The sequence below is a fragment of the Nonomuraea angiospora genome (genome assembly GCF_014873145.1).
Classification (GTDB): Bacteria; Actinomycetota; Actinomycetes; order Streptosporangiales; family Streptosporangiaceae; genus Nonomuraea; species Nonomuraea angiospora.
Window position 1 is genome coordinate 6,424,477 of the sequence record NZ_JADBEK010000001.1, and the last position, 57,079, is coordinate 6,481,555.

The 57,079-nt window shown below is 70.6% G+C and carries 51 protein-coding genes (2 of these 51 running past the window's edge); 25 read left to right on the forward strand and 26 right to left on the reverse strand.

Features of this window, described 5'->3' with window-relative positions; translation table 11 throughout:
• A protein-coding gene (locus H4W80_RS28935) for a winged helix-turn-helix transcriptional regulator (RefSeq protein ID WP_192787969.1) crosses the window boundary here: on the forward strand, positions 1-29 show its 3' end. 619 nt of this gene lie to the left of the window's left edge; 29 of the gene's 648 nt are visible here — the last part of the coding sequence; the start codon falls outside the window, past its left edge; the stop codon is at positions 27-29.
• A gap of 26 nt (positions 30-55) precedes the next feature.
• On the opposite strand, the gene H4W80_RS28940 is transcribed toward H4W80_RS28935, so the two are convergent.
• Positions 56-1,525, reverse strand: coding sequence for an AAA family ATPase (locus tag H4W80_RS28940; RefSeq protein WP_192787970.1), 1,470 nt, complete (start codon positions 1,523-1,525; stop codon positions 56-58).
• 349 nt (positions 1,526-1,874) lie between these two features.
• On the opposite strand from H4W80_RS28940, the gene H4W80_RS28945 reads away from it, so the two are divergent.
• Entirely contained in the window at positions 1,875-2,969 is a 1,095-nt protein-coding gene (locus tag H4W80_RS28945; RefSeq protein ID WP_225963717.1) for a helix-turn-helix domain-containing protein, read from the forward strand.
• Positions 2,966-3,514 (forward strand): PIN domain-containing protein, encoded by a 549-nt coding sequence (locus tag H4W80_RS28950; protein ID WP_192787971.1) that lies wholly within the window; start codon positions 2,966-2,968, stop codon positions 3,512-3,514. Before H4W80_RS28945 ends, H4W80_RS28950 begins: the two co-directional genes overlap by 4 nt.
• 315 nt (positions 3,515-3,829) lie before the next feature.
• Here H4W80_RS28950 and H4W80_RS28955 read toward each other — a convergent pair whose 3' ends face one another.
• Genes H4W80_RS28955 through H4W80_RS28965 form a run of 3 tightly spaced genes read right to left on the reverse strand, consistent with a single transcriptional unit; the run spans position 3,830 to position 7,268 of the window.
• Entirely contained in the window at positions 3,830-4,570 is a 741-nt protein-coding gene (locus tag H4W80_RS28955) for a succinate dehydrogenase/fumarate reductase iron-sulfur subunit (protein ID WP_192787972.1), read from the reverse strand.
• Positions 4,567-6,489: a fumarate reductase/succinate dehydrogenase flavoprotein subunit gene (locus H4W80_RS28960; RefSeq protein ID WP_192787973.1), complete on the reverse strand. Its 1,923-nt coding sequence runs from the start codon at positions 6,487-6,489 to the stop codon at positions 4,567-4,569. Before H4W80_RS28960 ends, H4W80_RS28955 begins: the two co-directional genes overlap by 4 nt.
• Positions 6,489-7,268: a succinate dehydrogenase cytochrome b subunit gene (locus H4W80_RS28965; protein ID WP_192787974.1), complete on the reverse strand. Its 780-nt coding sequence runs from the start codon at positions 7,266-7,268 to the stop codon at positions 6,489-6,491. Before H4W80_RS28965 ends, H4W80_RS28960 begins: the two co-directional genes overlap by 1 nt.
• A gap of 104 nt (positions 7,269-7,372) precedes the next feature.
• Between H4W80_RS28965 and H4W80_RS28970 the strand changes: the two genes are divergently transcribed.
• From H4W80_RS28970 to H4W80_RS29000, 7 genes are all read left to right on the forward strand, one after another.
• Positions 7,373-8,338 carry a LysR family transcriptional regulator gene (locus tag H4W80_RS28970; RefSeq protein WP_192787975.1) on the forward strand — a complete coding sequence of 322 codons (966 nt, stop codon included), beginning with the start codon at positions 7,373-7,375 and terminating at the stop codon, positions 8,336-8,338.
• A complete protein-coding gene (locus tag H4W80_RS28975; protein ID WP_192787976.1) occupies positions 8,335-9,468 on the forward strand; it encodes a PP2C family protein-serine/threonine phosphatase in 1,134 nt (377 codons plus the stop codon). Before H4W80_RS28970 ends, H4W80_RS28975 begins: the two co-directional genes overlap by 4 nt.
• Positions 9,465-10,610 (forward strand): sensor histidine kinase, encoded by a 1,146-nt coding sequence (locus H4W80_RS28980; protein ID WP_192787977.1) that lies wholly within the window; start codon positions 9,465-9,467, stop codon positions 10,608-10,610. The genes H4W80_RS28975 and H4W80_RS28980 overlap by 4 nt, the downstream gene beginning before the upstream one ends.
• Positions 10,603-11,064, forward strand: coding sequence for a response regulator (locus H4W80_RS28985; RefSeq protein WP_192787978.1), 462 nt, complete (start codon positions 10,603-10,605; stop codon positions 11,062-11,064). The genes H4W80_RS28980 and H4W80_RS28985 overlap by 8 nt, the downstream gene beginning before the upstream one ends.
• A 181-nt stretch (positions 11,065-11,245) precedes the next feature.
• Positions 11,246-12,031 carry a hypothetical protein gene (locus tag H4W80_RS28990; RefSeq protein ID WP_192787979.1) on the forward strand — a complete coding sequence of 262 codons (786 nt, stop codon included), beginning with the start codon at positions 11,246-11,248 and terminating at the stop codon, positions 12,029-12,031.
• A gap of 12 nt (positions 12,032-12,043) precedes the next feature.
• Positions 12,044-13,942, forward strand: a complete 1,899-nt coding sequence (locus H4W80_RS28995) for a fumarate reductase/succinate dehydrogenase flavoprotein subunit (protein ID WP_192787980.1) — start codon at positions 12,044-12,046, stop codon at positions 13,940-13,942.
• Positions 13,939-14,691: a succinate dehydrogenase/fumarate reductase iron-sulfur subunit gene (locus H4W80_RS29000; protein WP_192787981.1), complete on the forward strand. Its 753-nt coding sequence runs from the start codon at positions 13,939-13,941 to the stop codon at positions 14,689-14,691. The genes H4W80_RS28995 and H4W80_RS29000 overlap by 4 nt, the downstream gene beginning before the upstream one ends.
• A 55-nt stretch (positions 14,692-14,746) precedes the next feature.
• On the opposite strand, the gene H4W80_RS29005 is transcribed toward H4W80_RS29000, so the two are convergent.
• The 12 genes from H4W80_RS29005 to ychF all read right to left on the reverse strand — a co-directional run bounded on the left by H4W80_RS29005 (position 14,747) and on the right by ychF (position 31,841).
• Positions 14,747-16,057, reverse strand: coding sequence for a hypothetical protein (locus tag H4W80_RS29005; protein WP_192787982.1), 1,311 nt, complete (start codon positions 16,055-16,057; stop codon positions 14,747-14,749).
• A 78-nt stretch (positions 16,058-16,135) separates the two neighbouring features.
• On the reverse strand, positions 16,136-17,644 hold the full coding sequence (locus H4W80_RS29010; RefSeq protein WP_192787983.1) for a hypothetical protein: 1,509 nt from the start codon (positions 17,642-17,644) through the stop codon (positions 16,136-16,138).
• Positions 17,645-17,756: 112 nt separating this feature from the next.
• Positions 17,757-18,161, reverse strand: a complete 405-nt coding sequence (locus tag H4W80_RS29015; RefSeq protein WP_318787107.1) for a (deoxy)nucleoside triphosphate pyrophosphohydrolase — start codon at positions 18,159-18,161, stop codon at positions 17,757-17,759.
• Positions 18,158-19,252: a C40 family peptidase gene (locus H4W80_RS29020; RefSeq protein ID WP_192787984.1), complete on the reverse strand. Its 1,095-nt coding sequence runs from the start codon at positions 19,250-19,252 to the stop codon at positions 18,158-18,160. Before H4W80_RS29020 ends, H4W80_RS29015 begins: the two co-directional genes overlap by 4 nt.
• Positions 19,249-19,875, reverse strand: a complete 627-nt coding sequence (locus H4W80_RS29025; RefSeq protein WP_192787985.1) for a hypothetical protein — start codon at positions 19,873-19,875, stop codon at positions 19,249-19,251. The genes H4W80_RS29020 and H4W80_RS29025 overlap by 4 nt, the downstream gene beginning before the upstream one ends.
• Before the next feature lie 6 nt (positions 19,876-19,881).
• Entirely contained in the window at positions 19,882-22,182 is a 2,301-nt protein-coding gene (locus tag H4W80_RS29030) for a type IV secretion system protein (protein WP_192787986.1), read from the reverse strand.
• Positions 22,179-24,656, reverse strand: coding sequence for an ATP-binding protein (locus H4W80_RS29035; protein WP_192787987.1), 2,478 nt, complete (start codon positions 24,654-24,656; stop codon positions 22,179-22,181). The genes H4W80_RS29030 and H4W80_RS29035 overlap by 4 nt, the downstream gene beginning before the upstream one ends.
• 47 nt (positions 24,657-24,703) lie before the next feature.
• Positions 24,704-28,489 (reverse strand): TcpE family conjugal transfer membrane protein, encoded by a 3,786-nt coding sequence (locus H4W80_RS29040; protein ID WP_192787988.1) that lies wholly within the window; start codon positions 28,487-28,489, stop codon positions 24,704-24,706.
• Between the two features lie 56 nt (positions 28,490-28,545).
• Positions 28,546-28,827 carry a hypothetical protein gene (locus tag H4W80_RS29045; RefSeq protein ID WP_185068535.1) on the reverse strand — a complete coding sequence of 94 codons (282 nt, stop codon included), beginning with the start codon at positions 28,825-28,827 and terminating at the stop codon, positions 28,546-28,548.
• A gap of 46 nt (positions 28,828-28,873) precedes the next feature.
• Positions 28,874-29,593, reverse strand: a complete 720-nt coding sequence (locus tag H4W80_RS29050; RefSeq protein ID WP_225963719.1) for a conjugal transfer protein — start codon at positions 29,591-29,593, stop codon at positions 28,874-28,876.
• A 626-nt stretch (positions 29,594-30,219) separates the two neighbouring features.
• Positions 30,220-30,552 carry a hypothetical protein gene (locus H4W80_RS29055; RefSeq protein WP_192787990.1) on the reverse strand — a complete coding sequence of 111 codons (333 nt, stop codon included), beginning with the start codon at positions 30,550-30,552 and terminating at the stop codon, positions 30,220-30,222.
• 212 nt (positions 30,553-30,764) lie between these two features.
• Positions 30,765-31,841 (reverse strand): redox-regulated ATPase YchF, encoded by a 1,077-nt coding sequence (ychF, locus tag H4W80_RS29060; protein WP_192787991.1) that lies wholly within the window; start codon positions 31,839-31,841, stop codon positions 30,765-30,767.
• A gap of 79 nt (positions 31,842-31,920) precedes the next feature.
• Here ychF and H4W80_RS29065 point away from each other — a divergent pair, with 79 nt between their 5' ends.
• Both H4W80_RS29065 and H4W80_RS29070 read left to right on the forward strand, forming a co-directional pair.
• A complete protein-coding gene (locus tag H4W80_RS29065; protein ID WP_192787992.1) occupies positions 31,921-33,177 on the forward strand; it encodes a DNA recombination protein RmuC in 1,257 nt (418 codons plus the stop codon).
• 15 nt (positions 33,178-33,192) lie between these two features.
• Complete coding sequence (locus tag H4W80_RS29070) at positions 33,193-33,699, forward strand: DUF6542 domain-containing protein (RefSeq protein WP_192787993.1); 507 nt, start codon at positions 33,193-33,195, stop codon at positions 33,697-33,699.
• Here the strand turns inward: H4W80_RS29070 and H4W80_RS29075 are convergent.
• Positions 33,696-34,661, reverse strand: a complete 966-nt coding sequence (locus tag H4W80_RS29075) for a 4-hydroxy-3-methylbut-2-enyl diphosphate reductase (protein WP_192787994.1) — start codon at positions 34,659-34,661, stop codon at positions 33,696-33,698. The two genes, H4W80_RS29070 and H4W80_RS29075, sit on opposite strands and share 4 nt — an antisense overlap.
• 100 nt (positions 34,662-34,761) lie before the next feature.
• On the opposite strand from H4W80_RS29075, the gene H4W80_RS29080 reads away from it, so the two are divergent.
• The 3 genes from H4W80_RS29080 to H4W80_RS29090 are packed head-to-tail and all read left to right on the forward strand — an operon-like array spanning position 34,762 to position 37,762.
• Complete coding sequence (locus tag H4W80_RS29080) at positions 34,762-35,859, forward strand: hypothetical protein (protein ID WP_192787995.1); 1,098 nt, start codon at positions 34,762-34,764, stop codon at positions 35,857-35,859.
• A gap of 27 nt (positions 35,860-35,886) precedes the next feature.
• Positions 35,887-37,110 carry an exodeoxyribonuclease VII large subunit gene (gene xseA, locus H4W80_RS29085; protein WP_192787996.1) on the forward strand — a complete coding sequence of 408 codons (1,224 nt, stop codon included), beginning with the start codon at positions 35,887-35,889 and terminating at the stop codon, positions 37,108-37,110.
• A 55-nt stretch (positions 37,111-37,165) separates the two neighbouring features.
• Positions 37,166-37,762 carry an MBL fold metallo-hydrolase gene (locus H4W80_RS29090; protein ID WP_192787997.1) on the forward strand — a complete coding sequence of 199 codons (597 nt, stop codon included), beginning with the start codon at positions 37,166-37,168 and terminating at the stop codon, positions 37,760-37,762.
• A gap of 15 nt (positions 37,763-37,777) precedes the next feature.
• Here the strand turns inward: H4W80_RS29090 and H4W80_RS29095 are convergent, their stop codons facing one another.
• The 3 genes from H4W80_RS29095 to H4W80_RS29105 are packed head-to-tail and all read right to left on the reverse strand — an operon-like array spanning position 37,778 to position 39,217.
• Positions 37,778-38,047, reverse strand: a complete 270-nt coding sequence (locus tag H4W80_RS29095; protein ID WP_192787998.1) for an exodeoxyribonuclease VII small subunit — start codon at positions 38,045-38,047, stop codon at positions 37,778-37,780.
• A gap of 19 nt (positions 38,048-38,066) precedes the next feature.
• A complete protein-coding gene (locus H4W80_RS29100; RefSeq protein ID WP_192787999.1) occupies positions 38,067-38,597 on the reverse strand; it encodes a DUF4245 domain-containing protein in 531 nt (176 codons plus the stop codon).
• 11 nt (positions 38,598-38,608) lie between these two features.
• On the reverse strand, positions 38,609-39,217 hold the full coding sequence (locus H4W80_RS29105) for a TetR/AcrR family transcriptional regulator (protein ID WP_192788000.1): 609 nt from the start codon (positions 39,215-39,217) through the stop codon (positions 38,609-38,611).
• A 240-nt stretch (positions 39,218-39,457) separates the two neighbouring features.
• Here H4W80_RS29105 and glpX point away from each other — a divergent pair, with 240 nt between their 5' ends.
• Positions 39,458-40,492, forward strand: coding sequence for a class II fructose-bisphosphatase (glpX, locus tag H4W80_RS29110; RefSeq protein WP_192788001.1), 1,035 nt, complete (start codon positions 39,458-39,460; stop codon positions 40,490-40,492).
• Positions 40,493-40,497: 5 nt separating this feature from the next.
• Here the strand turns inward: glpX and H4W80_RS29115 are convergent, their stop codons facing one another.
• Positions 40,498-41,148, reverse strand: coding sequence for a DUF1707 SHOCT-like domain-containing protein (locus H4W80_RS29115; RefSeq protein WP_192788002.1), 651 nt, complete (start codon positions 41,146-41,148; stop codon positions 40,498-40,500).
• 74 nt (positions 41,149-41,222) lie between these two features.
• Positions 41,223-41,774, reverse strand: a complete 552-nt coding sequence (locus tag H4W80_RS29120; RefSeq protein WP_192788003.1) for a TetR/AcrR family transcriptional regulator — start codon at positions 41,772-41,774, stop codon at positions 41,223-41,225.
• A gap of 75 nt (positions 41,775-41,849) precedes the next feature.
• Here H4W80_RS29120 and H4W80_RS29125 point away from each other — a divergent pair, with 75 nt between their 5' ends.
• From H4W80_RS29125 to H4W80_RS29135, 3 genes are read left to right on the forward strand one after another with little or no spacing between them, the layout of a single operon-like run.
• Complete coding sequence (locus H4W80_RS29125; RefSeq protein WP_192788004.1) at positions 41,850-42,557, forward strand: SDR family oxidoreductase; 708 nt, start codon at positions 41,850-41,852, stop codon at positions 42,555-42,557.
• Positions 42,558-42,609: 52 nt separating this feature from the next.
• Positions 42,610-43,317 (forward strand): DUF998 domain-containing protein, encoded by a 708-nt coding sequence (locus H4W80_RS29130; RefSeq protein ID WP_192788005.1) that lies wholly within the window; start codon positions 42,610-42,612, stop codon positions 43,315-43,317.
• 39 nt (positions 43,318-43,356) lie between these two features.
• Complete coding sequence (locus H4W80_RS29135) at positions 43,357-44,529, forward strand: MFS transporter (protein ID WP_192788006.1); 1,173 nt, start codon at positions 43,357-43,359, stop codon at positions 44,527-44,529.
• A gap of 4 nt (positions 44,530-44,533) precedes the next feature.
• Here H4W80_RS29135 and H4W80_RS29140 read toward each other — a convergent pair whose 3' ends face one another.
• Positions 44,534-45,472, reverse strand: a complete 939-nt coding sequence (locus H4W80_RS29140; protein WP_192788007.1) for a Gfo/Idh/MocA family protein — start codon at positions 45,470-45,472, stop codon at positions 44,534-44,536.
• Between the two features lie 50 nt (positions 45,473-45,522).
• Positions 45,523-46,929, reverse strand: coding sequence for a MocR-like pyridoxine biosynthesis transcription factor PdxR (gene pdxR / locus H4W80_RS29145; protein WP_192788008.1), 1,407 nt, complete (start codon positions 46,927-46,929; stop codon positions 45,523-45,525).
• A gap of 68 nt (positions 46,930-46,997) precedes the next feature.
• On the opposite strand from pdxR, the gene H4W80_RS29150 reads away from it, so the two are divergent.
• Positions 46,998-47,876, forward strand: a complete 879-nt coding sequence (locus H4W80_RS29150) for a DMT family transporter (RefSeq protein ID WP_192788009.1) — start codon at positions 46,998-47,000, stop codon at positions 47,874-47,876.
• Positions 47,877-47,902: 26 nt separating this feature from the next.
• Positions 47,903-49,555 carry a fumarate hydratase gene (locus H4W80_RS29155; RefSeq protein ID WP_192788010.1) on the forward strand — a complete coding sequence of 551 codons (1,653 nt, stop codon included), beginning with the start codon at positions 47,903-47,905 and terminating at the stop codon, positions 49,553-49,555.
• 383 nt (positions 49,556-49,938) lie between these two features.
• On the opposite strand, the gene H4W80_RS29160 is transcribed toward H4W80_RS29155, so the two are convergent.
• A complete protein-coding gene (locus H4W80_RS29160) occupies positions 49,939-50,127 on the reverse strand; it encodes a DUF5999 family protein (protein WP_192788011.1) in 189 nt (62 codons plus the stop codon).
• A 736-nt stretch (positions 50,128-50,863) separates the two neighbouring features.
• On the opposite strand from H4W80_RS29160, the gene H4W80_RS29165 reads away from it, so the two are divergent.
• From H4W80_RS29165 to H4W80_RS29175, 3 genes are read left to right on the forward strand one after another with little or no spacing between them, the layout of a single operon-like run.
• On the forward strand, positions 50,864-51,973 hold the full coding sequence (locus tag H4W80_RS29165) for a serine/threonine-protein kinase (RefSeq protein WP_192788012.1): 1,110 nt from the start codon (positions 50,864-50,866) through the stop codon (positions 51,971-51,973).
• 35 nt (positions 51,974-52,008) lie between these two features.
• A complete protein-coding gene (locus tag H4W80_RS29170) occupies positions 52,009-53,793 on the forward strand; it encodes a serine/threonine-protein kinase (RefSeq protein WP_192788013.1) in 1,785 nt (594 codons plus the stop codon).
• 44 nt (positions 53,794-53,837) lie between these two features.
• A complete protein-coding gene (locus H4W80_RS29175) occupies positions 53,838-55,226 on the forward strand; it encodes a class II fumarate hydratase (protein WP_192788014.1) in 1,389 nt (462 codons plus the stop codon).
• On the opposite strand, the gene trpD is transcribed toward H4W80_RS29175, so the two are convergent.
• On the reverse strand, positions 55,220-56,272 hold the full coding sequence (gene trpD / locus H4W80_RS29180; RefSeq protein WP_192788015.1) for an anthranilate phosphoribosyltransferase: 1,053 nt from the start codon (positions 56,270-56,272) through the stop codon (positions 55,220-55,222). The genes H4W80_RS29175 and trpD overlap by 7 nt on opposite strands.
• Positions 56,273-56,508: 236 nt before the next feature.
• On the opposite strand from trpD, the gene H4W80_RS29185 reads away from it, so the two are divergent.
• Positions 56,509-57,079, forward strand: the 5' portion of a protein-coding gene (locus tag H4W80_RS29185; RefSeq protein ID WP_192788016.1) for a 3-hydroxybutyrate dehydrogenase. Its footprint extends 182 nt past the window's final position; only the first 571 of its 753 coding nucleotides appear in the window; its start codon is at positions 56,509-56,511; the stop codon falls past the right edge of the window.

Consider the following 57,079-nt stretch of genomic DNA (forward strand, 5'->3'; position numbering starts at 1 on the left):
ATCGATTCGCCGAGATGTTCCGCTTCTGATCAGCAGACCGGCCATGCCCCGCAGGTCAGTCCCCTGAATACATGCGGTTCAGGTCCACGAGCTCCACGTCCGCGCGCCCGCGCGCCGCCTCCACCAGATCGCCGGTGAATCCGGAGCGTGCGAACAACAGCAGTTTGGGCTGCGTGCCGATCCGGGCGTCGGGAAGCAGCGCGCGCAGGTGATCCAGCCGCTGGAGCTGGGGTACGTCCATGGGCGTGAGCGTGGCCTTGGCCTCGCCGATCGCGATGATCCGATCGGCGGCGAAGGAATTGGTCTCGGTCACCACGATGTCGAGCTCATGCCCTTTGCGGTGCGCTCGGCAGGGGATTTCGCTCGGGCGTACGGCACTGGCGATTCCACCGAGCGTGTCGCCGGAGGCATGAAGGAAGCACCACTCCCGGGCGAGATCTTCGAAATGGGGACCGTAGATCTTCGAGGCCACCGTGTCGGCGTTGGAACGCCAGACGCGGGGGGCCTGGCCGCTGACGAGCTCGGGCTCGCGGCGCTGCGTGATCAACTGGTGCAGACGGACGATCGGCTCGGCGATGCGGAAAACGCTGCGCTTTTCACGCAACGCGTCGTCGACCTGCTCGACGAGGCCGATGCTCCGCAGACCGCTGAGCAGATGTGCCAGCGCGCTCACGGGACGGCCGAGGGCGGCGGCGATCTCCGAGCGACGCTGGTTACCCGCACTGATGGCGCTCAGCGTGGCCGCGTACGAGGTGGGGTCGGAAATCGAGGGCTCCTCCCGCAGGAGCAGCCCGCCTTCGCGAAACATCGCCGAGGCGGGATTCAGCAACCACCGCTGCACCCATCGATCGAACCCCTCCAGGTCGGCCGGACCTGACCCTCCGCACATCTCCAGATAGGCGGGGGTGCCGCCGACGAGGGCATGCACTCGGAAAGCCAGCTCCGGGTCGCCGGTCAGGCCCCAGAAGGCAGCGGCATCGCGGAACCCGAAAGGCCGCACGATCAGCTCGAGCACCGCTCGGCCTCGTAGTGGCGCGCCGCCGCCCAGCAGCTGAGCCATCGCGGTCAACGCGCTGCCGCAGAGGATCAGACGGGTACGAGTGCGCTCCTTCGCGTATCCCGTCGGGCTCAACGCCTGCTGCAGGTAAGACGGCAGTGCCGGGGTCGCGGAGACCAGGTAGGGAAATTCGTCGACGATCACGGGCGTCGCCCGTTCCTCGCCGAGCCGGAACAGTTCGTCGAGCCCTTCCCGCCAGTTGCCGAACGAGACCGGCTGCCGCAGCCCGCGATAGGCGGCGTAGGCGGCGCCGAGATCGGCCAGGTTCTGTGCCTCTGTCTGCTGGGTGGCGGCGAACAGCAGGCCCCCGGTTTCCTGGGCGAGCAGTTCGAGCATGAGGGTCTTGCCCTGGCGCCGACGCCCGTAGACCAGCCCCAAGGTGGCGCCGTTGGCGGGGGCACTGGCGAAGTCGGCCAGTTCCTCCCACTCCGTGTCGCGCCCGAACAGGCGTTCCGGCTTCCGTAGCATTGCCGCACCACCTCCATCCATCAATGATGGATACAACTATGATAGGCATACCTATCATAGTTGACATCACCAGCCCATCCACACCGGGCAGAGATGGAGCATCTCCCACGCGGGTTCGTCCGACTCGCGACAGCAGACCGAGACGGAGCGCCGATCGGGGGACTCCTGATCGCCTCGCCGTCGCTCACCGTCTATAGATCCCTGATCCATCCAGGCGGGCGAAAAGCGGACATTTATTGAGGAGACATGCGCGATCTCCCACTACACCGCATGCCGCAGAAAGCAAAAGTTATCCCCAGGATGCCCGCCGTCCATGTACGCGCATCATTCGATGTGCGATTATCGCACCATGAGCACGCTCGACTGGAACGAGATCGGAGAGCGAGTCCGCGAAGCGCGACTAGCCATGCAACTGTCGCAGGACCAGCTGGCCCAGAAGACCGATCTCGACAGAACCATGATCAGCAAGATCGAGGCTGGTTCGAGACGGCTCGACGCACTGGAGCTCGCCAGGGTGGCCCGTGTGCTGGACATGCCCATCGGCCACTTCCTCAACGCGCCACCGGCGGTCATGTCACACCGCACACCGCTGGCCGAGGACACAGCGACCAATGCCGCCCAGGCCTCTTATCGCATCGACAGTGCGCTGGCGGCGTGGATCCGCGAAATCCGCATGCTGATGTCGTTGGGCGTACTTCAGCCAAAGCCGATCAAGCGATATCCGGGCAAAGTCAACGGGATTCCCGCAGCCGTTGAGGCCGCCAGGTGGTTGAGAGGCGAGCTCCACCTGGGAATGGCTGCCATCGAATCGATGGCAGACCTTTGCGAGCAGTGCGGCCAGTACATTCTGGTGATGGACCTCCCAGGAGACGGAGCGTCCGCCGTGGACGGCGATGTGGCGGCGGCGGTGGTGAGTCTCAACGGCGACCCCGGCCGGCGGCGAAGCACCGCGGCACACGAACTCGGGCATCTCATTCTTGGTGACGAGTACTCAACCGATGTGGGAGTCAGCGCTTCGCGGATGGAACGCGAAGAAGTGATCGACGCTTTCGCGGCAGAACTGCTCTTGCCATTGGAGGCTATTCGGCGTGCCAAGAGAACAGGGCAGCCGATCCGATCCACACTTGTCGGGCTGGCGGCTCAATACCGCACATCCTGGAGCCTGGCACTACGGCAGGCCCGAGCGGCCGAACTGATAAATCCGTCCGAAGAAAAGCGCCTGCGCGCAGGCCCGCCGACCTATGCGGAATTCAGGGACTCGGTGGGATGGACACCACAACCGGATCTCAGCTCCATCCGCGTGCCACCGAGTTTCGCGCACGCCGTCATGACGGCGTACCGGCTCGGCCGGATCACCAGCAGTCGCGCCCTGGAGTTGATGCATGGGCAGCTCGAAACGGTGTCGGACCTGCCGCCGAGGTCCGATGAGGACGAGGCTCCATGACGACCGCGACGCCGGGCGACCGATTGCCCCCACTCGTGGCCGACGCCATGGTGATCCACCATTTCGCGAAATCGGACCGCCTCGATGTTCTTGGGGCCAGCGTCTCCGAGCTGTCGACCACGCACATCGTCGCCGGGGAGGTGGACAAGTACTGCCATCTGTACCCAACCCTTAGATCGATCCGAGAGCTCGAGTGGTTGCGCGTGCTACCGCAGGACACCGATGAGGAACTGATCGCCTTCGAACGCTGGGTCAATCTGCTGGGTGCCGGCGAGCACGACCTGGGTGAGGCCAGCGTTTTCACCGCTGCCGAGATCCACCGGCTGGTTGCCATCACGGATGACCGGGATGCCACCAAGGTCGGACGTGCATGGGGGCTCGACGTCCACGGAACGGTGTGGCTGCTGACGCGACTTCACGGAATGGGCAAGATGACGCTCGTGGAAATCTGCGGGCATGTGGATGCGCTGAGGGATACCGGCATGCGTCTGCCTTGCACTGGACGCGAACTTCCGCGGTGGGCACGCGAACGCCGACTTCTCTGAGCCGACGACCCGCTTCTGCGACCGGTGCGCCGCCTCCGGCCTGCCCGAGTTGTGTGACCACTCGACACGGACGCGGACAACTCAACCCCGCCTCGATTCGAAGAGCCGGTATGCCCCGGCCCGGCGAAGACTTCGGTCCGGGGTGGGCTCCAGCAGGCCCAGCCGGTAACCAGGCAACGGGTGGGCCGGACCAGTCGCCGAAGGCGTGGGGTGCGCCGACAGGCGCCTCAATGAGAACAGCCTGAGCCCCGAGCGCGAAGCGCTCCCTTGGGGAAGCCCTTTTCGCTCGGGGCGGCAGTCCAGCAGGCTCACCTACTACTTGGCGTTGGCCTTCAGGTAGTCGGTGTTCATGCGGGCGATCGTGTCCAGCGGGATCCCCTTCGGGCACACCGCCGTGCACTCCCCCGTGTTCGTGCAGCCGCCGAACCCCTCCGCGTCCATCTGGTCCACCATGGCCTTGGCTCGGGACAGGCGCTCCGGCTGGCCCTGGGGCAGCAGGCTCAGGTGGGTGATCTTGGCGGCGGTGAACAGGGAGGCCGAGCCGTTCGGGCAGGCCGCCACGCAGGCGCCGCAGCCGATGCAGGTCGCCGCGTCGAAGGCCGCGTCCGCGTCCTCCTTGCGTACGGGGATGCTGTGGGCGTCCGGGGCCGAGCCGGCCGGGACCGAGACGAAGCCGCCCGCCTGGATGATCCGGTCGAAGGCGCTGCGGTCCACGACCAGGTCCTTGACGACGGGGAAGGGAGCGGCGCGCCACGGCTCGATCGTGATCGTGGCGTTGTCCTCGAAGTGGCGCATGTGCAGCTGGCACGTCGTCGTCGCGCGCTGCTCGCCGTGCGCGACGCCGTTGATGACCATGCCGCACATGCCGCAGATGCCCTCGCGGCAGTCGTGGTCGAAGGCGATCGGGTCGTCGCCCTCCAGGATGAGGCGCTCGTTGAGGACGTCCAGCATCTCCAGGAAGGACATGTCCGGGGAGACGTCCTCGACCTTGTACGTCACCATCCGGCCGGAATCGGCAGGGCCGTTCTGGCGCCAGACCTTGAGGGTGAGGTTCACTTGTAGCTCCGCTGGGTCATCTTGACGTACTCGTACTCGAGCGCTTCCTTGTGCAGCACCGGCCCGTCGGGCGTGGACTCCCAGGCCGACACGTGCGCGAAGTGCTCGTCGTCGCGCAGCGCCTCGCCGTCGGCGTCCTGGGACTCGGCGCGGAAGTGGCCGCCGCAGGACTCGGTGCGGACCAGGGCGTCCAGGCACATGAGCTCGGCCAGGTCGAAGAAGTCGGCGACGCGGCCGGCCTTCTCCAGGACCTGGTTCAGCTCCTCGGCCGTGCCGCTGACCTTGACGTTCTGCCAGAACTCCTCGCGCAGCTCGGGGATGCGCTCCAGGGCCTTGCGCAGCGACTCCTCGGTGCGCTCCATGCCGCAGTAGTCCCACATGAGCTTGCCCAGCTCGCGGTGGAAGGAGTCGGGGGTGCGGGTGCCGTTCACGGCCAGGAGCCGGTCGATCTTGCTCCGGACCTTGATCTCGGCCTCCGCCACGGCCTCCTCGTCCACGTCGCCGAACGGCCCGGCGGCCAGGTAGTCGCCGAGGGTGGTCGGCAGGACGAAGTAGCCGTCGGCCAGGCCCTGCATCAGCGCCGAGGCGCCGAGGCGGTTGGCGCCGTGGTCGGAGAAGTTGGCCTCGCCGATGACGAACAGGCCCGGGATCGTGGACTGCAGGTCGTAGTCCACCCACAGCCCGCCCATCGTGTAGTGGACGGCCGGGTAGATGCGCATCGGCACGTCGTACGGGTTCTCGCCGGTGATGCGCTCGTACATCTCGAAGAGGTTGCCGTACTTCTTCTCCACGGCGTCGCGCCCGAGACGCGCGATGGCGTCGCGGAAGTCCAGGTAGACGCCCAGACCGCCGGGGCCGACGCCGCGGCCCTCGTCGCAGACGTTCTTGGCGGCGCGGGAGGCGATGTCACGCGGGACCAGGTTGCCGAAGGCGGGGTAGATCCGCTCCAGGTAGTAGTCGCGCTCCTCGTCCGGGATGTCCCCGGGGGCGCGGGTGTCGTTCTTGCGCAGCGGCACCCAGACGCGGCCGTCGTTGCGCAGCGACTCCGACATCAGCGTCAGCTTCGACTGGTACTCGCCGGAGACGGGGATGCAGGTCGGGTGGATCTGCGTGTAGCAGGGGTTGGCGAAGTACGCGCCGCGCTCGTGCGCCCGCCAGATCGCCGTCGTGTTGCAGCCCTTGGCGTTCGTGGACAGGAAGAACACGTTCCCGTAGCCGCCGGTGGCCAGCACCACGGCGTCGGCGAGGTGGCGCTCGATCTCGCCGGTCACCATGTCGCGCACGATGACGCCGCGCGCCCGCCCGTCGGAGACGATCACGTCGAGCATCTCGTGCCGCGTGTGCATGGTCACGGTCCCGGCCGCGATCTGCCGCTCCAGCGCCTGGTACGCGCCCAGCAGGAGCTGCTGGCCCGTCTGGCCGCGGGCGTAGAACGTGCGGGAGACCTGGGCGCCGCCGAAGGAGCGGGTGTCGAGCAGGCCGCCGTACTCGCGGGCGAAGGGGACGCCCTGGGCCACGGCCTGGTCGATGATGTTCACCGAGACCTGGGCCAGGCGGTAGACGTTCGACTCGCGGGCGCGGAAGTCGCCGCCCTTCACCGTGTCGTAGAAGAGCCGGTAGATGCTGTCGCCGTCGCCGCGGTAGTTCTTGGCGGCGTTGATCCCGCCCTGCGCGGCGATGGAGTGCGCGCGGCGCGGCGTGTCCTGGTAGCAGAACGACTTGACGTTGTAGCCCAGCTCGCCCAGCGTCGCCGCGGCCGAGCCGCCCGCCAGGCCGGTGCCGACCACGATCACGTTGAGCTTGCGCTTGTTGGCGGGGTTGACCAGCTTCGCGCTGAACTTCCGCTTCTCCCAGCGCTCCTCGATGGGCCCGGCCGGAGCCTTGGTGTCCCGGATCTCCGGGCCTTCCGTGAACTTCATTACTTCACAACTCCGAAGGTGATCGCGAGCGGCGGCGCGAGGAACCCGATGACCAGCACGGCGGACACCAGCCCGGCGACCGGCCGAAGGGCCTTGTTCCGCGTGCGGTTGGCCCAGCCGAGGGTCTGGAAGGCGCTCCAGATGCCGTGCCGCAGGTGCAGGCCGACCATGACGACGGCGACCACGTAGATCAGGGTCACCCACCACCGGGACGGGTCGAAGCCGGCGATCATCCGGTCGGCGGGCGCGGAGTCGAAGCCCTTGGGGTTCACGACGCCGAAGGTCAGGTCCAGCAGGTGCCAGACGAGGAAGAGCAGGATCGTCAGGCCGCCGAACCGCATGATGTGGGTCGCGTAGCCGTTGGCCTGGGACTTCTTGGCGACGTACTTGACCGGCCTGGCCTGGTGGGCGCGGCGGGCCAGCGAGATCGCCGCCCACATGTGCAGGACGACCGACACGACGAGGCCGACCTCGAGGATGGTCAGCACCGTCCGATAGGGCGCGATCGGCTCAAGGAGCGTACGCAGCGCGTGGGCGTACTCGTTGAACGAGTCCCTGCCCAGGAAGATCTTGAGGTTGCCGAGCATGTGGAGGACGAGGAAGAGCACCATCACGGCCCCCGTGACGGCCATGACGGCTTTCTTGCCGCTGGACGAGCGCAGGAACCCGCCGGGCCTCCTGCTCGTTGGAGGGTTCTTGCGAGCGGTAACAGGCGCGGTGGCTGCGCCGCGCTCTATCGTGGCAGTCACGTCTTCAAACGCTAGGTATCCAGCAATCATCCGTCCAAGTCATGACGGGTCTGGTTTCGATAGCCACCAGCTATGATGCTTGGTTTGTACGGTCGCCCCACGGAAACGACGCCGCTCGGTGCGAGGAAAATCACATGCAGTTGCAGCAGCTCGCGTACTTCGTGGCAGTCGCGGAGGCCAGGCACTTCACCCAGGCGGCCGAGCGCATGAGGGTCGCGCAGCCGTCGCTCAGCAAGCAGATCAAGGCCCTGGAGGCCGATCTGGGCGCCCCGCTGTTCTCCCGGGCGCGGGGCAACGTCACGCTGACGCCGGCCGGTGAGGCGCTGCTGCCGCTCGCCCGCAGGATCCTCGCCGACGCCGACACCGCCAGGCAGGAGGTGGCCCAGCTCGCCGGGCTCCGCCGGGGCCGGGTGCGGCTCGGCGCCACGCCGTCGCTCTGCGCGGGGCTGATGGCCGACGCGCTGGCCCGCTTCCACCGCGCGTACCCGGGGATCGAGCTCCTGGTGGAGGAGGGCGGCTCGCGTGACCTCGTCAGGGCGCTCGCGCGGGGGCAGCTCGACCTGTCGCTGATCATCATGCCGCTGCAGAGCGACGACCCCTCTCTGGTGACCGAGGAGATCCTGCGGGAGAACCTCGTGGTGGCCGCGCCCTCCCACGAGCGGCCGAAGGGACCGTACATGGAGATCGAGGCCCTGCGCGGGCGCCAGATGGTGATGTTCAGGCGCGGCTACGACCTGCGGGAGGCCACGCTGACGGCCTGCCGGCAGGCCGGGTTCGAGCCCAGGTTCTCGGTGCAGGGCGGCGAGATGGACGCCGTGCTGCGGTTCGTGGAGGCGGGGCTGGGCGTGGCCGTGGTGCCCTCGATGGTGCTCGACGGGCGGCCCGGGCTGTCCGGCACGCCGCTCGCGCCGCCCGGGCTCAGCCGTACGATCGCACTGGCCCAACGCAAGGACGTCGAGCCGACCAGGGCCGCCCAGGCGTTCAGGGAGACCCTGCTGTCGTTCGTCGTGGAGGCAGGTCACGAGGGCACGCTTCCGCAAGGGGTCGATCTCATCGCAGAATTACCTTGGACAGACCGACCCCCTGGTGAGGCGTTTTGACGGCACATCTTTCGGAGACGCTGACGCTGCTCCTGATCGAGGACGACGACGGCGACGCCTTCCTGGTGGAGGAGCTCCTCAAGCAGGCCCTCGCGCCGCCCAAGGTCTTCTGGGCGCGCAGCCTGCAGGAGGCCAGGGCCAAGCTGACGCCGCAGATCCAGTGCGTGCTGGTCGATCTCTCGCTGCCCGACGCCAGCGGCCTGGAGGCCCTGGAAGAGGTGCTAGCGCTGGCGCCGCACACCGCCGTGCTGGTCCTCACCGGGCTCAGGGACGCGCACGTGGGCGTGGCCGCCGTCCAGGCCGGCGCGCAGGACTACCTGGTCAAGAGCGACGTCGACGAGCGGCTGCTGGCCAGGGCGATCCGCTACTCGATGGAGCGCAAGCGGGCCGACCTGGCCCACGTCAGCCTCGTGCAGGCGGAGCTGACGGCCAAGGAGAACTCCAGGCTGCAGAACGCCCTGCTCCCCGGCGCCCTGCTGCGTACCGGGGCGATCGAGCACGTCACCCGCTACCTGCCGGGCAGCGGCGGCACGCTGGCCGGCGACTTCTTCGACACCGTGCAGACGCCGGACGGCTCGGTGCACATCGTGGTCGGCGACGTGTGCGGGCACGGCCCCGACGAGGCGGCCCTCGGCGTGGCGCTGCGCATCGCCTGGCGCACGCTGGTCCTGGCCGGTCAGACGGACGACACGCTGCTGCGCACGCTCGACGCCGTGCTGCGGGCCGAGCGCAACACCCCCGAGATCTTCACCACCCTGTGCATGGCCACGATCGCCCCCGACCTGCGGCACGCCAGGATGCGCGTGGTCGGGCACCCGCCGCCCGTGCTGGTGCGCGACGGCGTCGTCCAGGTCGTCGACGAGGCGCCCTCCGGGCCGCCGCTCGGGATCTTCTCCGACGCGGAGTGGTCGGTGATCGACGTGCCGCTGGGCGACGAGTGGTCCATGATGCTCTACACCGACGGCCTGATCGAGGCCGCGGTGGGCGAGGGCAGGGAGCTGCTCGGCGTGGAGGGCCTGATCGATCTCGTACGCGAGCACGGCGCCATCGACCTCGACCGGCTCATCACCCACGTGGGCACGCTGAGCGACGACCTCGCCGTGGTCCTGGTCCGGAGGAGGAGAGCATGAGCATCAACCCGCTGCCTCCCCCCAGGGAGCCGACCGGGCTGGGCAGGCTGCCCGTGGCCCGCTGGTTCCTGATCATGGGGCTGGTGGCCGGTGTCGTGCTCCTGGCCGGCATCGTGATCGCGATGATGTTCGGCTCGCGGGCCCGCGCGCTGGCCCGGGCGCCCGGCGTCGCGGAACAGCTCGACCAGCTCAACATGGTGCTGATCGTGCTCTTCGCGGTGATGCTCGCGTTCGGCATCGCGCTGGCCTTCATCATCCGCTTCGCCGTGCTGAAGCCCATCGACCAGCTCGCCCAGCAGGTCCGCACGGTGGCCGCCGGCGACTTCGACCACACCCTGCACGTCGACAGGCCGGCGGAGCTGGCCGTGCTGTCCAGCCACGTCGACTCCATGCGGCGCCGCATCGTGTCGGCCTGGCGGATGGCCGACGACCAGGCCGAGGAGCTGCGCAGGTCCAACGGGGAGCTGGAGCAGTTCGCGTACGTGGCCAGCCACGACCTGCAGGAGCCGCTGCGCAAGATCGCCAGCTTCACGCAGATGCTGGAGCAGCGCTACGGCTCGGAGCTCGACGAGCGGGCCAAGCAGTACATCCACTACGCCGTCGACGGCGCCAAGCGCATGCAGCTGCTGATCAACGACCTGCTCGACTTCTCCAGGGTCAGCCGGGTGACCGGCGGGAAGACCACGGTCGACACGGGGAAGACGCTCGACACGGCGCTGGACAACCTGTCGGCCACGATCGAGGACACCGAGGCCACGGTCACCAGGGACGAGCTGCCCGCGATCAGGGGCAACCGGGTGCAGCTCACGCAGCTGTTCCAGAACCTGGTCGAGAACGCGATCAAGTTCCGCTCCGAGGCCTCCCCGCGCATCCACATCGGGGCCACCAGGTCCGGCGACATGTGGGAGTTCAGCTGCTCCGACAACGGCATCGGGGTCGAGTCGAAGTACGCCGACCGCATCTTCCTGATCTTCCAGCGACTCCATCCCCGCGACGTGTACCCGGGTACTGGCATCGGGCTGGCACTTTGCCGCAAGATCGTCGAGTACCACGGCGGACAGCTCTGGCTCGACGGCGATGCCGAAGGGCGGGGCGCGACGTTCCGCTGGACACTGCCGGCCGCGGGAGACGACGATGCATGAGGGGCGCCCCATCGAGGTGCTTCTGGTGGAGGACGACCAGGGTGACATCCTGCTCACCAAGGAGGCCTTCGACTTCAACAAGGTACGAAACCGGCTCAACGTGGTCAACGACGGTGAGCAGGCGATGGCGTACCTGCGTAACGAGGACGGATACACCGACGCGCCGCGGCCCGACCTCATCCTGCTCGACCTCAACCTGCCGAGGATGAGCGGCATGGAGGTGCTGGCCGAGGTCAAGGCCGACGCCGGGTTGCGGACGATCCCGGTGGTGATCCTGACGACCTCTGAGGCGGAGGAGGACATCCTGCACAGCTACCGGTTGCATGCCAACGCATATGTGTCCAAACCGGTGGATTTTGAGCAATTTATCCGAGTTGTCCGTCAGATAGATGATTTTTTCGTGACTGTGGTTAAGTTGCCCGCCCAAGGGCAGCGCCCTGACGGGCGTACGTGACAGGAATCACAGCTAGTCATCGAAATTGTGAGTGACCCCGCTCACAAATTCGCATGCTGTCGTCGTAACGTATCCCCCACCAACGCGCGCCTGAGCGGTCGCTCGCCGCCCGCGCGCCCAGCGAATACGAAAACCACGGACCCCCTGCGCGACGGGTCCGCGGGAGGTGGAGAGGTCCGCGATGACCCAGACTACGCCCGACGCTCCGGTCAGAAGGCAGCGAGCGCAAGTCAAGGTGCGCACGCTGCGCACCGACAGATGGTGGCTTGTTCCGCTGCTGACGTTCCTCGGGCTCAGCTCATTCCTTGTCTACGGCGTGTGGGCGATCATCGACAACAGCTATTTCGTCGATCCCTACATCGCGCCGTTCTCGTCGCCCTGCCTGGCGACGTCCTGTCCTGAGGGGGCCCGGCTGTTCGGCCTGGCGCCGTTCGGCGACTGGTACGCACTGCCGCCGGGGCTGCTGATCCTCGGCCTGCCGGGCGGTTTCCGGCTTACCTGCTACTACTACCGCAAGTCCTACTATCGCTCCTTCTGGCTCTCGCCTCCGGCGTGCGCCGTCCAGGAGCCGCACGGCAAGTACACCGGCGAGCGGCGCTTCCCGCTGATCATGCAGAACGTGCACCGCTACTTCTTCTACGCGGCCATCGTGATCGGCCTCATCCTGGCCTACGACGCCGTCCTGGCGCTCGTCCACAAGCCGGACGGACTGGGCACCTGGATCCTGGTCCTCAACGCCGTCCTGATCAACGCCTACACGCTGTCGTGCCACTCCTGCAGGCACATCACCGCGGGCAGGCTCAACCACTTCTCTCGTCACCCGCTGCGCTACCGGGCCTGGACGTTCGTGTCCAAGCTCAACGCCAAGCACCAACCCCTCGCGTGGGCCTCGATGTTCTCCGTCATGGGCGCCGACCTGTACGTCCGCCTGGTGGCCAAGGGCATCATCGCCTTCCCGTACGCGTAAGGACCAGCTTCAGTGGATAACTCGCTTAACACAGAGCGTCACGAATACGACGTCGTCGTCATCGGCGCGGGCGGCGCCGGCCTGCGGGCCGCGATCGAGGCCCGCCAGCAGGGCAAGAAGACGGCGATCGTGTGCAAGTCGCTGTTCGGCAAGGCGCACACCGTCATGGCCGAGGGCGGCGCGGCCGCCGCGATGGGCAACGTCAACCCGGCCGACAACTGGCAGGTGCACTTCCGTGACACCATGCGCGGCGGCAAGTTCCTCAACAACTGGCGGATGGCCGAGCTGCACGCCAAGGAGGCGCCCGACCGCGTCTGGGAGCTGGAGGCCTGGGGCGCGCTGTTCGACCGCACCAAGGACGGCAAGATCAGCCAGCGCAACTTCGGCGGGCACGAGTACCCGCGGCTCGCACACGTGGGCGACCGTACCGGCCTGGAGCTGATCCGCACGCTGCAGCAGCGCGTCGTCGCCCTCCAGCAGGAGGACTACGAGAAGCACGGCGACTACGAGGCCTACATCAAGGTCTTCGCCGAGTGCACGATCACGCGGCTGCTCAAGGACGGGGAGCGGATCTCGGGCGCGTTCGGCTACTGGCGCGAGTCCGGAAATTTCGTGCTTTTCGATGCGCCCACCGTGGTCCTGGCCACCGGCGGCATCGGCAAGTCGTACGTCGTCACCTCCAACTCCTGGGAGTACACCGGCGACGGCCACGCCCTGGCCCTGCTCGCCGGCGCCAACCTGATCAACATGGAGTTCATCCAGTTCCACCCCACGGGGATGGTCTGGCCGCCCTCCGTGCGCGGCATCCTCGTCACCGAGTCCGTCCGCGGTGACGGCGGCGTGCTGCGCAACTCCGAGGGCAAGCGCTTCATGTTCGACTACATCCCGGACGTCTTCAAGGACAAGTACGCGACCACGGAGGAGGAGGGCGACCGCTGGTACACCGACCAGGCCAACAACCGGCGCCCGCCGGAGCTCCTGCCGCGTGACGAGGTGGCCCGCGCGATCAACGCCGAGGTGAAGGCCGGTCGCGGCTCACCCCAGGGCGGCGTCTTCCTCGACGTCTCGACCCGGCTGCCCGCCGAGGAGATCAAGAAGCGGCTGCCGTCGATGCACCACCAGTTCAAGGAACTGGCCGACGTCGACATCACTGCCGAGCCCATGCAGGTGGGCCCGACCTGCCACTACATCATGGGCGGCGTCGAGGTGGACGCCGACACCGGCGCGGCGGCCGTGCCGGGGCTCTTCGCCGCGGGCGAGGTGTCCGGCGGCATGCACGGCTCCAACCGGCTGGGCGGCAACTCGCTGTCCGACCTGCTGGTGTTCGGGCGCCGGGCGGGCGCGGGCGCGGCGGCGTACGTGGACTCGCTGGAGGCACGTCCCAAGGTCCTGCCCGAGCTCGTGGAGGAGGCCCGCCAGGAGGCGCTGGCGCCGCTGGGGCGCGACGGCGAGAACCCGTACGAGGTCCACCACGAGCTCCAGCGGACGATGAACGACCTGGTCGGCATCATCCGCAAGGCCGAGGAGGTCGCCGAGGCGCTCCAGGTCGTGGAGAAGCTCAAGGAGCGCGCCCAGGTGGTCGGCGCGGCCGGGTCCCGCATCTACAACCCCGGCTGGCACCTCGCGATCGACCTGCGCAACATGGTGCTGGTCTCGCAGTGCGTGGCGCGCGCCGCGCTGCTGCGCGAGGAGAGCCGCGGCGGGCACACCCGCGACGACTTCCCCGGGATGAACCCGGAATGGCGCCGCAAGCTGCTCGTCTGCTCCACCGAGGACGGCTCCACGGTCAAGGTCGAGGAGAAGCTCCAGCAGAGCATGCGCGACGACCTGATCACCCTGTTCGACCGGGACGAGCTGAAGAAGTACCTCACCGACGAAGAGATGGCCGAGTTCGACGGGATTTCGAAATGAGCTACAAGGCGAAGTTCAAGGTCTGGCGGGGTGAGGGCGGTGAGGGCAAGCTCGAGGACTTCACCGTCGAGGTGAACGAGGGCGAGGTCGTCCTCGACATCATCCACCGGCTGCAGGCCACGCAGGCGCCCGACCTGGCGGTGCGCTGGAACTGCAAGGCGGGCAAGTGCGGCTCGTGCAGCATGGAGATCAACGGCAAGCCGCGGCTGGGCTGCATGACCCGGATGTCCACCTTCGAGGAGGACGAGACCATCACGGTCACGCCGATGCGGACGTTCCCGGTGATCAAGGACCTGGTGACGGACGTGTCGTTCAACTACCAGAAGGCGCGGGAGGTCCCGTCCTTCACGCCGCCGGACGGCGTCCGGCCCGGCGAATACCGGATGCAGCAGGTCGATGTCGAGCGGTCCCAGGAGTTCCGCAAGTGCATCGAGTGCTTCATGTGCAACAACGTCTGCCACGTCATCCGTGACCACGAGGAGAACAAGGCCAGCTTCTCCGGCCCCCGGTTCCTCATGCGGATCGCGGAGCTGGACATGCACCCGTACGACGTGGCCGACCGCCAGGAGGCGGCGCAGGATCAGCACGGGCTCGGCTACTGCAACATCACCAAGTGCTGCACCGAGGTCTGCCCCGAGCACATCAAGATCACCGACAACGCGCTGATCCCGATGAAGGAGCGCGTGGTGGACCGCAAGTACGACCCGCTGGTGTGGCTCGGCAACAAGATCTTCAAGCGCGCCAAGTAGGCACGCGCGAATGAGGGGGGCTGGATCTCCAGCCCCCCCTCATTTCGTTGTCCGGCTACTTCTTGCGGCCCCAGCGCCTGCGCTTGGGGTCCGGCAGCTCCTTGGTCTGCTCCGGCTGCCCGGGCTCCGGCGGCAGCGGCTGGACGACGGTCGCCTCCGCGTCGGGCGCCAGGTAGGGCGGCGGGTCGTACGCCTGCTGCTCCTGGTTCCTGGCCGGCGGGTCGAACAGCGACTGGCCGCCACCCTGCCACGGCTCCGAGTCGCCGGACTCCGCCGCCGAGACCGCGCCGAGCGGGCGCTCCTGGCCTGGGACCTCGTAAGGGTCGGCGCCGCCCGGCGGGATGTCCGGCGGCGGCGGGTCCGCCGGGACCAGCGGCTCGAACGGGTCGCGGAACTCCTTGGGCTTGGGCGGCTCGTGGTTGAAGGAGTCGAACTCGTCCGGGTGCAGCACCACGGGCTCCGTCGTCGCCGGCGGCGGCGGGGCCTCCTGCGGGTAAGTCTGGGGCGGGTAGTGGTGCTCCTCGTAGCCGGGGACCGGGCCGCTCGGATACGTCTGCACGGGGACGAAGCTGATGATCGGCGCGTACGCCGTGCCGCCCGGATAGCCGGGCGCGGGGAAGCCCGCCGTCGTGTAGTAACCGGGCCCCGCGGGGTAGCCGCCGCCCGGCGGAGGCGGAGGCAGGTCCGGGCGGCCCGGCTGCGGCCCGGCCTTGCGCACGGCCGCCGCGTGGGCCATCCGGCGCAGGCGTCCCTCGAAGATCAGGACGGCGAAGAGCGCGAGCAGGACCAGCACCAGCGCCGGGATGCTGAGCTTCTGCGTCAGCGACTTCTGGTCGAACTCCGGCGCCGCGTTACGCAGCTCCAGCGGCACCTCCTCGGAGGAGGCGGGCTGCGTGTCGCTCGGCTGCGCCGGCGGCGGCGTGACGGGATCGGAGGACGCGATCTCCGGCATGTCGACGGCCGTCTCGGAGGTGGTCTCCGTGGGGGTCGAGACCGGCAGCTGCTCGACGGTCTGGGTGGGCAGCGGCTGCGGATTCTGCTGCGTCGCCGGAGCACTGGTGGTCGCCGGAGGCGTCGTGCTCTTGGTCGGCTTGGGGGTCTTGCTCGCCTTCGTCGGAGTCGAGGTGACGGTCTTGGTGATCGTCGTCTCCGGCTCCTCCGGCTCCGGAGTGCCCGCCGTCTCGGTGACCGTCACGGTGGTCTCCGGCGTCGTGTCGCACGTCTCGCCGACGTCACAGGGATCGACCGGCTGGTACGCCGACACGGACGCGCTCGCGCTCTGTACGATGAACGGTGTCGCCCCGACGCCGGCCAGCCCCAGCGCCAGGACGACAGCGGACGCGGCCGTCGCTCGCGTGCGTGCCACCGGTGCCCTCCGCGTATCCCGGAACCTTGGTCAAGGGAATACTAGTCGGGTCAAAGTAACAGTAAAGCCCGAATTAACCTACGTTTTGCTTTTTCGGCGTCTTTGCACCGTGCCAATCAACCACAGGGCCCCCAGCAGCGCTCCGATGCCTCCGAGGACCACCGGCACCCCTTTCGGACCGTCGAGCGGGCTCGCCCACGCGACAGGGCGGGCGTGCTTCCGCGCCGCGGCCACATTCCACGGCAGCGGCACCACGCCTTCGGCGCCGCGGGTGGGCTGCCCGGTCGCTCCCGGAGCGGCTTGCGGCGCCGCCATGCCGGGCAGGAGAGGCCCGCCGGCCGGCGGGGGCGACGCGCCGGGCATGACCAGCGCGGGCGGGGCTCCGGGCACCGGCTGCGGCACGGACTCCGGCAGCCTCGGCGCCTGCGGCAGACCCTGCGGCAGCCCTTGGGGCACCTGCGGCAGCCCCTGAGGCAACTGCGGCACCTGCGGGAGCCCTTGAGGCAACTGCGGAACGGCCTGAGGCGGCCGCTGCAAGCCCTCTGGAAGCTGCGGCACCGCCTGGCGCCGCTGCACGCCCTCAGGCAGCTGCGGCACGGCCTGAGCCAGCCCCTGCCCCTGCGGGGCGGCCTGGGGCAGTCCCTGCGCCTGTGGCGCGCCCTGAGGCAGCCCGGCCAGGCCCGGCGCGCCCTGCGGCCACTGCGGCGCCAGCTGGGGCTGCCGCCGAGCCTGCGGCACGCCGAGGCCGCCGCCCTTCAACCGGCGCGCGGTCCCTCCGGCCGCCTGACGCCGCGGCGCGGCCGCCTCGGCGGGCCACTGGCCCTCGAGCAGCACGCCGGCCCCGGCCAGCAACCGGCGTCCGGCGCGCTCCCCGACGACCTCCGCCTCTTCCGTGTCGGTCCGCACCTTCGCCCAGGCCCGTGCTGGCGGGGCGGGCTGTTGCAGCTGAGCGAGGATTCGTTCCTTCGCCTCGGCGTACTCCCGTCCGCCGGGCACGCCGGACGGCGCGACGAGGGCGGTGGGCCGGGGCTCGGCCGGGCTCACGCGGACCGCCGGGCCGCTGAAGCCCGCGTCCTCGTCCATGACGCGCGTGGCGGCGGTCTTGGTCTTGGTCGTCTCCGGATCGCCCGCGTCGGCCCGCATCCCGGCCACCGCCGCGAGCACCACCTGCTTCGCCCCCGACGGCGTGGTGAGCGTCACCTCCACTTCCCGCTCACCGGCCAGGTCGCCCAGCTCGCACACCCGCGCCCCGGGCGGGACCGTGCTCGGCAGCGCCGAGCCGCCCGTGACGCTCAGCGCCTGGGCCGCCAGCGCCCGCGCGGCCCGCACCCCGGCCCGGGCCGCCCCAAGGTTCGGCTCCGCGGCGGGCACGGGCGCCGAAGGCGTGCCCGCGGCCGCCGGGGCGCACGACACCTGGGTCAGCGCCGCCGCCGGGTTGGCCGCGATCGCCACCTTGACCCCGTCGGCCATCCCGTTGAGCCGCACCCGGAACCGCTGGACGTCGCCCGTCCTGATCCACTGCCCGGGCGTGCTCAACCGCTCCAGCACCAGCGAGACCCGGGAGGCCGCCAAAGGCACAGAGGGCACAGCCGCCAGGATCAGTGCGCCCGCAATGATCCAGCCACGCCGCATCACTCCCAACTCCCCCGTTGCGACAGATGTCACTCTTGGTAGTCATTCTGTCACACAGAGGAAGCGCCTAATCCCGCGAAAGGAGCAGATTCTCCACAGTCTTCATCACGGGCAGATCCGCCCCGAGCCACTCGACCGAGTAGTACTCGCCGGGCCCCAGCCACCGCAGCGCCAGGTGCTCCCGAGCCTCCGGCACCCCCGAGGCCAGCGAGCACAGCCACACGCGCAGCACGTACCCCTCGGAAAGCGCCCAGTCCCCGCCCACCTGCTCACCCACCGTGACCTCCACGCCGAGCTCCTCGCGGCACTCGCGGACGAGCGCCGCCGTCTCGCTCTCGCCGGGATCCACCTTCCCGCCAGGGAACTCCCAGCCACCCGCGAGCGCCGGCGGCTCGGCGCGCTGGGCGGCCAGCACCCGAGCGCCCGGCGCGACGATCACCGCGGCCACCACGACCGTGTCGAAAACGTTCACAGGGAAGGATTCTGCAGCTTCTTCAGCTGCTCGAGCACGTCGGGGTTCTGCAGGGGACGGGTGAAGCCGATGCGGTTGTCCCGCGCCTGATAGCTGGTGACCTTGATCGGCCCGCACAGCCGGCACCGGGCCTCCAGCATCTTGCCCTTCGACACGACGAGCCCGACGTGGCCGGGGTTGTCGGCGGACGTGCCCGGACCGGCGTTGAAGAACACCAGGTCACCGGGCTGTTCCTGGCCGTCTAAAACCTTCACGCCGAACGGCCACTGCCCGAACGTCGTCCGCGGGATCGTCAGCCCCGCCTCCCGGTACGCCGCGAAGATGACGCCCGAGCAGTCGAACGCGTCGGGCCCCGTCCCGCCCCACAGATACGGCTTGCCGCGCTGCGCCAGCGCGTATTCCAAAATCTTGGCCACGATGTCGCTCGGCGCGGCCTCCACCAGCGAGTCGTCGCATTCCTCCGAAGCCTGCGGCGGCACCTTGACGTCGCCCGACTTGGCGTATTTCCTGGCGATCGCCTCGACCTGGTCCACGTACCACCAGGCCCGGTTGTAGACGAACAGCGCCTGCCGCACGTTCTCCGGGGCGCCGTTGCGCTTGAGCATCCGCGCGGCGCCGAGGATCGCGTCGGCCGGGTTGTAGACGTCACCCACCCCGTCGCCGTCGCCGTCGGAGGCGTAGCCGGTGAACTTCGACGACATCGCGACCCTGGCCTTGCCGCCCCACGTCGAGATCAGGAACTGCATCGGCCCGGCCGCGCCCGCGTAGTTGGTGCCGCTCTTGACGCCCGGCAGGTTGGAGCGGCCGTGGTCGGTCTCGCGCTTGCCCACGGCGGCCAGGATGTTCCACTGGACGCCGATCTTCTTGCCGTACTGCTTGTAGAACTCCAGGTATTCGGCGGGGATGTCCGACGTCGCCGAGTCGGACACCTCCTCCACCTGCGTGTTGTCCTTGCAGTCGGGCGAGGTGCCGCCGTCGCTGAGGAACGACGGCATCGAGATCAGCAGCATCGGCGACACGATGACCGCCACCAGGAGCAGCACACCGGCGACGCCGATCAGCAGCGCCAGCCGGGTACGTGAGAGCTTCACCCCGAGGTGTCCCCCTCCTGGCCCTCCGAGGCAGGCCGGATGTCGAAGATCCGCCAGTCGGCTCCCGACTGGGTCACCGTGACCGCGTACTCCTCCTGGGCCGTCTGGTTACCGCTCTTGGCGGTGACCTGCCTGGCCGAGGCGACCACGAAGATGATGGAGTTCTTCTCGATCTGCCTGATCTCCTTCAGCCTGGCCGTGGCCTTGGAGACGGTCTGGTCGTCGCGGTTCTGCTCGACGGTGCCCGCCGAGGTCATCGTCCTGGTCAGCTGGTTGCCGAGCTCGGCCGTCGTGTACGCCTTCACGCGGGTCGCGTACGCCGCCGGGTCCTCGTCGTACCTGAAGGTGCCGTACTCGGCGGTGAACCGCTCGGCCAGGTCCGCTGTCGCGGCGAGTTGCTCCTTCTTCATCGGCAGGAACGAGTAGATGTCGAACGGCGCGGCGCTCGCGGTCGCCAGCGGCGTGTTCGCCGGGGCCGGCGCGCCGGTGACACTGACCGGCTCCTGGCTGGGCCCGGCCCGCTCCTCCGGGTCGGGCCACATGGTCAGGTAGATGCCGACCGCGGCGATGATCACGACGACGGCGGCGAAGGCCAACCCCCGCCTGTCACCTCGCTGCACCATGTTCGTTCAGTCCTTGTCCGGGCTGCTCGGCTTGAGCCAGAACGGCACATCCGTGCTGTCGCCTCCGGAGCCGCCGTTGCGGCTGCCGCGCAGCCAGAGCGGCGGTGCCTCGGAGGTGCGGGACGAGGGCTCGTCCGAGCCGAAGATCCGGGGGCCGGACGAGCCGCCGGACGGCCTGGAGCCGCCGCCCGACCGGGAGCCGCCGTTGGACCTCGAACCGCCGCCGAACAGGCCGCCACCCGAACCGCCGCCCGAGCCCCCCGAACCGCCGGAGCCGCCGCCGAACAGGCCGCCGCCGCCGCTCCCGCGCGAGCGCGTGCCGCCCGAGCGGGACCCGCCCGAGCCGCCGAACCGGGACCCGCGCGACCCGCCGGACGAACCGCGCGACCCCGACGACGAGCCGCCGCGGGACGCCCAGCCACCGCCGGACCGGCCGCCGAACCAGCCACCCGCCGAACCGCCACCGGAACCACCCGAACCGCCGGTTCCGCCGGAGGCCGTGCCACCGGCCGCGGCGGCCGGCCGGGGGCCGCCCGCCGCGGGACCGCGCGTGCGGGTGGGCGCGCCCAGGTTGAGCGGCGGCGCCGTGCCCCTGCGCGGCTCCAGCGGAACCCTGGCGGCCGCCTTGCCGCCCTGCTCGGTGTCCAGCGGCGCGGCCGTGGCCGGTACGCGGGTGCCCGTGGGAACGCCCTCGCCCTCCTCGGCGCGCACCCGGGCCTGACCCGCGGTGGCCGCCGCCGTGGCCGCGGCGCCCGCCGGGTTGGCCGCCCCGGCCGCCCTGATGATCGGCTCGGCCTTGCGCAGCCCCCAGCGGCCGATCCTGGCCGAGGCGACCGGCGGCAGCGCGCCCGCGGACCGCTCGAGGACCGACGAGCTCGCCGCCTCGCCCAGCATGCGGGTGGTGACCGTGTGGCCGTTCATCGAGGCGAACAGGTGCTGGAACGGCCTGCGGTAGAAGAACACCGCGATCGTCAGCAGGGCCATGAACAGCACCTGCAGCCCCCACGGCATGGCCGTGGAGATGATCAGCGCGTACCCGTAGACGAGGACGCTGAGCACCAGCGTGAGCACGGCCTGCCTGAGCAGCGTGCCCACGAGCATCTCCACCCAGCGCATGGCGACGATCCGGCCGCTGCCCGGGTGGACGCCGATCAGCAGGAACACGGGTCCGAGGATCAGCAGCAGCAGGAAGCCCACCTTCAGCACCAGCAGCGAGACCGCCACCAGGAAGATGAGCAGCCCGGCCACGATCGCCGCGATGAACGCGCCGACCGCCACGCCGAGCCGGTTGGACCAGTCACGGCCGGAGAAGACGGTGTAGACGGGGTCGTTCTTGAGCTTGTCGGCCAGCGAGGCGTACTCCGACTGGCGGGCGCCCACGTCGGGCGCCGGCTGGCCGGCCACGGCCCGCGGGACCGACTGCATCTCCAGCACCTTGCGGCCCCAGTCGCGCACGATCGGCTGCTGCGGGTCGGCGGTGCCGAACAGGCCCACCAGCCACGGCTTGCAGACCAGGGTGGACCACAGCGCGTCGGCGTTCTGGTCGACGCCCGGCGTGCCGTTCTGGGCGTAGCCGCCGGCCTGGACCTTCGCGTCCGTGCCGCCGGGCGGCGGCAGGCAGGAGGCGCCGCCCGCGCCCGGCAGGCCGGAGAAGGCCGAGTTGACGACCTCGCCGGTCTTGTCGGTCACGACCTTGCCCAGGCCGGTGAAGTCGCCGGGACGGCTCAGGAACCAGACCGCCACGGTGACGGCCAGCACCATCCAGATCACGCCCTCGGCGGTCGTGGTGGCGCGCTTGCGGATCAGCCCGTACCAGGCCAGCCAGATGGCGCCGAGGATGACGATCGGCTGGAGGAAGGGCCAGTACATGGCCTTGGAGAGGTTGGTGACGATGTCGTCGACCACGTCCTTGATCGCCTGGAGCGGTCCCTCCGTCGCCGCCGCCTGGTACGTGGTGATCGTCAGCCGGTCGATGGCCTTGGCCGCGGTGAAGATGCCGTTGGCCCACATGTTGCCGAGCACGGCCACGTAGTCGGAGCAGCCCAGGTCGTGGGTGTGCCAGAACTGGCCGCTCATGCCGAACTGGGCGTAGTTGGTGGTCGGCGTCTGCGGCCCGCCCTCGGGGGCGGGCGCCTGGATCAGGCCGTCGGTGCCGCCGCCGACCATCTCCGGGTTGAGCGGGCCCGACAGGTCGCAGGGCGCCGCGGCGGCCGGGGCCGACAGCCCGCCCACCACGATCGGCACCACGAGAATGCTCATGGCGAGCGCCAGCGCCAGTGCGAGCCGTCGAGACAGCCGGATCTTCATGACCGTACCTCCTGCGCCCTGCCCACGCCCCCCTGAAGATCATCATGCCCGCTGCCGTCGGGTTTGTCGTGTGTCGGGTTCGTGTCGAGCCAACGGAGAAGTTCCTCGGAGATCAGGTCTACTCCGATCCGCCCAGCCCTGCCATCCAGATCGCGGAATACGCATTCGCCGTTGCCGAGCGAGCGCAGCACGGCCTTGTGCTCCTCCGACGGCTCCACCCCGAGCAGGGACATGACGTGCTCCACCTCCACCCGTTCGGTGGACCTGAACGCGAAGACGGACGACAGGCAGTTGGTCACCTGCTCGTTGAGCAGGTCGCCCGCGTTCTGCGAGACCAGCACGAGGGCGGTGTTGCGGGAGCGGCCCATCCGGCTGACCTCGGGCACCAGCTTGGCGCCCTCGGGCGTGGAGGTGATCGCCCACGCCTCGTCCAGGAAGATCGCCTTCGGGGCGCGCCGGTCGAGGCCGTTCATCAGCCTGCGCGCGAACTGGGAGACCAGGTAGAGCAGCGCCACCGACAACCGCTGCTCGTAGGAGTAGTCGTCCCTGGTCGTGGCCACGTCGGGCAGCGTCAGCCCGCCCAGCGTGAAGACGGTCGTCCACCCCTCGCTGTCGATCTGGTCGCCGCCCGAGGCGTCGAAGCAGAGCCTGGCCAGGTGCATCTCCGACATGGAGCGCAGCACCGCGCCCAGGTTCTTCGAGGCGGGGTCGTCGGCCTGCTCCAGGAAGTCGACGACCTTGCCCAGCGACGGGTCGGGCGCGTTGGAGACCGCCGCCACCGCCTGGATCATCGCCGACTCGCGCTCCTCCGACATGCGGGGCAGCAGCAGCCGCAGCGTCTCGGTCGCCATGGTCTTCTTCGCCGCGATGTCGTCGCCGAACGAGAACGGGTCGAGCAGCCCCGGCGCCGCCGAGCCCAGCGGGATGATGCGGGCCTTGCGGCCCCGCTTCTCCAGCAGCCGCACCAGCGACTCGGCGTCGCCCTTCGGGTCGATCACCGCGACCGTCACGCCCCTGAGCGCCATCTGGTAGATCATCAGCAGCGCGAGCGTGGTCTTGCCGCCGCCGGGCTCGCCGGTGATCGCGATGGCGGTCGGCCGGTTGCGGGTGGCCGCCACCAGCGGGTCGAAGTGCACGATGCTGCGGGCCCTGCCGACGGTCTCGCCGATGTACGGGCCGAGCCAGCCTTCGTGGCCGTCGCCCAGCCGGTCGCCGAGGTCGACGGTGGCGGTGGCCATGCCGCCCGCGATGGTGCGCAGGGGCTGCCGCTGCGCGTAGGCGTTGACGCGTACCTTCTCGCCCGGCAGCGTCTCGCAGAACAGCGAGAACTGGTCGCCCGTCGAGTTGACCACGTCGATGCCCATGTCGCGGTAGTGCTCGACGACCGCCTCCACGCGCTGCACGCAGATGTCCTCGGTGGGGGCCGACACGATCAGGCGGTGCCAGCCGTACACGAAGGGCAGCCGTTCCTTCGTGATGCCGTGCTCCAGCATGCGGGCCGCGTCGATCTGCTCGGCCAGCGCCAGCGGCGCCTCCGCGCCGGCCTCGCGGATGTGGTGGTCCATGTCGCGGGCGTGCGCGAGCTTGCGCGCGACGTCCTTGGACGCCTTGACCGGCGGGATCAGCCGCATCCGCGACGAGATCTCCACCGGGAAGGCGAGCTGGTCCGCGAAGTGCATCCACGGCTCGCCGTCCGGGAACGGCATGAGGTCGGGGAACCTCGCGAACGACAGGTAGGCCACGTACGAGTCGCCCTGCGGCTGCACGATGCGCAGCAGCGACCTGCCGTTGTGGATCTCCCCCTCGACCAGCGACTCGATCTCGCCCTTGCCCCAGCGCCGCTTCGGGCTGGCCGACGGCGGCGGGTCGCCGAGCGCGCCCGCGGCCGCGTGCTGGAACAGCCACGCCACCTCGGCGGAGGTGGCGTGCCTGGCGTAGAGAGCGCTCGACGAGAGCGCCCTGCCGAGGCGTTCGGCCTGCTCGGTCCAGCGCCCGATCTCGCTGTCGGGGACGTGGTCGTCCTCCATGCCGAGCGCCTTCTCGGTCTTCTGGTAGAAGCCGAAGAGCTGGGACAGCACGCCGGTGCCGAGCTGCTTGCCGCGCGGGCCGAGCCGCACGCCGATGAAGACCTCCTTGGACCAGAAGTCCTTCGCCCAGACGTGCCGGTACATCTCCTCCAGGTAGTCGCGCCAGCCGGGCCCCTCGTCGGAGGTGGCGTTGAGCGCCATGGCCCACTCCGCGGCCGGGTACGTGCGGTGCGCGACCCTCAGGTGAACCTCGGCGTCGGGCATCCTGATCGCGGCCAGCGCGATCGTGATGTTGGTGGCCAGCGCCTCCCGTTCGTCGGGTGTGACGAACTCGTAGCTGACCGTCGGAAGGCGGAAGTACGCCCATGCGCAGGTGTCCGTGAGCAGGATGCGGTCGTCGAAATACCGGACCGCCAGGCGCTGGTGCGCTCGTGCCGCCCTGCTCATGCCGCCCCCTCGGCGCATGAACGGGCCAGACCTGCTCGCTTGTTCACTTATCGCTCACCGATTCTCGTGCCCGGGGGGTCACTCGCCAACTCCTCTTCGCTCGGTCGGACGGTCTGTGCCTGTGCCGCGAAGCCCGCGATCACGACCCCGGCCAGGGCGAGGTAGGCCCGTTTGCCGGCCGCGCGCAACTGCCCCGGATCGACGACCTCCGCGCCCTCGGACGCCAGGCCGTCCTCCCAGGGGACCCTGACGATGGCCCGGCACCTGCCTCTGGCCACCGACTCCGCCTGCTCGACGTCGGCCATCGAACGCCTGCTCACGCCGTTGACCACCATGACCGCACGCCTGCGCAGCTCCGCGCAGCCGTGCCCGTCGAGCCACTCGTACGTCATCGCCACCGCCTCCGACGCCTCCTCGCTCGCGGGGACCACCAGAACGAGCTGGTCCGCGTACGGCAGGAGCCTGGCCGCCAGCGCGGCGGCCGGGTCGATGACGGCGAGCTTGTAGTGGCGGTCCAGAAGGCGCATGGACTCGCCCAACCGATGGTCGGAGAAGAACGACCGGTCCGCCAGCCGCTGCTCGGCGCCCGCGTCGCTGTCCGCGCTGATCACCTCGAGCCCCGAGGCGGTCCTCGTGGTGTATCCACGCATCGTGAGATACCCGCTGACGCGGTCGAGCCCGGACAGCAGCGAGGTGAGGGTTTCGGGCGTCTCCGGCTGGATCTTGCTCGTCAGGGTGCCGCCGCCGGTGTTGGCGTCGACGGCCACGACCCTGTCGTCGCGGTATTTGGCGAAGGTGTGGCCCAGCATGAGCGCCGTCGTGCTCTGACCGGCGCCGCCGGTGCAGCCCAGGACCACGATCCTGCGGCTGCCGCCGAACACGCCCCTGGCCCTGGCCTCGTCGATCTCGGACCCGTCGGTCCTGACCCCGCCTCCGCCGACGACCACCTGCGCGATCCTCCGCCACCCGCCGGAGTCCCGCCCCACCACGGACTCGACCCGCCGCACCCGGCCTTCACCCGGGCGAGGGACGGGCACGGGGGCAACGAACTCGCCCCCACGCTCATGCGCCGCCGCCGCAGCAGCCCGACCGTCACCGGCATTCGCCCCGCTGCGGCCCTCGCCGACGCCCGCCGCCGCACTCCGGGACTCACCGGCACCCGCCGACGCACCCCGGGACTCACCGGCACCCGCCGCCACGCCCCGGGACTCACCGGTACCCGCCGACGCACTCCGAGAGTCACCGGCACTCGCCGCCACGCCCCGGGGGTCGCCCGCATTCGCCGCCGCGACCCGACCCTCGCCAGCGCTCGGCGCGCCCCGGGAGTCGCCGGCGCTCGACGCCATACCCCGGCCGTTCTCGGCGCTTGCCGCCGCACCCCGACCGTCGACGGCGCCCGTCGCCGCGCCCCGGGAGTCGCCGGCGCTCGCCGCCGCCACGCGCCGGTCACCGGCCGCGGGATCGCGCGCGTCGGGCACACCCGCTCCCCGGTCTTCGCGCGTGCCGGGGAAGGACGCGCTCCGGTCGCCGCGCGTGCCAGGCGCTGCCGGACCTCGGTCACCGCGCGTGCCCGGCACGGCCGTGCCGGGCGCATCGCCCTTCGCCGCAAGTCGCCGCACCGTGGACCGCTCAGGGCGTTCAGCCGTGGACCGCTCAGGCGATTCAACCGTGGACCGCTCCGGGCGGTCAGCTGTGGACTGCTCAGGCGGTTCAGCCGTGGACCGCTCAGGGCGGTCAGCTGTGGACCGCTCGGGTCGTTCAGCCGTGGGCTGCTCGGCGCGTTCATCGGCCGCACCGGGCTCCTGCGCATCGGCACTGCCGGGCATTTCAGCGACCTCAGCAGCCGACTGCGGCGTGTCGCCCTCCTGGGCCGCACCCGGCGCGTCCACGCCATCGCGGATCTCGGTCGCGTCGCGGAGCACAGCGGAGCCAGCCGTCTCCAGCGTGTCACCCTCCAGGGCGGCACCCGACGCATCCACACCGTCGCGCATCTCGGTCGCGTCGACGACCACAGCGGCGCCAGCCGTCTCCGGCGTCTCGCTCTTTGGCTGGTCGCCAGCCGCACCCGGCGTCTCGCTCTTCGGCCCGTCGCCAGCCGCAGCAGGCGCGTCGCCCTTCTTTCCGCCGTCCGCCGCACCCCGCACGTTCACGCCACCGCGCGCATCCGTGACCTCGACCACCGGCTGCGGGAGGCCGACGTCCTGGGCGTCACCGACCGTGCCCGGCAGGTCGCCTGATCCGTCCGGCACGTCGACCGTCGGGCTCGACGCACCCGCCGTTCCAACCGTCGGGCTCGACGCATCCGCCGTTCCAACCGTCGGGCTCGACGCATCCGCCGTTCCAACCGTCGGGCTCGGCCCATGGCTCGGCGTATCGGGCGTGTCGGCCCGTGGGCTCGGCGTCGTGTCCTGTTGGGGCGGAGCGGTGGATGTGGTGTCGGGGGACTCTGTGCCGGGCCTGGTGGCGGCGGGGCGGGGCAGGGGCTTGGCGTCGGGGTTGAGCGGCGGCCAGACGCGCTGCGGGCCGGACAGCACCAGCGACGGGCCCAGCCGCGGCGGCTGCCCCTTCCGGTGCTGATCCCGCGCGACCTCGTCCTCGCGCCGTTCCCCGCGCTGTTCCCCGGGCCGTTCCCCGGGCCGTTCCCCGGGCCGTTCCTCGTCCAGTTCCCCGCGTCGCTCCTGGTCCAGCTCCCCGCCTCGCTCCTCGGGCCGTTCCCCCCGTAGCTCCCCGAGCCGTTCCTCGCGGCGTTCCTCATCGCGATCCCGGTCCCGCCGCTCGCCCTCCGCGGAGGCCGAAGGTGCGGCGGGGGCGTCGGCGCTCGCCGCGAGCCGGCGCAGCCGCCGCAGTGCCTCGGTGTCGATGGGCTTGCCGGCGGTGGGCTTGTGGGTCTCGGTCTCCCTGACCGATCCGGCCACCCCGGCCGCCCCGGTCGCCTCGTGGTCGGCCCGCGCGTCGTCGGGCGACGCCGCAGCATCCGCAGCGGCCCCCCGATCCCAAGCATCAGCGTCCCGCGCAGCTCCGCGCTCCCAAGCCACGGCACCCTCAGCGGTCCCACGCTCCCGAGCCACGGCACCCTCGGCGGTCCTGCGGTCCCGAGTCGCCGCATTTCGCGCGTCCACGGACTCCCGGGTGGGAGGCTCGGAGGTCTCGTGGGTGCCGGGCGGCAGGGCGTCCTGGTGGCGTCCAGGGCCGCCTGGAAGGGCCTCCTCGCGCCGCAACGCGCCGACCCCGGCCCTCGGTGCCGAGGGTGGGGCCGTCTCGCGTACCCGGGCCTTGAGGGCGGGCGCGGTGCCGCGGCGGGTGCCCCAGCGGCCGGTGGTCGGCTCGGCCACGGGAGCCTGGGAAGCGGCGGCGGCAGCGGCCGCGACGGCCGGGCGGACCTGGCGCGGACCGGCGATCCGCTGGCCCTCGCGCCGCCGCTGCGGCTGGCGGGCCTTGCGGGGCGCCTTCGACTTGGCCCGCGCGGGGGTGGTGCGCCAGACGCGGGCGGAGAACGTGATCGTCTCGGCCTCCGACGTGGGCGCGAGGCGGTACCACGCCTTCGGCTGGCCCAGGTAGCGGAGCTGGGACTCCAGGAGCTCGGTGAGCCGCTTGCCCTCGATGACGGGACGCGTGGACAGCCACGTCACGATCCCGGGCGGCACCAGGTACAGGACGTGCCACGGCATCTCCACCGGCACGCCCACCAGGACCAGCAGGAGTGACCACGGAACGAACACCCCGACGAAAACGCCGATCCAGACGATCGGCAGCGGCATCGGCAGCCGTAGGTCGTACAGCTTGTAGAGCCGCTTCTCGATCCGCCAGATGTTCGTATACGTGGGCAGATCCACGCCGGTCCTCCTCTCCACCCGCTCGTACATGACCGCCGCGGAGCGGTCTCAACCCTTTACTTGATGCCCAGAGCGCCCGCGATCGCCTTCGCCGTCACCTCAATGATGTTGGGAACGTAGAAGATCACGCCAATGGCCACGGCCAGTATCAGGAACTGCACGAAACGTGTGATCTCGCGGGTGAAGAGGAAGAAGAGCGCGACCACCGAGACGACGACGAGGAACAGCGGGGCGAAGAACCCGCGCAGGAAGTTGGCGAGACCCCCGGTGTCCGGGCCGGTCGCCGGGGGCGTCGGCGTCAGTTCGATCAGGTGGAGCAGAACGGTCTTCAAGGTCACTTCTTGTCCTCCCGGGGGGGTACCGATGAGCGGCGTGGCCGTGCCTCTATCCAACGACCCGGCCGGCTCCGCGAATGTCGGCGACGAACCACTTGTCGCCCTGCTTCTCGACGGTCAGCCGGTAGGCCATCTCCAGCGTGCCGCCCACAGCCGCGGGATCGGTGGCGTCGGGGGTGGCGGGCGTCTCGCTGTTAGGCACGACCCACACCACGACCGCCTGGATCTCTCGGGTGGCACCCCCCACAGGCACCACGACCTTCTTCAGCTCCCTGAACGTGAACGTGCCGCCGAAGCTCGGCAGGGTCCGGCCCGCGGCGACGTAACGCTGCAGCCCGGCCGCGTCGCCGGAGGCGTAGTCGGTGAAGAAACCCTTCAGCTGCTCTTTGAGCTCGCTCGCGGTGGCCTCGTCGGTCTCCGGCGCGGCGACCTGGGGCACGTCGGCCGGGCCCGGCGCGGGCAGCACCGCGGGGCGGCCGACCACGGCGAACCTGCCGCCCGTCTCGTCGCCCGAGTAGTAGAGCGGGACCGACAGCATCAACCTGCGCGGACCTGACTGGAAGGCCACGCTGACCAGGGCGTTGTGGGCGTCGCTCGCCTCGATGTCGTACGGCTGGATGGCGACGGCCGCGAACTTGCCGTAGCCGTCCCAGCCCATCTGCGGATCCATGCCCTCGGCCAGGAAAGCGCCCAGCTTACGCGACCTGCTCGCGGCGTCGTCCGGGCTGAAATTGAGATAGACCCCGGCGAACTGGGCGGCGAAAGCCATGCCCCGGTCGGCCGGAAAACCATGGTGAGCTGGCGCGACGCTATTGGGCGCCGCAGTCGTTTGTTGGGTAAATCGCTCAAATGGGGCACGCACCCCATTAACCACGACAACCACGATAACTGCCCAGAGAATGACACGGCCGGTCCATACCAGCCACCGCCCGCCTCCGCCCGACCAGCCGCCGCGCCGCGGCCTGCGAGGCGGCGGCGCGTCGAAGTCAGCCGTGTCAAGGCGCGCGGAAAGCTCGGGCTCGCCAGCGATCCGAGGATCGTGCTGGACGGTAGACCTACGAGCCATCACGCCTCCGCTCGCGCCGATCCCCCCGGCTGGCGCGGTGTCGTCCGTTGCCGATCCCCATCATCCGCGGTGAAGTAGTCACCCTATCCGGTCTCCGCCATTGTTCCAGGAAAGCCACGCCCATGCTGCGGCATGACCGTCCTGACGGCAAACCGGGCCGGAGGGCAGGCCTCATTGCCGATTCCTGAGACTTCCCGGTGGAAACACCTTTTGACCAGCCCAGATACCTAAATTGGCATAGCGCGAGAGCTACGGATTCCTGTCCTGGCGGGCATGGACTCTCTCGCTACCTGCGGATTCGGTATGGATCGCGGAGCGGAGTCAGGGCGTCAGGCGGGCTCCGGGTCCTGGGTGGGGCGCGGCTGACGCCGGCTGTGCAGGTCCACGACCGTCGGCTGGGCCGCCCGGTCCAGCGACACGACCGTCGGCTGCACCGCCCGCTCCAGGGAGCCGCGCAGGTCCGCCAGCATCTCGGCGGCGTCCCGTTCGCGCATGCGCGTCGCCATCTCGTTGCGCTCGTCGACCTTCCTGCGGAGGTACGCCTCGCGGTTGACGCGCAGGCCGTACATGAGCTCGACCCTGATCAGGGCGAGCTCCTCCTCGAGGCTGATGCCGGCGAGCGTGGGCGCAGGACGTCGTTTCCGGATGATGCGACGGATCATTGAGGGCCTCCCGAGTCAGCGTGAACGCCGTGACGATTCGACGCGCGGGGGCCCAAAGTGGTTGACGCATCAGTTGTCCCGGCATCAGACGTCCTACCGATTCCCGGGATCAGACGTCTGAGGGGGCATCGCCGCCGTCACCGCTGGTAACTTACCGTAACGAACGGCGGCTTTCCGTGATTTCCCACGAGACACCCCGGTCCGAGCAGCGATCAGACGTTGAAGCGGAACTCCACCACGTCGCCGTCGCGCATGACGTACTCCTTGCCCTCGACGCGGGCCTTGCCCGCCGCGCGGGCGTTGGCGATGGAGCCGACCTCGACCAGGTCGTCGAAGGAGACGACCTCGGCCTTGATGAAGCCGCGCTGGAAGTCGGTGTGGATCACGCCGGCCGCCTCGGGCGCGGTGGCGCCCTTGGGGATCGTCCAGGCCCTGGTCTCCTTCGGCCCGGCCGTGAGGTAGGTCTGCAGGCCGAGCGTGTCGAAGCCGACCCTGGCGAGCTGCCGCAGCCCTGACTCCTCCTGGCCGACGGACTGCAGGAGCTCCAGCGCCTCCTCCTCGTCGAGCTCGACCAGCTCCGACTCGATCTTGGCGTCCATGAAGACCGCCTCGGCGGGCGCGACCAGCGTCGCGAGCTGCTCCCGCAGCGCCGAGTCGCCCAGCTCGTCGGCGTCGAGGTTGAACACGTACAGGAACGGCTTGGCCGTCAGCAGGTGAAGGTCGCGCAGCTCCTCGCGGTCGAGGCCGCTCTCGAAGATGGTCTTGCCGGTCTCCAGCACGCTCAGCGCGGCCTCGGCGGCCTCCAGCGCGGACTTCTTGTCCTTGTTGTTGCGCGCCTCCTTCTGCAGGCGCGGGATGGCCTTCTCGACCGTCTGGAGGTCGGCCATGATCAGCTCGGTGTTGATGGTCTCGATGTCACGCTTGGGCGAGATGTCGCCGTCCACGTGCGTGACGTCGGGGTCGCTGAAGACGCGGACCACCTGGCAGATCGCGTCGGTGTCACGGATGTTGGCGAGGAACTGGTTTCCCCTGCCCTGCCCCTCCGAGGCCCCCTTGACCAGGCCCGCGACGTCGACGAACTCGACCTTGGCGGGCAGGATGCGGGCCGAGTTGAAGATCTCGGCCAGCTTGGGCAGCCGGTCGTCGGGCACGCCCACGATGCCCACGTTGGGCTCGATGGTGGCGAACGGGTAGTTCGCCGCGAGCGCGTTGCCGGACTTCGTCAGCGCGTTGAAGAGCGTGGACTTGCCGACGTTGGGCAGACCGACGATACCGATAGAGAGACTCACGGACCCTAAGTTTACGTGCTGAGCGTAACGAGCGTGTCGGGACGGAACGGCGCGCCGCAGTCCTGCAATCATCGATCGAGTGGATCTCGTCTCGCTTCTCGTAGGTCTGGCCGCCGGGCTCGTCATCGGTTTCCTGGTGGCCAGGACGCGGGCCGCGGTGCGGGTGGCCGAGGCGGAGGCGCGCGCCAAGTCGGCCGCCGACAAGGTGGTCTACGTCGAGGAGCAGCTCGCCGAGCGCTTCCAGGCCCTGTCCACGCGCGCCCTCGACGTCAACAACATCCGCTTCCTGGAGCTGGCCGAGACCAGGCTGGCCGCCAGCCGCGCCGAGGCCACGGGCGATCTGGACCAGCGCAGGCAGGCCGTCGAGCACCTGGTGGAGCCGCTGAAGGACGCGCTCGCCCGGGTCGAGTCGCAGCTGCGCGACACCGAGTCGGGCCAGCGCGCGGCCCGCGCGGAGCTGGCCAAGCAGATGGAGTTCGTACGGCAGAGCAACGAGCAGCTGCGCTCCCAGACCACGGCCCTGGTCAGGGCCCTGCAGCGGCCCGAGGCGCGCGGCAGGTGGGGCGAGCTCCAGCTGCGCAGGGTCGCCGAGATCGCCGGCATGCAGCACCACTGCGACTTCGACGAGCAGGTCACCGAGGGCTCCATGCGCCCCGACATGGTCGTCAGGCTCGCCGGCGGCAAGAACATCGTGGTCGACTCCAAAGTCTCGCTGGCGGCCTATCTGGAGGCCGCAGAGGCGTCCGACGAGAGCCTCGCCACGGTCCGGCTCGACGCCCACGCCCGGCACGTCCGCGAGCACATCGACCGGCTGGCGGCCAAGTCCTACTGGCAGGGGTTCAACCCGTCGCCGGAGTTCGTGGTGCTGTTCATCCCGGGCGAGGCGTTCCTGGCCCCGGCGCTGGAGCGCGATCCCGGGCTGCTGGAATACGCGATGACGCGGCGGGTCCACATCGCCACGCCGACGACGCTGATCACGATGCTGCGCACCGCGCACTACGCCTGGCAGCAGGCCGCGCTGAGCGAGAACGCGCGGGCGGTGTTCGAGCTGGGCAAGGAGCTGTACGAACGGCTCTCCTCCCTCGGCAGGAACGTCGATTCGCTCGGCAGGGCGCTGACGCGGGCCGTGGAGGCGTACAACAAGTCGGTCGGATCGCTCGAAAGCCGCGTCCTGGTCACCGCGCGCAAGCTGCACGATCTGGGCGTCGTGGACGGCGATCTCGAGTCTCCTGAGATGCTCGAAGGCCTGCCCAGACCCCTGGCGTCCCCGGAACTGCTGGAAACCTCGCCTCTGCTTTCCCACTCGAACGGTAAGTTGGCCAACGGGTCGCAATAAATCGGGGGTGGGGCATTGGGTGAGAAGAGGCGTTCCGCGGTCAGGCTGACCGCTCGCGGCGCCATCGCGCTCGCCCTGGTCTCCACCTTGGCGGGCTACGTGCTGGCGGCCGTGCTCGCCATCCAGTACGTCGTGGGCGCTGCGTTCGTGCTGTCGAGCCTGCTGGGCGTGCTCCTGGTCAACCGGCGCGAGCTGCTGTCGCTCGTGGTGACGCCGCCGCTGGTGTTCTTCTGCGCCACGCTCTTCGTCGAGCTGGGGCGCGCGTTCGGCTCGGTGTCGATCGTGCAGTCGCTGGCGCTGGGGCTCTACACGTCGCTGACGCAGGGCGCGCCGTGGCTGTTCGCGGGCTCGGCCGTGGTGCTGGGCGTGGCGTGGCGGCGCGGACTCCGCGACAACGTACGCGACCTGCGGGAGGAGCTGAAGGCGGGCGCGGAGGTGCCGCGCCCGCGCCAGCCGTTCGTGCCCGAGCCGGAGGGCTACTTCGAGCCCAAGGTCTACGGGACGCCGCGCGGGGACGACTAGGAGACCCGCAGGTCCTTGCGCAGCTCGTGGGGCAGGGCGAAGCGCATGCTCTCCTGCACCGACTCGACCTGGGTCACGTCGTCGAACCCGTGCTCGGCCAGCCGCGCCAGCACCTCGTCGACCAGCTCCTCCGGCACGGACGCGCCGCTGGTCACGCCGACCGTGGTGACGCCGTCGAGCCACTCGTCGCGGATGAAGGTGGCGTTGTCGACGAGATAGGAGGCCTCGGCCCCGTAGTCCTTGGCCACCTCGACCAGGCGCTTGGAGTTGGAGGAGTTTTCCGAGCCGACCACGATGACCAGCTGCGCCTCGGCGGCGATCTCCTTGACCGCGACCTGGCGGTTTTGCGTGGCGTAGCAGATGTCGTCGCTCGGCGGGTCGATCAGCGTGGGGAAGCGCTCCTTGAGCCGGGCGACCGTCTCGGTGGTCTCGTCGACCGACAGCGTGGTCTGCGACAGCCAGACCAGCTTGCTCGGGTCCTTGACCTGAACTTTGTCGACCGAGTCGAGCCCGTCCACGAGCTGGATGTGGTCGGGGGCCTCACCGGAGGTGCCCTCGACCTCCTCGTGACCCTCGTGCCCGATCAGGAGGATGTCGTAGTCCTGGCTCGCGAACCGCCTGGCCTCGTTGTGCACCTTGGTGACCAGCGGGCAGGTGGCGTCGATGGTGCGCAGGCTGCGCCGGCGCGCCTCGTCGTGCACCGCCGGGGACACCCCGTGAGCCGAGAACACGACGATCTCGCCCTCGGGCACCTCCTCGGTCTCGTCGACGAAGATGGCGCCCCTGGCCTCCAGCGTCTTGACGACGTGGGTGTTGTGGACGATCTGCTTGCGTACGTAGATCGGCGCACCGTACTGCTCCAGGGCCTTCTCGACCGCTACCACGGCTCGATCGACTCCGGCACAGTAGCCACGCGGCTTGGCTACGAGTACTCGGCGGGAAGTGGGGGTCTGCGGCTCCATACTTTCTATGCTACGTGGAGCGGCCATCAGGCCTGCGCGTGCGTGGTTGCCCGCGGTTTGCCAGACTGGCCGTCCATTACTGACCTCCCAGGGAGACGTCATGTCCCTCAGCGACGTGATACGCAACATCGCCAAGACCGTTACCAACAAGGACGAGCTGAAGGAGAAGGCCAAGGATCTTCCGCTCCTGTTCATCCAGACGACGCTCAGCGCGGCCGGGCAGGCCCTGCTGGTCGTGGACCGGGTGAAAAACTCCATCAAGGGCCTTGGCAGCAAGGAGGAAGAGGAGTCGAAGGACTCGCGCCCCTCCGCCGCCGAGCAGGTGGCCGCGGCTCCGGCCGCGGAGGAGGCGAAGCCGGCCCGCAAGGAGCCGGTGATCTTCGCGCCGCGGCCCAGCGCCGCCGAGCCCAACGGGGTCGCCAAGACCAAGCCCGACCCCGTCATCTTCGCTCCGGCGGGCAAGTCGGAGTCGGCGGCCACCGCCAACCCCGAGACCACCGCCCCGGCAGCCGAGCCCAAGCCCGCGGTCGCGGAGGAGCCCGCCGCGGCCCCGAAGGCCGCCGCCGAGCCCGCCGTCGCGGAGAAGCCCGCCGAGCCCGAGCCGAAGGCGGCCGTCGCGGAGGAGGCTGAGCCCAAGACCGCCGTCGTGGACGAGCCCGCCGAGGTGGCCCAGCCGAAGGCCGCCGCCGTGGAGGCCGAGCCGAAGGCCGCCGTCGCGGAGGAGCCCGCCGCGACCCCCGAGCCGAAGGCCGCCACCGTGGAAGAGGCCGTCGCGGCGGAAGCCGCCAAGGAAGAGGCCGTCAAGGAAGAGCCCGCCAAGGTGGAGGCCGTCGCGGAGGAGGCCGTCGCGGCCAAGCCGAAGCGCACCCGCAGGACCACCAAGAAGCCCGCCGCGACCGAGGAGCCCGCCGCGGCCCCCGAGGCGACCGTGGCCCCGGAGCCCGCGTCCGCCCCGGAGCCCGCCCGCGCCCCCGAGCCCGCCGCCGCGCCCGAGCCGGTCGCCTCCGCCCCGGTGGACCTGACCGAGCCGCTGCCCGGCTACTCCGAGCTCACCGTCGCGTCCCTGCGCGCCAGGATGCGCGGCAAGACCGCCGAGCAGATCAGCGACTTCCTCTCCTTCGAGAAGGCCACGAAGTCCCGGCCCGAGGTGATCAAGATGTTCGAGAACCGCCTGGCGAAGCTGCAGGCCGGAGAGTAGGTCGTACCGACCCCGTAGTCTTCCGGCATGAGCGAGAAGACCTCACCCGAGGCTCCCCTGCCGATCCGCACGGTCCTGCAGATGGTGGGCGGTTGGATCGGCAGACTCGGCACGGTCTGGGTCGAGGGCCAGATCACCGACCTGAGCGCTCGTGGCGGCACGGTGTTCATGACCCTGCGCGACCCGGTCGCCAACGTGTCGGCCAAGGTCACCACCCCGCGCGGGGTCTACGAGGCCGCCGTGCCGAGGCCGGCCGACGGCGCCAGGGTCGTGATGCAGGTCAAGCCCGACTTCTGGGTCAACAGGGGCTCGTTCGCCTTCACCGCGCTGGAGATCCGCCCGGTCGGCGTGGGCGAGCTGCTGGCCCGGCTGGAGCGGCTCAGGCAGCTGCTGGCCACCGAGGGGCTGTTCAACGCCGACAGGAAGCGGCGGCTGCCGTTCCTGCCCGGCACGATCGGGCTCATCTGCGGCCGCGACTCGGCGGCCGAGCGCGACGTGCTGGAAAACTCCCGCAGGCGCTGGCCGGCCGTGCGGTTCAAGGTCGAGGAGGTGGCCGTCCAGGGGCCCTACGCGGTGGGCGAGGTGACCGAGGCGCTGCGCAAGCTCGACGCCGACTCCTCGGTCGACGTGATCGTCATCGCCCGCGGCGGCGGCTCGCTGGAGGACCTCCTGCCGTTCTCCGACGAGACGCTCGTACGCTCGGTGGCCGCCTGCCGCACCCCCGTGGTGAGCGCGATCGGCCACGAGCAGGACAGCCCGCTGCTCGACCTGGTGGCCGACGTGCGCGCGTCCACCCCGACCGACGCGGCCAAGAAGGTCGTGCCCGACGTCGGCGAGCAGCTCTCGTTGGTGCGCCAGCTGCGCGACCGGGGGCGCAGGGTGGTGAGCGGCTGGCTCGACCGCGAGATGTCCTGGCTGACGTCGGTGCGCTCGCGCCCCTCCCTGGCCGACCCGGTGCGCGAGCTGGAGCGCCGGGCCGAGCAGGTCGAGTCGCTGCGCGACCGGACCAGGCGCTCGCTGTCCGGCTCGCTCGACCGGGCCTCCGACGACCTCGTCCACCTGCGGGCCCGCCTGATCTCGCTGTCCCCCGCGGCCACGCTGGAGCGCGGGTACGCCATCGTCCAGCACCCCTCGGGCGAGGTCGTACGCCTGGCCAAGGACGTCTCCCCCGGCTCGCTGCTGACGATCCGGCTGAGCGACGACCGCCTGACCGTACGCGCGGAGGACGCGGGCGAAAGCGGGGACACCTGAGCGATCCGGGACTCCGGGGGAAACCTGCTCCGCCTGATGACCTAGCGTGGGAGGGGTGAAGCTAACAAAGTTCACACATGCCTGCGTAAGGGTGGAGCTCGACGGCCGGGTGCTGGTCATCGACCCGGGGATCTGGAGCGAGCCGTCCGCGCTGGACGGCGCCGACGCGGTGCTCGTCACCCACGAACACAGCGATCATGTGGACGTGCTGCGGCTGCTCGGGGCCGGGGTCCCGGTGTTCGCGCCGGCGGGGGCGGGGCTGGACGGGCTGCCGTACACGCCGGTGAGCGCGGGCGAGGAGTTCGCGGCGGCGGGCTTCCGGGTGCGGGCGCACGGCGGTCGGCACGCCCTGATCTACGGAGGCCAGCCGGACTGCCCCAATCTCGGCTACCTGGTCGACGGCGCCCTCTACCACCCGGGCGACTCGGTCCACGTGCCGGACGAGCCGGTGGAGACGCTGCTGGTGCCGCTGCAGGGGTCGTGGCTGAAGACCGTCGAGGCGATCGACTTCGTCCGGGCGGCACGGCCACGGCGGGCGTACGGGATCCACGACGCGCAGCTCAACGAGCGCGGGCTGAGCACCACCAACGCCTGGCTGGCGCGGGCGACCGAGCACGGCTATCGCTGGCTGGCCCCCTGCGAGACCGCTTGACCCCCTCCAGCGGCGTCAGAAGGGGGCGTCGTCGGAGTTGGCCGCCGAGGGCTCGGAGCGGCGCGCCATGGCGGCGGCGAGCTTGACCCTGGCCCCCTGGAGCCACTCCTCGCAGACCGCCGCCAGCTTCTCGCCGCGCTCCCACAGCTCGATGGACTGCTCCAGGGTGAGCCCGCCGGTCTCCAGGCGGCGCACCACCTCGGTCAGCTCCTCGCGGGCCTGCTCGTATGAGGGTGCCTTCTCGTCTCCTGCCACGACCACCACCCTAGACGGGGCGACCGACATCGCAGACCAGGCGGCCCCGTCAGCCCTTGGGGCGCTGCTGCAGGACGGAGGCGAGTTCGGCGAGCTCCGGCCAGTCGGCGGTGCCGGTGATCACGAGCGTCACCTCCGGCAGCACGCGGACGAGCGAGCGCTGCTTCTTGTCCTCGCGGAAGCGCTGCTCCCACTGCACCTCGCCCACCTGCTGCGTGCCGACGGCCTTGTCGGAGTTGGCCATGCGGCTGGCGAACCCGGCCGCCGGCTGCTCGTTGCTCTGCGCGAACATCGCGTGCTGCCGCTTGGCGGTCGCGTAGCCGAGGAAGAGCACCTGGGCGCCGTTCTCGCCCTTGGCGATCTTGTTGCTGTTGGGGACCCAGCCCGCCGGGTCCTTCTGCGGCGCCCACACGCCGTACGGCACCGAGTGGCCGAAGTTGGCGACGGTGATCGAGTAGTCGAGCCGCGGAATGTGCTCCTCCCGGCTCTGCGGGGCGATCAACAGGAACAGCCCGACCGCCGCGACGCAGACGAGCAGCGCTACCGCGTAACCGTAGAAACCTTGGGTGAACCGTCGCACACTTGGGGAGGTTACCCGTTGGAGGAGGCGGTCGCCGAAGTGGCCGGGCGGATCTGACCGATGATGGCCAGCACCTCCTCGGCCAGGCCGCGATCACCCGTGCGGACGACCTCCGACACGGCCGCGGCCAGCGCGCCCGTGACGACCACGACCAGCGCGCCCTCGTCCTCGAACAGCGCCGCGTTGAGCTGTGCCCACTTGCGCAGCCGGTCGCGCATGACCACGTCGAAGCCGGGCGGCCCGTCGCCGCGCAGGAACAGGTCGGCCAGCTCGCGCTCCTCCAGGCACCCGTCGAGGTAGGCGCGGGCGGCGCTGATGAACACCCGCATCGGGTCGCTCTCGCCGGCGGCGCGGGCCAAGCGGGCGGCCTGCTTCGTCCGCTGCGTCTGCCTGGCCTGGAACTCCTCGAACAGCGTCAGGTAGAGGTCGGCCTTGCCGGAGAAGTGGTGGTAGAGGCTGCCCACGCTGGCGTCGGCCCTGGCCACCACGTCGGTCACGCCCGCCTCGGCGAACCCGTTGGAGACGAAGACCTCCCTCGCGGCGGCCAGAAGCGAGCTGCGGGTGGCGGCGCCGCGCTCGGACGTCCGCGGCTGGGCGGCCACGTTTTCCACTTCGCTCATGCGATCTCCTCCAGGCTCCATGGTGGAGGCAAGATCTTTGGCGCGCACACCGTATGGCGCAAAATCCGCTCCCCGTGATGGCAGGGCAACCCTGTCGAAGCTTACCGATGTCACCTCTGACCCGCCCCTGCTGCGAGGAAGCGGTCATCTCGGGCAGGGGATGGGCAGATTATCCGCCCATGGGCGGGAAGAGGGGGACAACTACGATCGACGTAGATTCCCCTTAGGAGGCTGCCCATCATGTCCGATCAGACTTCCGTACCGCCCGCGCTCGCCACGGGCGAGCACGCCCCCGATCGCAACCTCGCGTTGGAGTTGGTGCGCGTCACGGAGGCGGCCGCGATGGCGGCGGCCCGGTGGGTCGGCCGAGGTGACAAGAACGGCGCCGACGGCGCGGCCGTGAACGCCATGCGCCAGCTGATCAACACGGTTTCGATGAACGGCGTGGTGGTCATCGGCGAGGGGGAGAAGGATCACGCCCCGATGCTGTTCAACGGCGAGCAGGTGGGCGACGGCAGCGGCCCCGACTGCGACGTGGCCGTGGACCCCATCGACGGCACCCGGCTGACGGCGCTGGGCATGCCCGACGCGGTGTCGGTGATCGCGGTGAGCGAGCGCGGCTCGATGTACGACCCGTCGGCCGTGTTCTACATGGAGAAGCTGGTCACGGGCCCGGAGGCGGCCGACGTGGTCGACATCGAGGCCCCCGTGTCCGCGAACATCAACGCGGTCGCCAGGGCCAAGCACTGCTCGCCCTCCGACGTGACCGTGGTCGTGCTGGACCGGCCCAGGCACGAGCGGCTGGTCAAGGAGATCCGGGAGGCGGGCGCGCGGATCAAGTTCATCACGGACGGCGACGTGGCCGGCGCGATCATGGCGGCCCGCGGCGGCACCGGCATCGACCTGATGCTGGGCATCGGCGGCACGCCCGAGGGCATCGTGGCCGCGTGCGCGCTCAAGTGCCTGGGCGGCGTGATCCAGGGCAGGCTCTGGCCGCGCGACGACGCCGAGCGCTCCAAGGCCGTGAACGCCGGCCACGACCTCAACCGGGTGCTCACCACGAACGACCTGGTCAAGTCCGACGACGTGTTCTTCGCGGCGACCGGCATCACGCACGGTGAGCTCATGCAGGGCGTACGGTTCCGCGCCGGCTCGGCGGTGACGGAGTCGCTGGTGATGCGCGGCAGGTCGGGCACCATCCGCAAGATCGAGAGCGAGCACCAGCTCTGGAAGCTGCGCGCGTACAGCGCGATCAACTTCGACACGGCCGGCTGAGGACCTCAGCGGCGGCGCTTGCGGCGGGGTGGCTCCTTGACCTTCACGTCTCCCGCGAAGTTCGTGGTGCGCACCTCGACGACGGGCGCGCCGGGCTCGGTCGGCTGCTTGGTCAGCCGTACGGACTTGCCCTTGGCGACCCTGATCACCTCAAGACCCTCCGGCACCTGGATCTCCAGCCCGCCGAAGACCAGGGTGGCGTTGATGATGATCTGCCGGTTCTGCAGGATCGCGTCGCGGAAGTCCAGCTTGGTGGTGCCGAACATGGCCGTCACGTCCAGCTCGGCGGGCACGACCCAGCGCCCGCCGCGCTGCTCCTGCTTGAAGATGGCCGACACAGGGCGGCCGTCCAGGTTGAGCGGCTGCTGGTCGGCGGGCAGCAGGTCGGCGGTGAGCGCGGCCAGCTCGCCCAGCGTGCGCGCGGAGTAGAGCACGCCGAGCCGTTCCTCGAGCTCGTCGAGGGTGATCCGGCCGTCGGCGTGCGCGTCCTGCAGCACCTGGGCGATGCGTTCGCGGTCGGCGTCGGACGCGCGGAGCTCGTGGGGCGGCGGCACGTCGCTCGCCGCGTGCGGCCGCCGGGCCGACACCCACTCCTCGGCCAGCCGCTCTCCGACTTCCTGCAGCTTCGGCAGCCACGATTGCGCGCGTTCGTTCACACATCCGACGATAACCGGCGCCCGCGAGAATCGCTCGTGCCAAATCGGCAGATGCGCTCCGTAAGTCGCGGGAATCAGTTGATGCGCGCCAGAAGTCCGGCGATTTCCTCGGCCAGTTCCTGATTCACTTCGGCGTGGCGGTTGAGCAGCCGGTACCACATCGCGCCGAAGACGAGATCGACGGCCAGGTCCAGCTCCACGTCCGCCGGCACGGCGCCGCGCGCCAGGACCGCGCGCAGGGCGGCGCGGCGGGGGTTGATGAGCTTCGCCCGCAGCTCGGCGGCCAGCTCCGCGTCGGACTGGGCGTCGGCCATCAGCCCCACGACGACCTGCCCCGCGACCCCCCGCGCCAGCGCGAACGTCTGCTCCAGGAACGCCACCAGATCGGCCCGCGCGTCCCCGGTGTCCGGCAGCCCCTCCACCTCCTCGGCCAGGACGTCGGTCAGGGCCTCCAGCAGGACCTGTGCCTTGGTCTGCCACCAGCGGTAGACGGTCTGCCTGCCGCTGCCCGCGGCCTGGGCGATGCCCTTCATGGTCACGTTCTGGTATCCGTCGCGGGCGCACAGGTCGAGCGCCGCCCGGAGGATCGCCTTCCTGGCCACTTCGCTGCGTGGTCTGCCAACCATGGCGCCCACTTTACAAGTCACCGTGCCTCGTTTTATATTCGAGGCAAGATGTCTCGTAATGAGAGGACGACGAAGATGCGAGTAGTGATCGTCGGCGGCACGTCCGGCATCGGCCTGGCGGCGGCGGCCCGGCTGGCCGCGGGCGGCGCGGAAGTGGTCGTCACGGGGCGTTCGGAGGAGCGACTGCGTTCGGCGTTGAAGCAGCTCGGCGACCAGGCGCGGGGCGAGGTCGTGGACGCGCGCGACACCGCGTCGATGCGGGCGCTGTTCGAGGGGCTGGGCACCGTCGACCACCTGGTCGTCACCGTGACGGGCCGCGGCGGCGCGGGCCCGCTGAGCTCGCTGACCGGCGAGGGGCTGACCGAAGCGTGGCGCAACAAGCTGGTCCCCCACCTGCTGACCGCGCAGGCCGCGCTGGGCGTGCTGAACCCGGAGGGCTCGATCACCTTCGTGACGGCGGCCTCGGCCGGCGCGGCCCTGCCCGGCATCGCCACGCTGGCGGCGGTGAACGGGGCGATCGAGGCCGCGGTGCCCGGCCTGGCCGTCGAGCTGGCCCCCATCAGGGTGAACGCGGTCTCCCCCGGCGTGATCGACACCGACTGGTGGTCGGAGATCGGCGACGAGGCGCGGGCCGCGTTCATGGAGGGCGCCGCCGAGAGCCTGCCGGTCCGGCGCGTGGGCCGGCCCGAGGACGTGGCGGCCACGATCGAGTACGTGGTGCGCAACGCGTACACGACCGGCATCGTGCTGACCGTCGACGGAGGGGCGCGGCTCAAGGCCTGAGGAACCCCACGCCCTTCCACGCCGTTGATCCCGGCAAAAGGGAGGTGTGCGCGTGCATCGACCGGCGCGATGGGGTCTCGGTGTGGCGGGCGCGGGCATAGCCGTGATCGTGGTCCTGGAGCTGACCCGCCTCGACGAGCTCAACCCGATCAAGCGGACCATCAGCGAGCACGGCCTCGGCCCCGACGGCTGGATCTTCGGGATGGCGGTGGGGCTGCTCGCGGCCGGATCGGCGGCCATCGGGGTGTCGCTGGCCCGCCAGCGGCTGGCGGGGGTCTTCGGCACCATCGCGCTCATGGGGTGGAGCGTGGGGCTGTTCATGACGGCGTGGTTCGAGAAGCACGACTGGTCGGTCGGCCCGAGCACGAGCGGGAGCATCCACCGGCTGGGCAGCTTCATCGCCTTCCTCAGCCTGCCGCTGGCCGCGATGATCATCGCCAGGCCCTGGCGGCACCGCGAGCGGTCGCGGGCCAGGCTGGTGGCCTTCGGGCTCGGGATCTTCTCGGCGCTGTGGGTGGTGGGCATCGCCGCGGTCATGTACGTCGGGGCGCGCAACGGGCTGCCGTGGTGGCGCGTCATGCCGCTCGGCCTGGTGGAGCGCGGCATGGCCGTCACGGAGGTGGCCGCGCTGCTCGCGCTCGGCGTCTGGGCCGCCGCCAAGCGACTGGACACGACGGAGCAAACCGGACGCCTGCCCGAGAAGCAGGTCGACGCCGGGGTCGGTGGGCTGGCGGAACGGAGCGGCGGGCCGCTAACCTGACCCAGCCTCACGTTTGATTCCCCCCATCAGGAGGCCGTCGTGCCGTCCTCGCGTGATCGTCAGGCCCGCGTCGCCACGTACGCCGTCTATGCCGTACAGGGCCTGTCCTTCGCCTCGCTGCTCATCCAGGTCGCGAACCTCCAGGCCAAGCACGGCCTCGACGACGGCGCGCTGACGCTCCTGCTGCTGATCGTGCCCGTGTTCGCGGGGGTCGGCAGCGTGGCGGCGGGCACGTTCGCCGCCCGGTTCGGCAGCAGGCTGCTCCTGCGCGTCGCCCAGCCCGTGGTCGCGCTCGCCGTGGTGCTCGCCGGGCTCGCGCCCAGCGTGCCGCTGCTGGTGCCGGTGCTGCTGCTGTTCGGCGTGGCGGTGGGCGCGGTGGACGCGGGCATGAACATGCAGGGCGTGGCGGTCGAGCGCAGGTACGGCCTGCAGATCCTGAACGGCTTCCACAGCGTGTGGAGCGTGGCCAGCATGCTCGGGGCGGCGTGGGCGTCGGTGGCCGCCACCCTGCCGCTGCCGGTGATCATGGCGGTCCCGATGGTGTTCGCGCTGGTGGGCTCGCTGGTGTTCGCACGGAATCTGTGCGCGCCGGAGGAGGAGAAGGTCGAGGACGCTCCGGCGGGCGCCGCCGCCGGCGGCTTCCCGTGGCGGCCGATCATCCCGCTCTGCCTGGCCATGGGCTTCCTGTACGTCGGCGACGCCGCCGTGTCGAACTTCAACACCGTGTTCATGAAGAACGTGCTCTCGGCGGGCCCCCAGGTGGTCCCGCTGGCCTACGTCGCCTACCAGGCGACCACGCTGGCCGTCCGGCTCGGCGGCGACCTCGCGGTCCGGCGGTACGGGCCCGCCGCCATCGTCAGGATCGGCGGCGTGATCGCCACCCTGGGGTTCCTCGGCGTCGTCGCGGCCCCGAACCAGCCGCTGGCCATCGTCGCGTTCGGCCTGACCGGGGTGGGGCTGTCGGTGGTGGCGCCACAGTCGTTCTCGGCGGCGGGCAAGCTCGACCCGGCCGGGACCGGGGTGGCCATCGCCCGGGTGAACCTCTTCAACTACATCGGCTTCATCGTGGGCGCGGCCCTGGTGGGCGGCATCGCGGACGCGGTGGACATGCGGTGGGCGTTCGCCGCGCCGCTCGTGCTGGCCGCCGTCATCATCGCCCTCGCCCCCGGCTTCGAGCCCAGACGCCAGGCCCCCAACCCCTCCGCCGCCTGAGGCCTCACCGCCGCACTTCGGCGACCTCGACGGTACGGCGCTCGCGGAGCGACAGGTCGGCGGCCTCGGCCACGTACAGCGCCTCCAGGGCGTCCTCGATCGTGCACAGGCTCTTGTCGCTGGTCAGGAAGGCGTCGATCTCGTCGCGGTAGGCGGTCTCGAAGCGGGTGACGAAGTCGGGCCAGGGGTCTTGCGGGCTCGGCGTGCCCTCGGCCGAGTGCAGCGGGGCGCGCGGGCTCAGGCCGACGGCCTGGGTGCGCCTGGTGCCGGCCAGCTCCATGCGCACGTCGTACCCGCCGCCGTTGTAGCGGGAGCCCTGCAGGGTGGCCAGCGTGCCGTCGTCGAGGGTGAGCAGCGCGGCGCTGTTGTCCACGTCGCCCGCCTCCGCGAAGAAGGCGGCGCCGCGGTTGGCCCCGGTCGCGTACACGGAGACCACCTCGCGGCCGGTCACCCAGCGCAGGATGTCGAAATCGTGGATGTGGCAGTCGCGGAAGATGCCGCCGGAGGTCGCGATGTACGCGGCGGGCGGGGGCGCGGGGTCGGCGGTGATCAGGTGAACGCGGTGCAGCTCCCCCAGCTCGCCGGCGCGCAGCGCGCCCGCCGCCGCCACGTAGCCGGGGTCGAACCTGCGCTGGAACCCGATCTGCACCCGGTTGCCGGCGCTCGCCTCCAGCGCCTTGACGGTCTCGTCCACGGTGCCCGCGACCGGCTTCTCGCAGAAGACCGGGACGCCCTTCTCGCACGCCTTGACGATGAGCTCGGCGTGGGTGCCGGTCGGGGTCGCGATGACCACGGCGTCCGACTCGAACGGGTCCCCGGGCCTGCCGTACGGCGACGTACGCACGGGATCGGCCACGATCAGCTCGTCCACCAGCGGATGCGCGGCCAGGGTCGCGGCGTGAAAGGCTCCGATCCTGCCCAGACCCAGCAGTCCCACACGCATGACATCCTCCGATCCGGATCAGGCTTTCTTTCTAGGCGAGCCCTCCTGCCTCAGTCAACATTTTGTCCTGACATTCTGACTTTCAAGCCTCGTACGGCGTCCAGCGCCTTGTGCGCCGGCAGCCGCGCGAACCCCACCACCACGGCCGCCGGCCCCGCCGACTCGCGCATCGGCCCCACGGGCTCGGCGGACAGGCCGAGCTCCTGCGCGACGCGCGCGGTCCCCATCTCGTCCCAGCCGGCCGGCAGCTCCAGGTAGACGTGCAGGCCCGCGTCGATGCCCTTGACGCGCACCTCGGGCACCTCCTCCGCCAGCGCCCTGACCAGGGCGTCCCTGCGGCGGCGGTACTCGCGGCGCATCCTGCGCAGGTGCTTGTCGTAGCCGCCGGTGCGCAGGAAGTGCGCCAGCGCGTACTGCTCGACGACCGGCGAGCCCAGGTCCAGCTCGCCCCGCGCCCGGCGGACGGCCTCCGCCAGGTCGGGGGGCGCCGCCACCCAGCCGAGCCGCAGCCCCGGCGCCAGGGCCTTGCTGACGCTGCCCGACAGGATCACCCGGTCGGGCGCCAGGCCCTGGAGGCAGCCGACGGGGTCGCGGTCGAAGCGGAACTCGGCGTCGTAGTCGTCCTCCAGGATCACCCGGTCGCCCGCGTACGCCCACTCCATGAGGGCGGCCCGGCGCGGCGGCGAGAGCACCACGCCGGTCGGGTACTGGTGCGCCGGGGTGACCAGCACGGCGTCGCCGCTCAGCTTCCGCACGTCCAGGCCCTCCTCGTCCACGGGCACCGGCACCAGGTGCGCGCCCGCGCGCCTCAGCAGCGGGACCTGGCGGTGGCTCGTCGGGTCCTCGACGGCGAGCCGGACCGGCCGCTGCCGGCTCAGCACGTGCAGCACCAGGCTCAGGCCCTGCGCCACGCCGCCGACGATGACGAGATTCTCGGGGCGCACGTCCGCCGCCCTGACCCGCCGGAGATAGCCGGCCAGCTCTTCTCGCAGCTCAGGCACCCCGCCAGGGTCCCCGTAATCGAAGGCTTCCGAGGGTACGGTGGTCAGGACGTGCCTGACGGCGGCGAGCCAGCGCTCGCGGGGGAAGTGGCTGAGGTCAGGAGAGGTGGGGCGATGACCGTAGTACGGCCCGCACACGGGGGCGCTCGACGCGCGGGGCACCGGCCTGGGCCGGGGAGACGTCTTCTGCCGCGGGGCGGCCCGGGGTGCGGTCTTGGGGGTGACCTGGGTGCCGACGCCCACCCGCGACACCAGGAAGCCCTCGGCGACGAGCTGCTCGTACGCCTCCACCACCACGCCCCTGGAGACCTGGAGGTCGGTGGCGAGGTCGCGGGTCGCGGGCAGGCGGGTGCCCGGCGCCAGCCGGCCGCCCCTGATGGAGTCGCGCAGCTCGGAGGCGATCTGCCCGGCGATTCCCCCCTTATCGCGATTTATCTGGATATGGAGGTCGGCCATATTGGTCCTGTCTTCGGGCGGGACATTGGACTGTTTACGCGAACCATTGTCTCCCTAGCATCCTTCGCATGAGAAACGGCATCGTGGGTGCGGCCTCGGCCATGTTCCTCGTCGGGACGCTGGCCGGGGTGGCGGGGCTGGTGGACGGCTATCCCATATACGGCGGCCAGGCCGTCCGGTATCTCGTGGCGTCGGTCATCCTGCTTGTCATAACGCGAGCTCTCGGCCTGCGGTTCGTCCGCCTCACGCCGCGCGAGCTGCTCTGCCTCGCCGGGCTCACCCTGTTCGGGCTGGTCATCTTCAACGTCTGCGTGATCGAGTCGACCAGCGCCGCCGGGCCGGCCCTGGTCGGGACCGTGCTCGGCACCGTGCCGCTGGCCCTCGCGCTGGCCGGCGGGCGGCCCGCGCCGCGGCTGCTGGCCGGGGCCTGCGTGGTGGTGGCCGGGGCGACGCTGGCCACGGGGCTCGGCAGCGGCAACCTGCCCGGCCTGCTGTGGGCGCTGGGCGCGCTCGTGGGCGAGGTGTGCTTCTCCATGCTGGCCATCCCGCTGCTGCCGCGGCTGGGGGCGATCAGGGTGTCGGCCTACTCGACGGCGCTGGCCGTGCCGCTGCTGGCCGTGATCGGGCTGGCACACGAGGGCGCCGCGATGTTCCGGCCGCCGACGTGGGCGGAGGCGCTCGGGTTCGCGTACCTGGCGATCGTGGTCACCGTGGTGGCGTTCTTCCTCTGGTACAGCTCGCTGCCCAAGCTGGGCCCCGGCCGGGCCGGGCTCTTCGCGGGGATCATCCCGGTGGGCGCGATCGTGACGGGGGCGGTGCTCGGCGTGGCGATGCCGTCCGCGTACGACCTGCTGGGCGCGGGCCTGGTGATCGCCGGCATCCTGGTCGGCCTGACGGCCGGGCGGTCGCGGGCGGTGACCGAAGTGGGATCTCCCGGAGGCGCGTAATCTCTTGGGGGACCGAAAGGATGGACATGGGCGAGTTCGACTACACCGACCTGCTGCCGCTGGGAGCCGATGAGACCGAATATCGGCTGATCACCTCGGAGGGGGTGCGGAAGGTCGAGGCGGCCGGGCGTACGTTCCTCGAGGTCGAGCCGGAGGCGCTGCGGCTGCTGACCGAGACGGCCGTCCACGACATCTCCCACTTCCTGCGGGCCTCGCACCTCGCCCAGCTCCGGAAGATCGTCGACGACCCCGAGTCGAGCGGCAACGACCGCTTCGTGGCGCTCGACCTGCTCAAGAACGCCTCCATCTCCGCCGGGGGCGTCCTGCCCATGTGCCAGGACACCGGCACCGCGATCGTCATGGGCAAGCGCGGGCGTCACGTGCTCACCGACGGGCTCGACTCCGAGCACATCTCCCGGGGCGTGTACGACGCCTACACCAAGCTCAACCTGCGTTACTCGCAGATGGCCCCGCTGAACATGTGGGACGAGAAGAACACCGGCAACAACCTCCCCGCCCAGATCGAGCTGTACGCCGAGGACCCGCACGGCCATCCGGACGAGTACAAACTGCTGTTCATGGCCAAGGGCGGCGGCTCGGCCAACAAGTCGTTCCTGTACCAGGAGACCAAGGCCGTGCTCAACGAGAAGCGCATGATGGCCTTCCTGGAGGAGAAGATCCGCTCGCTCGGCACCGCGGCCTGCCCGCCGTACCACCTGGCCGTCGTGGTGGGCGGCACCTCCGCCGAGTACGCGCTGAAGACCGCCAAGTACGCCAGCGCCCGCTACCTCGACTCGATCCCCACCGAGGGGTCGGCGTCCGGGCACGGGTTCCGCGACCTGGAGATGGAGGCCAAGGTCTTCGAGCTGACGCAGAAGCTGGGGATCGGGGCGCAGTTCGGCGGCAAGTACTTCTGCCACGACGTACGCGTCATCCGCCTGCCCCGGCACGGGGCCTCCTGCCCGGTGGCCATCGCGGTCTCCTGCTCGGCCGACCGCCAGGCGCTGGCCAAGATCACCCCTGAGGGGGTCTTCCTCGAGAAGCTGGAGACGGACCCGGCGCGGTTCCTCCCGGAGACGACGGACGAGCACCTCTCGGACGACGTCGTCCAGATCAACCTCAACCGCCCCATGCCCGAGATCCTCGCCGAGCTCACGAAATATCCCGTCAAGACCCGCCTCTCCCTCACCGGCCCCCTCGTGGTCGCCCGCGACATCGCCCACGCCAAGATCGCGGAGCTGCTCGACAACGGCGGCGAGATGCCCCAATACCTGAAGGACCACGCCGTCTACTACGCCGGGCCGGCCAAGACCCCTGAGGGGTACGCGTCAGGCTCGTTCGGGCCGACGACGGCCGGGCGGATGGACTCGTACGTGGAGCGCTTCCAGGCGGCCGGCGGCTCCATGGTCATGCTGGCCAAGGGCAACCGGTCGAAGCAGGTCACCGAGGCCTGCCAGAAGCACGGCGGGTTCTACCTCGGCTCCATCGGCGGGCCGGCGGCCCGGCTGGCGCAGGACTGCATCAAGAAGGTCGAGGTGCTGGAGTATCCCGAGCTGGGGATGGAGGCGGTGTGGAAGATCGAGGTCGTGGACTTCCCCGCGTTCATCGTGGTGGACGACAAGGGCGACGACTTCTTCACCGACCGCACCGGCCCCGTGCTGACGATCGGCCGCCGTTGACCGCCTGATCCCCGTGAGGCTCCACCCACCGGCGCGGCCGACCGCCGGTGGGGCGGGGCGGGGCGGCCGGGCCGCCTCAGGAGGCGGGTCGTCTCGGAAGTCCGGGTCGTCTCGGGAGTCTGGGCGGCCCCAGCAGGCCGGGTCGCCTCGGGAGGCCGGGTCGCCTCAGGAGGCCGGGCGGCCTCAGGAGGCGGAGTGGTCTCGGGAAGCGGGTCGCCTTGGGAGGCGATGCGTTGAGGGTGGCGGCGAGTCGAGGGTGGCGGCGGGCGGGCCGGATACGGGCTTGGCGCGGGCGAGCGCGGAGCCGGGGGCGGCTACGGGCCGGGGCCCCGGCGCCGGTAGGCCGGGAGATGCGGCGCGAGCATCCCCTCGGAACTGCCGGCTCAGGCGGCCACCGGGGACCGGTGCGGTGCCACGACGGAGCCGTCGGGCAGCAGCAGACCGGTGTCCTCGAACAGCACGACGCCGTTGCAGAGCAGGCTCCAGCCCTGGTCGGGGTGGGCCGCGATCACGTGCGACGCCTCACGGTCGGGGGAATCGGCACTCGGGCAAGCGGGGTGGTGACTGCACATCGCGCACCTCTCAGATTGCGCTCCTGATTCATGGCTTTCAAAAGGGCAACTTGCGCCCCGACGGCGTGCGAAGGTCCAGAGCGGTCCCGCTCGGTTTCTTCGGCTGGGTGCGAACCTGGGTCTGGCGCATCTTCATCACGTCCTTCAACGGCCTGTCGTTAGTGGTGGAACCTTGGTGTTCGCCCTCATTCTGACGCCGGGCCCCGACACTTTGCGGGCCGATGGGAGAACTCCCTCTCTCATGGCTGTACCATGCCCCCGCCCCCTTACGGGACCCTTACAACTCGCTGACCGGGCCCCTCAGTTCCTGTCCGCCAGCCTGCCGTACACCTGAAAGTCCCCTGCCTTGCATCATGCACATTTAACGGGCCGGCGAGTGTGCCGCACGACACACATCACCCCCGAGCTGCACAAACGCATTCAGGAAAGCCGGTACGGGAGGCCCGTGCGGGCCGCGGGTAAGGCCGCCCGCGAGGCGGGACCAATCTGACTCCCTCGACATTGCCAAGAGACGGCAGGATCCGGCGCGGCCGGGCGCTCCGGCGCGTCGCCGACTACCCTCGGTATCGGAACGTGCGCCCGGACTGCGCCGAGAAACTGCGGGGCCTCATCAACTGGGCCGATGTGGCCAGGAGGTTTGCTGACGTCACGAGTCAGGCGGGTTGACTTAAGTTCGCAACAATTTATCGGCCGCGCCTCTACTGGTCGGTTTACACAAATAGGTAAGCTGCCAGGCATGCGTGCGCCCTCCGGTTACCTACTCGCCGCGCGCTACCGGCTTGTGGAGCCGGTCGGACGCGGCGGCATGGGCACCGTTTGGCGGGCACATGACGAGTTGCTCGACCGCGACGTGGCGGTCAAGGAAGTGCGCCTGCCCAACGTGCTCGACGAGGAGCTGCGTGCCGAGCTGTGCGCGCGCACCGAGCGCGAGGGCCGGGCGACCGCCATGGTCGCGCACCCTTCGGTCATCACCGTCTTCGACGTGGTCACCGAGGACGACCGGCCGTGGATCGTGATGGAGCTGCTGCGGGCCAAGTCCCTGGAACAGCTCATCCAGGAGCAGGGACCGCTCCACCCGCGCCGGGCCGCCGAGATCGGCCGCCAGATCCTCGGGGCGCTGCGCGCCGTGCACGCCAAGGGGATCCTCCACCGCGACGTCAAGCCGAGCAACGTGCTGGTGACCGAGGACCGCGCGGTGCTCACCGACTTCGGGCTGGCCGCACTGGAAGGTGACGTTTCCATCACCCAGGCGGGCATCGTCCTGGGCTCCGCGGGATACATCGCTCCAGAGCGGGTGCTGGGCTCCAAGGCCAGCCCGGCGGGCGATCTGTGGTCGCTCGGCGCGACCCTCTACACCGCCGTCGAGGGCAGGGGCCTGCACGGGCGCCGTACGGCCGCCGCCGCGCTCGCGGCGCTGACCAGTGGCGAGCCGATCCCGATGACCAAGGCCGGGCCGCTGGCCCCCGTGCTCGACGCGCTGCTCAGGATCGACCCCGCGACCAGGCTCGACTCGGTGCGGGCCTCGCTCATGCTGGCCAGGGTCGCCGCCGGGGGCTCGGCCGAGGAGCCGCTGGCGCCGCGCAAGCCCGTACGTTCCGGGCCGACGATCAACCCGCCGTCCTTCACCCGCAGGCCCGCGCATCGCGGGCTCCACAGGGCGGACGTCTCCACGACAGCGCTGTCTGTCCCGGTGCCCAGGCAGGAGCGCAAACCCGGCGAGGGCGTACACAGGAAGCGCGTCGAACCGCGGCCTACGCCGTCGGCTTATGCCCGTTTCAAAGCGACGGTGATAAAGTTGTGCCTTCCTCGACGGTTCTGGCCAAGAGAACTTCGCAAGCGAGGGTAAAGCACTTCCCAAGCGAGAATCGATATCTTCTTCTCATGCCGGAACAGCAGACACGCCTGCTCGCGGAGCGCTACGAGCTCATAGCCCCGCTTGGCCGGGGCACGATGGGCACGGTGTGGCGCGCCCGCGACCGCGCGCTCGGGCGCGAGGTGGCGGTCAAGGAAATCCGCCAGGACCCGGGACTCACTGAGGAACAGCGGGCCGAGCTGCGCGAGCGCATGGTCCGCGAGGGTCGCATCGCCGCGCGGATCAACCATCCCTCGGTGGCGTCCATCCACGACGTCCTGATCCAGGACGACAGCCCGTGGATCATCATGGAGCTCATCGAGGCCCGGTCGCTGGAGCAGGTGATCGACGAGGAGGGTCCGCTGCCGCCACGGCTCGTGGCGGAGATCGGCGTGGACCTGCTCGGGGCGCTGCGCACCGCGCACGCCCAGGGGATCACCCACCGCGACGTCAAGCCGGGCAACGTGCTCATCACGGAGAGCGGGCGCGTGGTGCTCACCGACTTCGGCATCGCCAAGGCCGAGGGCGACTCGCGGCTGACGAAGACGGGCATGGTGATCGGCTCCCCCGGCTACACGGCCCCGGAACGTGCCAGGGGCGAGTACACCGGTCCCGAGTCGGACATCTGGTCGCTCGGGGCGACGCTCTACTTCGCGGTCGAGGGGCGCCCGGCGTACGAGCGGGCCACGATCGCGGAGACGCTGGCGGCGCTGCTCACCGAGAGCGCCGACCCGCCCACGCAGGCGGGCCAGCTGCGGCCCGTGCTGAACGGGCTGCTGAACAAGGACTACCGGCAGCGCCTCAGCGCTGCCAAGGCGGAGACCCTGCTGCGCATGGTCGCCGACACCCCCACGAGCGACATGCCGGCGATCACGGCTGAGGCTCTCATGGCGCAGGAGGCCGCTTTGCCCGACCCGTTCGCCGGCCAGAAGAACCCAGCCCAGAAGAATCCGGCCCAGCACAATCCGGCCCAAAAGAATCCGGCCCAGAAGAATCCGGCGCAGCAGGGCCAGACGAACCCGGTGCAGAAGGCCCCGGCCCCCCAGGCCGGGCCCGCCGGCCCCGCGCCGTACGGGCCCGCAGGCGCGGGCGCCCCGGGCGCTCCGGGCGGCCAGGCGCCCTGGGGCCCCGGTCCCGCCGGACCGGGTCCCGCCGGACCGGGTCCCGCCGGACCGGGGCAGGGTCCGGGGCAGGGTACGGGCGCGCAGGCGCCCAGAGGGCCCGTCGGCGGGCCAGGCGGGCCGGTGCCCGGCAACCCCGGCCACCCCGGCCGGGGGCCCGCGTCGGGGCCGCACGGGCCGATGACGAGCCCGGGCACGCCCACCGTGCCGCGCAACGCCCCTCCTCAGCACCAGCCGCAGTCCGGCCCCCAGGCCGCCGCGTCCTCCCCTGAGCAGGGGTTCGACCCCGAGCGGACGGTCAGCGTCCAGCGTCCCAAGGGCCCGTTCCCGCCGGCTCCGCAGCAGGGCAGGCCCCCGCAGGGGCCCGGCGACGAGAGCGCCGTCGTCACCACGCGCATCCAGCTCCCGCCCGCGCCCGGCCAGCAGGTCTATCCGCCCACCACGCCGCCCGCGGGCCGGCAGCCCGCCCCCCAGCAGCCGGGTCCCCAGCAGCCGCCGTCCCCGCCGGGCGGCCAGCAGGTCCCTCAGCAGGTCCCTCATCAGGGCAAGGGCCTGGGGACCGACCTGTTCGCCATCGCCGGGCAGCCGGAGCAGCCCTCGGGCAACCGCAACGGCATGCTGGTGCTCATGGCGGTGGCCGCCGCGGCCGCCGTGGTGATCGCCGTACTCATCGTCGCGCTCATCTCCAGCTGACCCGCGCCGCGGCCGTAAGGCGGTCGTGGGTCAGACTGGAAGTCATGAGCGAGTTCAGAATCGAACATGACTCGATGGGCGAGGTACGCGTGCCGTCAGGCGCCAGGTGGCGCGCTCAGACCCAGCGGGCAGTGGAGAACTTCCCGGTTTCGGGACGCCCTCTCGAGCCGTCCCACATAGCCGCGCTCGGCCTGATCAAGGCGGTGGCCGCCGAGGTGAACGGCGAGCTGGGCGTGATCGACAAGGACCTGGCGGAGGCCGTCGCCCAGGCGGCGGCCGACGTCGCCGACAACGAGCACGACGCCCACTTCCCGATCGACGTCTTCCAGACCGGCTCCGGCACCTCGTCCAACATGAACGCCAACGAGGTGATCGCGACGCTGGCCGAGGAGCGCCTCGGCCGTCCCGTGCACCCCAACGACCACGTGAACGCCTCCCAGTCGTCCAACGACGTCTTCCCCACCTCGATTCATGTGGCGGCGGCGACGGAGGTGACCTTCCACCTGCTGCCCTCGCTCAGGCACCTGGCGGCGGTGCTGCGGGAGAAGGCGATCGAGTTCGACGGGGTGGTGAAGTCGGGGCGCACCCATCTGATGGACGCGACCCCGGTGACGCTCGGGCAGGAGTTCGGCGGGTACGCCACCCAGGTCGAGAACGGCGCCCTGCGCGTCGCTTCCGCCCTGGAGCGCGTGCTGGAGCTGCCTCTGGGCGGCACGGCCGTGGGCACCGGCATCAACACCCCGCCGGGCTTCGCCCAGGCGGCCATCGCCAAGCTGGCCGAGGCCACCGGCATCCCGTTCGTCGAGACCAGCGACCACTTCGAGGCCCAGGGCGCGCAGGACTCGATCGTCGAGCTGTCCGGCCAGCTCAAGGTGGTGGCCGTCTCGCTCACCAAGATCGCCAACGACCTCCGCTGGATGGGCTCGGGCCCGCGCGCCGGGCTGGCCGAGATCAACCTGCCCGACCTGCAGCCCGGCTCGTCCATCATGCCCGGCAAGGTCAACCCGGTGATCCCCGAGGCCACGGCCATGGTCGCGGCCCAGGTCATCGGCAACGACACGGCGATCACGTTCGCCGGGGCGTCCGGCTCCTTCGAGCTGAACGTGCAGCTGCCGATCATCGCGCGCAACATCCTGGAGTCGATCAGGCTGCTGGCGAACGTGTCGCGGCTGCTCGCCGACCGCTGCGTCTCCGGCATCACCGCGAACGTCGAGCGCCTGCGCGAGTACGCCGAGTCGTCCCCGTCGATCGTCACCCCGCTCAACAGGTACGTCGGCTACGAGGAGGCCGCGAAGATCGCCAAGCAGGCCCTGGCCGAGCGCAAGACCATCCGGGAGGTGGTCATCGAGCGCGGCCACGTGGCCGACGGCACCCTCACTGAGGAGCAGCTCGACGCCGCGCTCGATGTGTTGTCGATGACCCGGCCTCAGTGACCCGCCGCCGCCTGGGCCTGCGTGGCGTGCGCCCACAGAGTGAGCAGGGACAGCGCGGCGCCGGAGTCGACCGCCTCCGCGGCCCGCTTGTAGGCCATGGTCAGGGCGGGCGTGAGGTCTGGTGCGGGCGGCGTGCCCTCGGCGGCCACCACGGCGGCGGCCGCGTTGAGCAGGACGACGTCCCGCACCGGGCCCCGCTCGCCCGCGAGCACGGCCCGCGCCACGGCCGCGTTGTGCCGGGCGTCGCCGCCGCGCAGGTCGTCCTGGCGCGCCCGCGGGATCGACAGGTCGGCCGGGTCGAAGGCGGTGGGAGTGACCGTGCCCCGGCGTACGACCCAGATCGTGGAGGGGCCCGTGGTGGTGAGCTCGTCGAGCCCGTCGTCGCCCCTGAAGACCAGCGAGGAGCAGCCGCGCTGGGCCAGCACGCCCGCGATGACCGGCGCCATCCCCTGGTGGAAGACGCCGACCGCCTGGGCCGCCGGCAGGGCCGGATTGGTGAGCGGGCCCAGGAAGTTGAAGACCGTGGGCACGCCCAGCTCGCGGCGTGGCCCGGCGGTGCGTCTCAGCCCGGAGTTGAACGCGGGCGCGAAGCAGAACGTGATGCCGACCTCGTCCGCGACCCTGACCACCGCGGCCGGGGGCAGGTCGATGACCACGCCCAGCTCCTCCAGCACGTCCGCCGCGCCCGCCAGCGAGGAGGCGGCCCGGCCGCCGTGCTTGACGACCTTGACGCCCGCGGCGGCGGCGACGATGGCGGCCATGGTGGAGATGTTCACGGTGTGGGCGCGGTCGCCGCCGGTGCCGACCAGGTCCACGGGGTCGCCGGAGACCCTGATGGCGGCGGATTTCAGGAGCATGCCGTCGGCCAGCCCGGACACCTCGGCCACGCTCTCGCCCTTGGCCCGCAGCGCGACCGCGAACGCGGCGATCTGGGCGTCCGTGGCCGTGTCGCCGATGATCTGCTCCATGGCCCACTTGGCCTGGAGCGAGGTGAGGGACCTGCCGTCGAGCAGCGTGGTGAGCAGTGCTGGCCAGGTGGTGGTCATGGTGAGCGCCCCTTTCGTCAGTGCTCGACGGGGGCGCGTACGACATGCGAGCGGCCGCCTCGTCGAGGCGGCCGGTGCGTATGCGCTGGGAGGTCCGCCTAGGAGGCGGGCCACCACTGGGACGAATACGCGGTCATGCGTTCAAGATAGCAGACCTCGTGATCCACATAGGGCGGCACCGATCTATGTCGTCGGCACCCATGCGTCGGGGAGCGGCGACCGCCTAGGGTTCGGATATGGCGAAGGAGCTGACGGGGCGGACCGCGCTTGTGACGGGGGCTGGGGGCGGCATCGGGGCGGCCTGCGCCCGCCGCCTGGCCGCCGAGGGGGCGAAAGTACTGGTCGTCGACCTGCGGGCCGAGCCCGCCGAGAAGGTCGCCGCCGAGATCGGCGGGGTGGCGGTGGTGGCCGATCTGAGCGATCCCGGGTTCGTGGCGGCGCTGCCTGACGAGCCGGTCGACATCGTGGTGAACAACGCCGGGTTCCAGCACGTCTCGCCGATCGAGGACTTCCCGCCCGAGGTGTTCTCGACGATGCTGCGGGTGATGGTCGAGGCGCCGTTCCTGATCGCGCGGCAGGTGCTGCCCGGCATGTACGCCAGGGGCTGGGGCCGGTTCGTGAACATCTCGTCCGTCCACGGGCTGCGGGCCTCGCCGTTCAAGTCGGCGTACACGACGGCCAAGCACGGGCTGGAGGGCTTCTCCAAGGTCGTCGCGCTCGAAGGGGCGCCGCACGGGGTCACCTCCACCTGCGTCTGCCCCGCCTACGTACGGACGGGGCTGGTGGAGGCGCAGATCGCCGACCAGG

Coding starts and splice junctions, on each gene's coding strand:
- H4W80_RS29075 (WP_192787994.1), bottom strand. CDS start 34,661: ATGGAGCCGCAGACCCCCACTTCCCGCCGAGTACTCGTAGCCAAGCCG.
- H4W80_RS28945 (WP_225963717.1), top strand. CDS start 1,875: ATGAGCACGCTCGACTGGAACGAGATCGGAGAGCGAGTCCGCGAAGCG.
- H4W80_RS29030 (WP_192787986.1), bottom strand. CDS start 22,182: ATGAAGATCCGGCTGTCTCGACGGCTCGCACTGGCGCTGGCGCTCGCC.
- H4W80_RS28990 (WP_192787979.1), top strand. CDS start 11,246: ATGACCCAGACTACGCCCGACGCTCCGGTCAGAAGGCAGCGAGCGCAA.
- H4W80_RS28980 (WP_192787977.1), top strand. CDS start 9,465: ATGAGCATCAACCCGCTGCCTCCCCCCAGGGAGCCGACCGGGCTGGGC.
- H4W80_RS29140 (WP_192788007.1), bottom strand. CDS start 45,472: ATGCGTGTGGGACTGCTGGGTCTGGGCAGGATCGGAGCCTTTCACGCC.
- H4W80_RS29055 (WP_192787990.1), bottom strand. CDS start 30,552: ATGATCCGTCGCATCATCCGGAAACGACGTCCTGCGCCCACGCTCGCC.
- H4W80_RS28965 (WP_192787974.1), bottom strand. CDS start 7,268: ATGATTGCTGGATACCTAGCGTTTGAAGACGTGACTGCCACGATAGAG.
- H4W80_RS29035 (WP_192787987.1), bottom strand. CDS start 24,656: ATGAGCAGGGCGGCACGAGCGCACCAGCGCCTGGCGGTCCGGTATTTC.
- H4W80_RS29150 (WP_192788009.1), top strand. CDS start 46,998: ATGAGAAACGGCATCGTGGGTGCGGCCTCGGCCATGTTCCTCGTCGGG.
- H4W80_RS29155 (WP_192788010.1), top strand. CDS start 47,903: ATGGGCGAGTTCGACTACACCGACCTGCTGCCGCTGGGAGCCGATGAG.
- H4W80_RS29120 (WP_192788003.1), bottom strand. CDS start 41,774: ATGGTTGGCAGACCACGCAGCGAAGTGGCCAGGAAGGCGATCCTCCGG.
- H4W80_RS28940 (WP_192787970.1), bottom strand. CDS start 1,525: ATGCTACGGAAGCCGGAACGCCTGTTCGGGCGCGACACGGAGTGGGAG.
- glpX (WP_192788001.1), top strand. CDS start 39,458: ATGTCCGATCAGACTTCCGTACCGCCCGCGCTCGCCACGGGCGAGCAC.
- H4W80_RS28985 (WP_192787978.1), top strand. CDS start 10,603: ATGCATGAGGGGCGCCCCATCGAGGTGCTTCTGGTGGAGGACGACCAG.
- H4W80_RS29025 (WP_192787985.1), bottom strand. CDS start 19,875: ATGGTGCAGCGAGGTGACAGGCGGGGGTTGGCCTTCGCCGCCGTCGTC.
- H4W80_RS28950 (WP_192787971.1), top strand. CDS start 2,966: ATGACGACCGCGACGCCGGGCGACCGATTGCCCCCACTCGTGGCCGAC.
- H4W80_RS28970 (WP_192787975.1), top strand. CDS start 7,373: ATGCAGTTGCAGCAGCTCGCGTACTTCGTGGCAGTCGCGGAGGCCAGG.
- H4W80_RS29175 (WP_192788014.1), top strand. CDS start 53,838: ATGAGCGAGTTCAGAATCGAACATGACTCGATGGGCGAGGTACGCGTG.
- H4W80_RS29160 (WP_192788011.1), bottom strand. CDS start 50,127: ATGTGCAGTCACCACCCCGCTTGCCCGAGTGCCGATTCCCCCGACCGT.
- pdxR (WP_192788008.1), bottom strand. CDS start 46,929: ATGGCCGACCTCCATATCCAGATAAATCGCGATAAGGGGGGAATCGCC.
- H4W80_RS29095 (WP_192787998.1), bottom strand. CDS start 38,047: ATGTCGGTCGCCCCGTCTAGGGTGGTGGTCGTGGCAGGAGACGAGAAG.
- H4W80_RS28960 (WP_192787973.1), bottom strand. CDS start 6,489: ATGAAGTTCACGGAAGGCCCGGAGATCCGGGACACCAAGGCTCCGGCC.
- xseA (WP_192787996.1), top strand. CDS start 35,887: ATGAGCGAGAAGACCTCACCCGAGGCTCCCCTGCCGATCCGCACGGTC.
- H4W80_RS29050 (WP_225963719.1), bottom strand. CDS start 29,593: ATGGCTTTCGCCGCCCAGTTCGCCGGGGTCTATCTCAATTTCAGCCCG.
- H4W80_RS29105 (WP_192788000.1), bottom strand. CDS start 39,217: ATGAGCGAAGTGGAAAACGTGGCCGCCCAGCCGCGGACGTCCGAGCGC.
- trpD (WP_192788015.1), bottom strand. CDS start 56,272: ATGACCACCACCTGGCCAGCACTGCTCACCACGCTGCTCGACGGCAGG.
- H4W80_RS29170 (WP_192788013.1), top strand. CDS start 52,009: ATGCCGGAACAGCAGACACGCCTGCTCGCGGAGCGCTACGAGCTCATA.
- H4W80_RS29080 (WP_192787995.1), top strand. CDS start 34,762: ATGTCCCTCAGCGACGTGATACGCAACATCGCCAAGACCGTTACCAAC.
- H4W80_RS29000 (WP_192787981.1), top strand. CDS start 13,939: ATGAGCTACAAGGCGAAGTTCAAGGTCTGGCGGGGTGAGGGCGGTGAG.
- H4W80_RS29165 (WP_192788012.1), top strand. CDS start 50,864: ATGCGTGCGCCCTCCGGTTACCTACTCGCCGCGCGCTACCGGCTTGTG.
- H4W80_RS29125 (WP_192788004.1), top strand. CDS start 41,850: ATGCGAGTAGTGATCGTCGGCGGCACGTCCGGCATCGGCCTGGCGGCG.